Source organism: Pseudoalteromonas sp. SW0106-04 (assembly GCF_001293805.1).
Classification (GTDB): Bacteria; Pseudomonadota; Gammaproteobacteria; order Enterobacterales; family Alteromonadaceae; genus Pseudoalteromonas; species Pseudoalteromonas ruthenica.
This window is the reverse complement of record NZ_BCAI01000017.1, coordinates 1-56,533: the sequence shown is the minus strand read 5'-3', so window position 1 is coordinate 56,533 and position 56,533 is coordinate 1. Positions and strand designations below refer to the sequence as shown.

Sequence of the window (56,533 nt, the reverse complement as noted above, 5' to 3'; positions counted from 1 at the left end):
TTTGCCGAATACCTGGCTCGAGCATGGGCAAACAATAAGTTTAGGTGAGCAGCAATTTGAAGTACGCCATTGCCCAGGACATACGCCAGGGCACGTGATTTTTGTTTGTCATAGTCATAAGCTTGCCGTTGTTGGCGATGTGATTTTTAAAGGTTCAATAGGGCGAACGGACTTTCCTAAAGGCGACGGCCCGACATTAATCGCTTCTATCAAACGAGAGGTGCTTAGCCTAGATGATGACTATCGATTGCTTAGCGGTCATGGTGAAGAGACCTCGGTAGGACAAGAGCGCCTTAAAAACCCGTTTATTAGCGGAAAATTCGGTTAAAAAGTACAGACGAAAACCCCTGCGTTATGTATAATTTTACCTAATTCACAATTAAAAAAGAAAAATCAATGTCATTAAACCAAGTTGACCGTCAGATCTTGGCATTGCTGCAACAGGATGCCAGTTTATCGACCGCCGAAATAGCCGATCAAGTCGGCCTTTCCCAATCGCCATGTTGGCGCCGTATTGCACGTCTTGAGCAGGAGGGCTATATCAAAGGCAAAGTGGCCTTGCTAGATGAGAAGCAGCTTGGCTTCGATATGCTGGTATACGCCCATGTACGTTTGTCTAACCATGGCCGAGACCAGCTCGCAGATTTTGAAAAGCTGATTATGAGCTATGATGAAGTCACAGAATGCTACACCATGGCCGGTACCATGGACTTTATGCTGCGTATTATCTCCAAAGGCATTGAAGGCTATGAACAGTTCGTTCGAGACCACTTATTAAGCCTTCCCTATGTGCAAGAAGTACATTCGAATGTGACTATGACCTGTGTTAAGCGCTCCACCGCACTGCCACTGTAAAAGTGGCAGTAAGCCTGCCTTCAGCTTTTTACTCAATTGTTAATTTCTCGGTATTTTGCTAGACTCTGCGGCCTTTTCGAAGAGCTCTGCCTAACGTACACGAGGAATGAATGTTTAACTTATTAAGCAAAGCCCCAAGCTCTGCTAAAAACGATATATTGTCTGGATTAACGGTGGCCCTAGCGCTGGTACCCGAAGCCGTTGCCTTTGCTTTTGTAGCCCAAGTAGACCCTCTGGTTGGTTTATACGCAGCCTTTATTGTTGGCCTAATAACTTCTTTATTAGGCGGTCGCCCGGGCATGATATCTGGCGCCACCGGTGCCCTTGCTGTTGTCATGACCTCCCTCGTCGTGACCCATGGGGTAGAGTACCTGTTTGCCACGGTGGTGTTGATGGGCATACTGCAAATTCTTGCTGGGGTCTTTAAACTTGGTAAGTTTATTCGTATGGTGCCGCACCCTGTGATGCTGGGGTTTGTTAACGGCTTGGCCATTGTTATCTTTCTCGCTCAACTTGGCCAATTTAAAGTACTTGGCGACGATGGCCAAATGCAGTGGATGCAAGGCGAAATGATGGCTACCATGCTGGGCCTGGTTGCTTTGACCATGGCTATTATTCATTTTTTACCTAAACTAACCACTGCTATTCCTTCAAGTTTGGCAGCGATTGTCGTGGTGACGGGCTTAGTTTTAGGGTTAGATTTAGAAGCCCGCACGGTTATCGACTTTGTTAAAGATATGACCGGTGATGCCAGCGCCACAATCGCCGGTGGTTTGCCTGAGTTCCATATTCCTCAAGTGCCGCTCAACTGGGAAACATTCCAAATCATCCTACCATACGCCGTGATTCTTGCCGCCATTGGTCTAATCGAGTCGTTACTAACGCTTACGCTAATTGACGAAATCACAGACACCCGTGGTCAAAGTAATAAAGAATGCATGGGCCAGGGCGCAGCGAACTTAACCTGTGGTTTCTTTGGCGCGATGGGTGGCTGTGCCATGATTGGCCAATCAATGATTAATATCAACTCAGGTGGCCGCAGTCGTTTGTCTGGTGTGACAGCGGCTCTGATGCTACTGGCCTTCATTTTGTTTGCTGCAAGCTATATTGAGATGGTGCCTCTGGCGGCACTGGTTGGCGTTATGTTTATGGTGGTTATTGGCACTTTTGAATGGTCAAGTTTCCGCATTATGCGCAAAGTACCTAAATCTGACGCCTTCGTTATCTTTTTGGTCAGTGCCGTAACTGTGGCCACAGACTTAGCCATTGCGGTCTGCGTCGGTATTATTGTCTCTGCGTTAGTGTTTGCTTGGCAGCATGCCAAACATATTTACACCGAAAGCTACATTGATGAAGAGGGGTCAAAAGTATATGAACTACATGGACCTTTGTTCTTTGGCTCAGTGAAAAACTTTATTGAGTTATTTGATGTTAAGAATGACCCTAAAGATGTCATTGTAGAATTCAAGCATAGCCGGGTTGCCGATCACAGTGCCATTGAAGCTATAGATAACCTCGCTGAGAAATACACCAAGCAAGGTAAAACCTTACACCTACGTCATGTTAGCCCTGACTGTAAGCAACTACTGCATAAAGCGCGCGATTTAGTCGAGATCAATGTTATTGAAGACCCCAAATACCGCGTTGCTTCCGATAAACTCGGATAACATTTAATAACAGGCCGGCGTCATGCTGGCCTTTTTTATTCAGGCACAATTAACGTTTTCACCCTAAACTGGATAGCATTATTTGCTAATGGGTAAAAACATGAAAAAGCTTATTTCTCTAATACTTACATCAGGCATCGCATTCGGTGCTCATGCCGCCAGCATCCCTGATGAGCCTCACGTTCAAGTTACTGGTGTAGGGGAGGTGTGGGGCACTCCCGACAAGGTCACGTTGAATGTCAGTGTCAATGAACACAGCAAGGATGTTGTTGCGGCAAAGAAAGCGGCTGATGACAAACTTGCGGCCATGATTCTGGCGTTAAAAGAGCAGGGAGTTGCCAGCAAAGATATTCACGCTAGCCAACTGAATGTGCGCAGCAAAACGCGTTACAACCGCGATACTCAAACCAACGAATTTGATGGTTATGAAGTCAGTCGTAACCTCAGCATCATTTTGCGCAATATTGATAGCTATGCGCAAACTCTGCAAGGCCTTATTCAGCAAGGAGCAAATCAAGTAGGGCAGTCGCAATTTGGTTTAACCAATCATGATGAGCTTTTTAGCCAAGCGCAGCAAAAAGCATTCAAAGATGCAAACGCCAAAGCTAACACCTACGCAGAAGGTTTCAACGCCCGCATTGAAAAGGTTTATAGTATCAGCGCCCAACAAGATTACGCGCGCCCAATGCCGCAGGTCGAGGCCATGATGGTACGAGCTGATAGCGCCGGTAGCGCGAAAGTGGAAGATGCTTATAACATCGGTGAAATCAAAGTCACTGCGAAAGTGAACGCGGTGTTTTTGCTCGAGGACTAAGGGTATAGAAATTATCATGATGTAGTCATGATATCGAAACGACCTCTCCAACTGCCGGCGGCTAAACGCATTTTGTTTACCGTCGGCACTTTTCTTTTTACTCCAAGCCCTGTAAGTTCTTACTCAAATTTTGATTTGTTAAGGGGTTAAGGTGATAGTCTCAATTTACGCTGCAATTTTAGCGCTGGTTTACGTGCAGTTGAGTATGTATGTTGTTAAAGCACGGCGCAAAGCTCAAAAAGCCATAGGTACAGGCGAAGATGAAGGCTTAATACGCGCTATTCGCGCACACGGAAACTTCATTGAGTATGTGCCATTTGCACTGATTCTACTTTTTCTCAATGAGTATCAAGGCTTAGCGAGTCATTATTGCCACCTATTTGGTGCCGCCTTAGTATTAGGGAGGTTACTGCACGCAAGCAATATCGCCCAAAGCAATGAGCAGCTGAAGATTCGCGTGGTGAGCATGGTGCTGACATTCTCTGTCATCGTTTTATTGGCGATTAGCTTACTGCTCGATGCAACATTAGGGCTCTATTTATAAGGCCCTGATTATTTTGTTATTTTAACCTAACGAAAATGGCTATTTCTTTTTCTCAAAATCACCATGGGTAGGGATCGGGTTGCATTTTTTTTGCAGCTCGGTTTTACCCACATTCTCTGGCTTGTCTGAGCTATAAAAGGTCATACGATAACTTTGCTCAACCTCACCAGAGCAGTTTGCTTGCTCTAGCATAGCTTGTTCAAATGACTGCTGTTGTTCAGGGGATGCGCAGCCTGCCAGTGCTGCTGTTAAGATGATGATTGCGTACTTCATTGACTTCTCCTTAATGCCCACACTGTTATAATTTTGAGTATACGTGCGGTAACTCGGGTAATTTTTATATTCAAAGCGCTTTATAGATTTTCTTGGTAATTATTTGTAATATCGCAGCTTTATTTGCTAACAAGGACGAGCACATGTATCGCGGTAAACTAGTCAATTGGAATGACGATAAAGGGTTCGGTTTCATCAGCGCACCAGAGCTTTCATCAAATACCTTCATTCACATTTCAACGCTTAAGCACATGAGTCGATCGCCAAAACAAGGCGACTATATTTACTTTGAAGTTGAAAGGCATGAAGGGAAAATGCGCGCGACAAATGCTCGTATAGAGGGAGTTGCCGCGAAGAAATTCGAAACCTCAAAAAGCACCAACAAGCCCGGTGCGAATAAGCTAGTGCCTGTATTAGTGGTTGGGGTAATGTCGGTTCTAGTATTTAACTATTTAGATTTTACCGAACAAGTCGGCAGTCCAAGGGCTATTCAACAAATCCCAGACACCGCATTCGACACCACGCCACGACAAACATTCAAGTGTGATGGGCGCCAGTACTGTAGCCAAATGAGATCACGAGAAGAAGCTGTGTTTTTCATTCGAAATTGTCCGAATACAAAAATGGACGGTGATAACGATGGCAACCCTTGTGAGAGTGACTCAAGGTTTTAAAAAGTAAATGCCTAGCTACAAGCTTTTAACGATGAACCGTAATGAACGCTTTGCTCTGTACGAGGGTAAGATTGATGGGTTCAAAGCGAAAGAGGCTTGTCTGTGTCATACATTAACTAGACGATTGATGTTGGTTAAATAGGTTTGAACTCTATTTAACATAATCGACCTATCAAGTATCGACCACCTATGTAGCCCTTGCTATGACTGGGTTTGTATGTTTTGTAACCTTTAGAATGGGGTGGGGTGAAAAAGCTCATGCGGCTTGCTCCCGCCATAATTTCGCCTTATCGGGGTTTCCTGCCCTCTCTTCCTTCGCAGCCTCAATAGCAGCAACGACTTTCAGCGGTTCTGGGTGCTTTGCAAGTACGGCCAATTCGAGTGCCTTAAAGTCGGAGAATTCTATCTTTCCATTTCGAATTTGACTTACATACTGTCTGGAGAAACCTAACAATTTCGCAATTGAGTAATCAGAGTCAATATTCACGGACTCTTTAAACCAGTCGAGCAGCTCAATCGAGTTGCTTATTTTCATAACTTTTCTTCTTTCAGGTCAGCGGTCTAAAGCAAAGAATACAGTGCTTTTCAGGCTTTGCAACGTTAAGCGATCCATTGACATGTTAAGTATCGCCTTTACTATTTGTTCTGCCAGCAACGTTTAGATCCAAAAACTGCGGTGGCGATTTCAGGTCGGCGGGGCGACTGAGGGGGTAGCATTCCTCAGTTTAGCCCTTGCTTTTTAATTTGGCCTGAATGGAACGTAAGACCTGAAAGGATAAAAGCTAATGAGTAACCAACAAATATCACCTGTAATACTTAAATCTGATAGCGGGCTAGGCAATGAGCTACGCCTTCGCCTCGATGCTCTAATCTCCGGCGTTGCATCAACATCAATCACATATTTTGACAGCCTTAGCTTTGAGTCTGGGCTAGGGCTTTTTGTATTTTGCTGGCAGGACCATCGTCTTGTTTCGATGTTTGAGCTACCACCAAGACAATACCGACTATTAAAGACACAAGCTAAAGCCCTCGGCTTAGAGCAACTTAAAGAACCAGCTTAACCGCTGGTTTTTGCGTTTTTAGCTAAAGCTATCGCAGTAGCTTTAGCTAAGAATGCACTCGTTAAATAAGCGGCTGTGGGGCTTTAGCACTTAGATTGGATCATAGAGTAAGTGGTCTAGGTGTGCCGCAGTTCGTGGGGGGTGAGTGTCCTCATAGGGTTATCACGGGAACAGTACCAATAGCCCTACGTGTACGAAGCGACAGCGGCAACGGCTAGGACAAGCGCCCAACAGGGGTAATACAAGGCTCGCAACCTTGCGCAACATCACCGTTAGGAATACGGCCAACGCTGTGAGAGTGGGCACGGGTACCAGGGGCGCATTAGGTTGAAAGCGCTTGAATAGCCACTCTTGCCGTAACGCTCACCAAAGCGTGCGGCCATCCGAAGCATAGCTTTAGCTAAGCGCCTAGCTTTAGGCCTTTAGCAAAGCTCAACAAGCGGCTTTGGGTGCAGCGCCGACATTGCGATTAGCTTTAGGCCCGATTCAGTTCGGTTAGTTCTTTAGCGGTTCGTAAGGGGCTTGCTGCATCCGAAGCGCAGCGAGGATGTAGCAAGGGGGCAAAGAGTCCCCAGCGGTATAGCGCGCGCATTCTCCAGGAGAAAAGCCCCGCGAGGGGCCAGCATTTTTTTGAGCGAAAGCGGCATTTTGCTTTTGCTCATGCAACCTCAAGGCGCAAGCGAGGTGCAAGGCCCTGCAAGGGCCAGCCTTCGCCGCGCCCGCAAGGGCGCTACCGGGGCAAACCGACCTGAGAAAATTAAAAAAATTTTATTGGGCGGTGTGATATGTGGTCAACAGGCCCGCTAGGGGCTTTGTCCATCATATCCACGGCTTATTGGGTTGTGCGGTAAGTGCGGCAACAAGACGCACCAGCGGCTTTTGTCCACTTATCCACAATTTTCGTTTTTTTGTTTAAAAACAGGCGGTTACATGAGCAACGCAACGCAAGCCACTGATTTAAAATCAGTTTTTTATATCACCATAGAGCAAATGAACGTGCTCGAGCAAGCAATCAAGGGCAGCAACCCCCTTGCTGTGAAAGACAAAGCACTGCAACTGGCTAAATCAACGCGCAAGGCAATCGTGTGCCAGCACAAAATGATTGAAGCGCTAGAAAAACGCTTAGATAAAGCGGAGTCGGCCAATGGGTAAGGAGATATACGGCAAAATCACCTGCCCGCACTGCGGTAGTCGTGACGCAACGGTGCACAAGCAAGCCAGCCGCAACGCGAAATGGTATTACCGATGCTACGACGGCCCCAACGGCCCATGCGGCACGGTGCAAATTCCGTTACCAGGCGGGCAAAAGTTTATCGAAGATAACATGCGGTCATTGAACGAAGCAGAAGCCAGCGAAGCGGCTCACGAAGTTAGCGAGCAGGCCCGCGAGCGTCAGGAACGTGTCGCAGCTAAGGCGCAAAATAAGAAAAGTTTACTATCTCGCATGTTTGAGGATGAGGACGAATGAGTTTACCAAACCAAGACCAACCCACAGACCTAGGCCAAGAAGTTGATTTAGGCCAGCCCGACTTTACCGACATTCTAGATGACGATGCCGACATTACAGAAGCGGTGATGGCTCAAAGCAACACCGAAGGCGCAGCTGGCAGTAATGCCGGCGAAATGATCTGCATCGGTATTAAGTTTGCTACTGATTTTGCGGCCAAGCGCTTTGGCGACCATTGGGCTTTGCAGCAAGGCGAATTGGTGGAGCTATCAGACCGTATTGATGCGGTGATGCCCGAAACAGATCTTTCACCTGGCTGGGCACTGGCTGCAACCGTCGCGGGAATCTTTGGCCCTCGGGCCATGATTGAGTTTGCTAACCAAGCTGAGCAACAACAACTGGAACAACAAGGGGGCCAAGATGACCAAGCGCAAGCCAGCGCCGAAGAAACTAAAGCGCCATGATCCATCCCTTGCGAATGAAAACGTGCTCATTGTCGGGGCCAGCGGCAGCGGTAAGTCAGCATTTTTACGCCAGACAATTGACTTTAAACAGCCGCGCATTGTTGCTTGGGACCCCGACGAGGATTACCGCTTACCACGGGTTAAATCAATGGCCGCATTTGAACGTATGGTCAAGCGTTCAGGGTTTGGGCCAATACGTTGCGCTCTCACAGTTCAGCCCAACGAGGATAACTTCGAGCGTTACGCGCAGCTGGTGTTTGCCATTCTTCACCAAGCCGCCCCAATGGCGGTGATATGCGATGAAATTGCTGATGTTACCCGAGTATCAAAAGCCACCGAGCACTGGGGGCAGCTGTGCCGCAAAATACGAAAGTACGGCGGCAAGCTCTACGCCATTACCCAACGCCCGCAAGAGTGCGATAAAACCATCATGAACCAGGTCGAATATACCTGGTGCGGTGCACTTAAGACCATGGCCAGCTACAAGTATATGGCTGGGGAAATGGGAGTATCTGTGGCTGATTTGCAAAGCATTGAGAACATTCACCGCAAGCAAGTGCAATACTGGATACGCAAAGGAACCGACGCGGCCACACTCGAAACCATTAAATTTTAGGAAGCGCTGTTATGTTTATCCCTCGAGTTTCAAAATGGCATGACCTACAAATAGAACGGGCCAAGCGCAACCACGCCAGGCGAAAACGCAAAGCGCTTAGGCAATCGTGGCTATTAATCTGCGGTGCTTACGCCATCGATGAGGGTAAGGAGCTAAAGCCTAAAACGATAACTGAATTTCAACAATTAATAGATGAGCACTTAGCCAGTAAAAAAATATTGAGCTAAAGCTAAAAATCAATAAATTTTAAGGGGCCGAAATAGCTTTAGTTATAGCTACAGCGGCCCTTTTTTATTCCCGCTTAAATGCTGTCACCCGCTTTGGGTTCTTTACCTAGTGCAACCATTGGAGACAGCACAACATGTTTAGCAAAAATCGTTTAATCACTATCGCTATGACTATCGGTGTTCTCGCCGCAATCAATAAAGTGTCCGCTCTGCGCCCAGTTAAGCGCCTAGTAAATTAAGGGGGGCGGTATGCGAGCGATTGAAAAGTTACCTAATTTCACAGGTGTTGAAGCTGGCAACACAGTATCTCTAAACCTACCTGTCGGCCTGACTTACGACAAAATCCACTTGGCGTATACAGGCGTGCAAGCCAACCAGATTAAAAATATTCGCATTGAAACGAATGGCCGAATGCTCACCGAGTACCGCTCATTGCAGGACTTGCTTGATGAAAACGAGCGTTTTCAGCGTGAAACCCTGGCGGACTATGCCACATTCCACTTTGTGCAAGACCAGCTAGAAAGCGCGCAAAAAGCGGCATTAATTGAGCGTCGTTTCTTCGCCCTGGGCACCGTCGGTTTATCCACGCTGCAACTGAAGTTCGATATTGATAGCGCTGCAACAGCGCCGGAAATCGAAGCATTTGCAGAAAAGAGCGCCCCCGCGCCAGTTGGCTGGGTGTTTAAGCGCCGTTCGTTTATGTACAACCTTATCAACGGTCGCACTGAAATCGACAACTTGCCACGCCCAGATGGTGCGCACATTGCGGGTATTCTTATTAAAGCCCCAGGCATCGATGGCGTCGAGTTCCTAGTCGACAACACCAAGTGGCGCGACTCTATCCCCAAAGCACTGCATAACCACATCAATAAGCAAAATGGCCGCACCGCCATTAGCAATCAGTATTGGATTGATTTCATGCTCGAGGGTGATATGTACGAGTCGCTCAAGCTTGATAAAGCCATTCGTGATATGCGCTTGCGCATTGATGCGACCACGGCGGGCCAAGCTGAGGTGGTCGTGTACTACTTTGCGGATTACGCAAAATCTAGTTTCTAAGGGGGCGTACCATGATGCAACCAACAGGCGGGGCGCAACCAGTATCAAACTGGGGCACCACAATTGGCGGTCTGCTGTCACAAGCGGTCAACGTATACGGTGAGTACGAAGCGATTAAAGCCGCTAAGAACTCATCAGGCCAAGGCCGACTTGAACAGTCTTATTTGCCTGAGTACGACAACGGTGCAGCTGTGCAAGTAGAAGCGCCCAAACAAACGGCGACTCAACAGCCGCAAGAGCCTATGATTTTTGGGGTTCCCCAAAAAACAGTATTAATGGGCTCTGTCGGTTTGCTGCTTGTGGCCCTGTTACTTAAGGGGAAATAGCCATGCGCAATTCACCAAAAGGCTGGCGTTATTTCGCTTACGGGGTCGCTATCGCAGTGGCTGCAAACTTTGTAGCAGAAGGGGTGCGCAAATTGCTGCGTGATGCACCTAATGCGGAGGGTGAGTAATGTTTCCAGGAATGGGCGCAATTGCAGGGCTAGGCGGCATGGGAGGCATGACGAACGGGGCGGGCAGTCCCATTAGTTCAAGTGCCAGTGCTGAAACTGGCGACCAAACACTCAACCAACGCTTTCAAGGCGGAAATTTAAGTTTTGGTGGCGGTACTAACAACCAATTGCTAATTTTAGGCGGCATTGCGGTTGTTGGCCTGTACCTAATGACACGTAAAAAGTAATGCGTATAGCACACATTAGCGAGCTTGAGCACATCAAGGATGCAGCCGGAAGCACCAACGATTACGCCGAAATACGGCAAGAGATAGCAACGAGCCGGGCTTTACTTGTTGAGCACATGGGTTGCTATTGTGTGTTACGCCTGGATGCAGACGGCCTTGTCGTTGTCTGCGCCCAGGGCGCAAATCTAAATCATATCGCGCCGTTAATTGTACGCCTGGGCCAACGCCTTAAGGCGGGCGCAATTCTCTTTCACACCAAACGCCCCGCGCTTAAGCGCTTATTGCGGGCGTATCCGTTTAAATTTCTGATGCACGATAACAACGGGCATCACGTTTACAGGATGGCAATATAATGGGTAGCAGATCTAGATCATCCAGCCGCCAGCAAACCAATAACACTAGCACAACGATTGGTGTATCGGGTGATAACAATGGCTTTCTCACCAATGGTAATGGCAATTCGTTCAACATCACCACAACTGACGGTGGACTGATCGAAGGTGCGGTTGATATGGCCCGTGCGGGCTTCGACTTTGGTGATTCGGCTGTGCGTGGGGGTTATGACCTGGCGCGGGACGTAAACCAGGACTCTTTGCATTTCGCCGAAGGAGTCACAGACCAATTTGCGGGGCTTATCAGCGACGGCTTTAGTTTTGGCGCTGATGTTGTTGGGCAAAACACGAGCTTAGCGCGTGATTCAATCATGGCGCAAAACTACCTGGCGGAAACATCAATAGATGCTAATAGTGAGTTGGCCCGCGACGTAGCTGATTTATCAGAAAGTATGCACGCAACAAACACTGCTTTTGCTCGAGATACGCTGCAAGACTCACTTCTTGCGATTGACAATAGCAATGAACGGGTATCAGAAATGGCGTACTTTACAGCCAACAATAGCAGTAACTTAGCGCGTGATGTTATTGATTATTCTGGCAGCGTAACTCAAGCAGCAATTGCTGAAACTAATGATGCGTACGAGGAAGCTGGGAACCAAACACTATTAGCCCATGAGCAAGCGTTGCAGTTCGCCAACGACGCGAGTCGCTCAGATGGGCAGCAGCTCGCCATCAGCACCAACAAAACAATGATGTACATCGGCATTGCTGCCGCTGGCGCAGTCGTACTTGTTGCGTTAAGTAAGGGGACAAACTAATGCTGTACAAGCAAACAATACGCGCAGGCGAAATGCGCGAAATTTCAAAGCGCGGCCACCACTTCAAGTTGATAAAGTGTCAAACGGCGCTCAGGCTGCGCGTACACGCTAAGAATGAATTGCTTTTAGATACAGAGGTGCGCGCAGGGTTTGAGATTGCGTTTGCAAAAGAGTTTGAGCGCATCGTTATCGAAGCGGAGCAAGAGCAGCGCGTTGAAATATGGGCCGACATTTGGCCGCTTGGCTATGAAGCGCCAGCGCAAAATGCGAATAACTTGGATAGTGCAGTGCTTAATCATTACGGTGATGCTGAATTAACTGTTCCTTTCGAGCCTAACCGATTGAACGTGCGCATGGTATCCGATGCGCCCTGGTGGTATGGCGGCAGCAATGTAACCAAGGAAAGTGGCATTCCCGTTGCGGCCAACCAAGAAGTTGAAATCCCTGGCGCTGCTGAAATTTGGGCAGCAATTGAGCCAAAGGGGGAATATTTGCCTGTGAACAAAGCGCTAGAGCTCGGTAGCGGGTTTATGGTCGCGGATTACGGTCAAACGCGCAACGCCATTTACTTCACGGCTGGCGCTGGGGGAGATTCGTATCTTTACAAAATAACGAAGGAAGGTGTCGAGCGATTAGAGCTGGGCCAATACTACCAGTTAAACACTGGCGGCAAAATTGTGACGGTGTGTGGTGTTGATGAAAATACGTATGCATATACAAGCCGCTACGGGCTGTATCTTACACAGGTTAATGATGAGACAGGAGAGCAAAAAAACTTTGCAATTCCACGCTCAATTAACAGCCCTGGCCAGTACATTTCCCAAGTTCGAGGAATGCAGCACCTAAACGGCAAATACTACCTGGATGCGGTGCTTTTTGAAGATGATGCGCAAGGCGGTAAAACGTATGCCTGTATCGCGGTTTACGATGGTGCGACGTGGGAATACAAGCATAAAATTGAACAAACTCAGCCTGAGTTTAGAGCCTTTTTCAGCAATGGCGTTGACGGCTTTTACACGGTGAATTCTGGTAATGTGAAATTTATACCAGAGGCGGAGTTGGTTGAGCTGAGCGACTACAGCACACGGCCTGTGATTGGGTCGCTCCAAGGTGCGGATGACCACCCTCAGTGGGTCAAATCCGAGGGCCAGGTGCTAGTGTACTTGCCTGGGGCCAATGGCTCAGCTGCGTTGATAAATGATGCCGATAAAACATTTATTAATCTGGGTACTTGTGACGGCGCAATCTTATCAAATGCGGGCGTGACACTGCTCAACAATGGTGAGTTCAACATTACAACAGACCAGGGCAACAGCTACGTGACCGCGCCCGCCCCGCATGATTTTGCCTGGACGACCAGCACAAAAATGTTTTTACAGGGGCCGTTGCTATTTGTAGTCAATAGCGAGTTTTTCGGCCTTTACTCCACAGAAAAGCAACGTGTTGTGGCAAAACAGCGCCTGCGTATTTTAAAGGGGTTTAGCTAGTGAACATAAACCACGTTCTATTGGCCGTCGGGGGACTCATTCTAATTTCAGGAGCATATTTCATGGCACAGGCAAAAGGCTTACGCAACAACAACCCGTTAAACATCAAGTACAGTGGCGATAAGTGGCAGGGCATGACGGGCACAGATGGCCCCTTTGTCGTGTTCGAAACGCCCAAGCATGGCTTGCGAGCAGCAGGGCGCATCTTGCGCACCTATGCGCACACTCACCAGCTGCGCGACATTGAAGGTATTGTCTCACGCTGGGCACCGCCGAGCGAGAACGACACGCAGAACTATATTGAGTTCGTGACAACAAAAACGGGCCTACCACGCAACCAGGCGTTAGACCGCGACACGTACCCGCAAGTGCTCGCGGCAATGATACACATGGAAAACGGCTCACAACCGTTTAGCCTGGACGAAATTCGCCAGGGCTTTGAGTGGGGGTTCTATGGGTAAGTTCTTAACCGTTAACTTTCCTTATTTGCTGCTTGCTGCCGCTGGCCTCTACGTGCTGAAAAAAGGCAAAACCTTTTACAATGCCGCTGATAACATCGCCGCAGGGGTTACGCGCCCCGTGGCCGATGCACTGGCAGAAATTCAGTTTAAGCTTAATGGCTCGGGGTATATCAAATACCCCAACCCAGGGTTTTATCTCAAGCCTGATAAATTGGGCGCTGATTATGAGGTGATAGACCGCACCTGGCTAAAAGCCATGTATTTAACGCATGAGGACCACGGCGATTATATCGAGCAGATATTCGACCCCCAACTCAAGTTAAAGCCAGCCTACTATCCGCTCATAGGGCAAGAGGTGAACGCCTCGACCATCGTTACAGCGCTTAAGGGGTAGGGTATGGACAAGTTCGACTTGCTCCTAGTGAGTAACGTGATCACTGTCTTGGTATGCACGGCCATTAATAAAACGGATATTGCCTGGATAAAGCAAGGAATGCAGCAACTGCGCGACGACATTCAAGCGCTAAGGGATCCAAAGTGACTTGGGAATGGTTAGGGGGCATCTTTGCCCCCGTTAAACAGTGGCTCAAGAACCGCGCTGCCGAGAAGCAAGCCGAGCATGAACGCAACCTCGCCGTCATCCAGAACCAGGCGCGATTGGCCCAAAGCGAAAAGGACTACAACCATGAATGGGAAATGGCGAATTTGCAGGATAAGGACAAAGGGCTGCGTTACTTTTCGTATGCCATGTTCACGGCGCCAATTGTGATCACCGTCATCAGTCCGGCTCATGGCAAAGAGATATTTGCGAATCTAGAGAATGTCCCACCGTGGCTAGTGCAAACGTGGATAGCCATTAATGGCGGTGTGTGGGGGATTTCGTCACTTAAAAATGTCGTGCCGTCGGTGATTGGCAATATCCGTAAAAGCAAAAGCAGTTAAGCCAGTGTAAAGGGCGCTTTGCTATTATAAAATTCTCCTAAAGGATTGGGCCTTGCGTATGCAGGCCCTTTTTTTTGTTCGTACGAACAATGAGCCTGGTTCGTAATAATTGGCTCGCAGATTACGAACCAAGGTTAAAATTACGTAATAAATTACGTACCCGTATCGTCGGTTACAACCTCGGCCAGCTCGTTTAAAAATTCCCAGTTATCAGCCATGTTAACAAGCTCTGTGCCCATTTCACGCAGCTTATCACGGGTATGCACCAGGTTATGAAGTTGAGATATTTCACGTCGTAAGTTGATAATCGTTCGGTCTTTGAAGCGATTACTTTGCATCAACAACCACACGCGCTCAAGTTCCTGGGGAGAATAGCTCGCACCGTGCGGAGTATGTAAGCGGCCATCACGGCCAATCATAAAGCCAACCCAATCGCCTTGTTGGGGAATACCGCCAGCGGCCATAGACTCAAGCAACGTTGTCGCGCTTGGTGTGGGCTTGTTCGTACGCATCCATCTATCTAACGTGCTTTCACTGACACCCAAAGCGGCCATCGCGCCTTTACGGTCAATTAAGCCCTGGTCGGTAATAAAACCTGCATTGCGCAGTAGTCGTTTAAAATCGATCATTTTCACTCCTTTAATGTGTCGATTTATCCGAACCAGTCATACTTACGAAAAAAGTCCGGTACTTATCGGCACAAAACAGGGCGACAAGAAAAAAAATTTAAAAAAATTTAAAAAAATTTTCGCCAAAAATACCCAAAATAGAAAAGTTATGAAAACAAGGCTTAGGGGGAGCATTTTGGCTGAACTATAGAATGGTGCTGTGAGTCGTCATTTTGAGGTCATTTAACATAATCTAATTTATAGGCTATTACTACAATGCCCAGATATCGACTATAGAACCGACATTAAAGTCCAATACTAGACGGTATCGGACATTTTAGAGTCATTACGGCTTTTAGCATGTTGTGACACGTGTTGTTCATTTACCAATTTATACAATTTCCTAGTTAGTTACTGCGCTTTAGTCTATGGTTGTATTGAGCAATATGCGCTTATCGCATAGTATTAGTAACCAAACCACGAATAAAAAGACGTATTATGGAGTTTGTTCGCCCTTTGGAGCCGATTCTGATCATTGATGATGATCAGTCCATGCGAAGTTCTTTGACCACCATCCTCACCGAGCTGGGTTACGACCAAGTCGCGGTTGCTACAGATGTCGCAGAGGCCAAACCGCTGTTATCACAACTGGAGCCAGAAGTGATATTCGTGGACATAGCGCTCCCAGACACTGATGGTTGCGACGTCGTCAGTTACCTAAAAGATTTACACCCCCACAGTCGAATTATCCTTTGCGCTGATCATAACTCCCAGGAAAACGTAGAACATAGTTGGGAATTCGGTGCGCAAGAATACATTAGCAAACCATTCAACGCGAATAAGGTTGATATGGTTATGAAGCGTTTAGAACTAAATTAATAAGCCCCCTTATGCAAGAACAATTAAAACAGCTTACCTTAGGCCTAGCTGATGTTATTTATGGCAAAGAACAGCAAATAAAGTTAGCTCTGTGTGCAATGTTAGCGCGCGGCCATTTATTATTAGAAGATCTTCCAGGTATGGGTAAAACAACCCTGTCGCATGGTTTGGCACAAGCCCTGGGGATGAGTTATCAACGTATTCAATTTACCAGTGATTTGTTACCAGCAGATATTCTGGGGGCAAGCATTTTTAACACTCAAGAGCAGCGCTTTTCGTTTCATAAAGGTCCGGTATTTAGCCAAGTAGTACTCGCCGACGAAATAAACCGCGCGGGCCCTAAAACACAGAGTGCGTTGCTTGAGGCCATGGAAGAAGGCTGTGTCAGTATCGACTCTGAACGATATACGCTCCCTACTCCATTTTTTGTGGTTGCAACGCAAAACCCACAGCATCAATCCGGCACCTTTCCATTGCCAGAGTCACAGCTAGACCGGTTCTTTATGCGCTTAAGCTTAGGATTCCCCCCAGCCGATGCGGAAAAACAACTCATTCGTGGCCATATTCCTCAGCGTGATAAAGCTATTGATGCCATTATCAGTGCCGAGCAATTAGAAGCCATGCAGGCCAATGTTGATAAGGTCACTATAGCCAATACCGTGGTTGATTATATCTTGTCACTCGTGACTCACACCCGTCATGATAAAGATATTAGTCACCCTTTATCTCCTCGTGCCAGCATCGCGCTCGCCCAAGGTGCACGGGCTTGGGCATTTATGGAAGGCCGTGACTTTGTTATGCCAGAAGATGTGCAAGCTGTGTTCGCCAGTATTTGTGAGCATCGTATTAATCCGCATGACGTTTACAGTCAAGGCTCTGTATGCAGTGATATTCTCGCTCGCGTCAAGGTTCCGCTTTAGTATGCTCGCAACAATGCAACAGGGATGGTCGTCCATACGAACGCGAATAGAATCCCTACTGCTGCGTGATAAACACAAAAAAAAGCACCTGACACTGGGTCACAGTACGTTGTATGTGCTGCCATCTAAGCTGGGCTTGGGCTTTTTGCTTATTGCCGTGTTGAATTTTATCTTGGCCGCCAATTATCAGAATAACCTAGTGCAAGTTGTCTCTTATTTGATGTTGGTATTGGTGTTGATGTCGTTAATTCAGGCCTATACCAACTTAAAGGGCCTCGAGGTCAAGTTTAATAATATTAGTGATGTTTTTGCGAACCAAACACCGGTATTGAATATTACTGTATGCAATAACTCGCGTACCAGCTATGGCGTAAAACTAACGTGGCAAGGTCAATGTAAGGAAGTTGAACGCGTTAGCCAAGATGCCCAGGTCGTGCTTGTAAGTGGGCATAAATGTTCCCGTGGTAAGTATCCAGCAACACGACTCCAGATTTCAACGGGGTTCCCATTTGGCCTCGCTAAAGTATGGAGCTATCTAGAGCCGCGTGCGCATTACTTTGTTTATCCATCTGCACACGCGCACAATACTGCACTAACCTATGAGGCCAGTGAAAATCAAGGTGAAATGAACGCGCTTAAGCCGCAGTCAGGAAATGAAGAGTTTTATGCCTTGAATGAATATAAACAAGGTGCTGACTACCGCCGCATTTCTTGGAAACACTTTGCCAAGCGTGAGCAGTTGTTAGTGAAAGAGTTTGTATCCTATCAGGATGCGCAATATATGCTCGACTACGCATCACTACAAGGCAGTGTTGAGCAACGTTTGAGTGCAATGGCCTATTCCATCGAGCAGGCGAAAAGCACCCAAACAAAGCTTGCGCTGCGTATTGGCAGTACTCAGTTTGATGCTGATAACAGCCCCTCCCATTATACTAATGCATTGCGTGCACTGGCTTTATTTAAAAATGGAGAGAAATGATGCTGTCTTTTGTTAGCACGGTGCTCAGTGTCATCTACATCGGTATTTTCACGTTAATAGGCGCGGAACTCCCCTCCTTAATGCTGAGCCTGTTGTTGTTACTGTGTCTTTGGAATTTGTTACTGGCAAACAAGTCATTGACTCGCCCAGGTGCACTGGCTACTAACTTATTGGCAGCGGCTTGTTTAGGTGTGCTGTTTGTGTCGGTCAGCTATGATGAAAGTGTCCTACTGTTCGTGTCAATGCTGTTACAGGCAGCAATATTAAAGCTCTTACAAGCGAAAACGTCCAAGCAGCTATCGACTGTCATTGTGCTTACCTTCTTTTCATTATCGACTGTGTTCCTTTATCAACAGTCTTTATATAGCTCAATATTAGTGGCCATATTTTACGTTTGTTTGCTGGCATCTTTAGCCGCCTTACATGGCGCTCGTACGCCCAAACGAGCCTACTTTCAAGCCTTTGGCTCGTTCGCTATGGCAATCCCCATCGCTGCGTTGTTGTTGTTATTTATTCCTAAAGTGCCTGCATTTTGGAAACTTCCTGGCGCTGGCGGCGCTAAAACAGGCCTTAATGAACGTATAGACCCGTTCAATATTGCCAATCTGGCGAAATCCGATGACTTGGTATTTCGTGCCGAGTTTCCAGGGCAACTTCCTGCGCCCCCCTATTATTGGCGAGCGCTTAATCATGAAGAATTCGACGGCAAAGCATGGATAAAAGCGCAGCGCCCTCCTCGCCCTCGTACGGATATAGACTGGCAAAGCTATAGCGCTCAGGCAACTCTGTACTTAGAAAGCTCCGCAAACCGCTGGCTATATGCATTGCAAGACAGTGTTAGCCCGAGTCAAAAAGTAGAGAATTTACGAGGCGGTTTACTTAAGCGCAAAGAGTCAGCAGCTTCGAGCTTTCAATACCCATTGCTTTACCGACAGGTGCAAGCAAGTGTCCTGACTAATTATCAATCTCGCCTTAATCGTCTACTGCCAACCGATGGGAATCCGCAGGCAAGAGCGTTAGCCCGGCAGTTGAGTCAAAGTACAAACACGGCAAACCAGTTTGCTAGCCAGCTAATGGGCTTTTATGAACAACAAGGCTTTAGCTACACGTTGACTCCAACGCCGATCACCGATGACAACTCCCTTGATGTATTTCTCACCCAAACTAAGCGTGGCTTTTGTGGCCATTATGCCAGTACAAGTGCATTTATAATGCGTGCTGCGGGGATCCCTGCTCGTGTGGTGTCAGGGTATTTGGGAGGAGAGCAAAGTGAACAGGGTAATTACCTGCGTGTATATCAGTATGATGCCCACGCCTGGGTTGAGTACTATGATGGCAATCAATGGCAGCGTTTTGATGCAACCAGTGTGGTCGCGCCAGAGCGATTAAATGGCTCGCTCTCTCAGGTTCAAGAGCTGCAACAAGAGTTTATGGATAACCTTGATGTCGGCTTATTGCAGTTGAGCCACATAGAGGCATTGAACTGGTTGCGATTGACATTGGAAGAGCTCGATTACAGCTGGACAAAGTGGGTGCTTGGTTTTGATCAACAAAAACAAAAAAGTGTGCTTAAAGATTTACTCGGTAACCAAGTAGCACAGTACAGTATGGTGTTGGCCCTTTGCGTGGTTGCACTTGTTCTGCTTGGGTTATTGTTATTAGGTAGTCGCAAACAACAGCAGTCAATGAGTTTCAGCGCTAAATGGCTGAATAGGCTGTTTTTATATGCAGATAAACAGGCACTGCTTAGCACGCAAAATAGCACACCCAAGCAAAAGCTGGCACAATTAGCAACACACTGCCCCGGCGCGGCAACGCCACTTGCACGTATAGAGCAGCTTTATACGTTGGCCGCTTATAAGCAACGCCCGCTTACCAAAGCACAGAAAAAAGACCTTGTAAAACAGGTAAAAAAAGCAATAAAAATAATAGGCTAGAATATGAATTCGGTATTAATTGGCGTCATTTTGATGCTTGCACTCACCCTGTTACGAGTGAACGTAATCGTGGCGATGACTGTCGCAGCTGTGACCAGCGGATTAATCGCTGGATTACCTTTAAAAACAACAGTAGAAGCGTTCAATAATGGCCTCTCAGGCGGCGCTGAAATTGCCCTCAGTTATGCTATGCTCGGCGCCTTTGCTGTGGCTATCTCGAAATCTGGCCTCACCACTTTACTCGCTCGTCGACTATTGAAAATGATGGGGCAAGAGCATATTTCTTCGCGGTTTTTATCTTTTGCGGTGCTTTCAGTGATTCTCTTTTGCTCTTTGGCATCACAAAACCTCATTCCTGTACATATTGCTTTTATTCCTATACTTATTCCACCGCTGTTAGGTATCACTAATGGCTTAAAGTTAGACCGCCGCGCCCTCGCCTGCACACTCACCTTCGGCTTAGCTACGGCTTATATGGTGTTACCTTATGGCTTTGGGGGCATTTATTTATACAACATTTTGCATTTAAATTTGGTCGAGAATGGCTTATCAATCGACAAAACCAGCGTTCCTCTAGCTATGGTGATCCCGGCACTGGGCATGGTTTTCGGCTTATGTGTTGCGCTTTTTATCAGTTATCGCAAAAGCCGCAGCTATAACAATATATCGCTCGCTACAGAAGAGACTGAGAATGCAATAGCCCACCCATCAAAGGTCTTAGCCATAGGCTCTGTGGCAATCGTGCTGTCACTCGCAGCTCAATTTCTGAGTCAATCGATGATTCTCGGTGGTCTTGTTGGGGTGATTGTGTTTACTGTGTTTGGCATTGTTAAATGGCATGAAAATCAAGATGTGTTCTCCAAAGGAGTGGCGATGATGGCGATGATCGGCTTCATTATGATTTCAGCGCAAGGGTTTGCCGAAGTTATGAAAGCCACGGGTCATGTTGATTCACTCGTTGCCAGTGCCGCAGATATGATTCAAGGCAACAAACCATTAGCGGCGGCGCTTATTCTGTTAGTAGGACTACTCATTACTATGGGGATCGGCAGCTCATTTTCTACAGTTCCAATTATTGCAGCACTTTTCGTTCCTTTGTGTTTGCAACTGGGGTTTTCCCCAATGGCCACGGCTGCATTAGTAGGCACGGCGGGCGCCCTGGGTGATGCAGGTTCACCGGCGTCAGATTCAACACTCGGGCCCACTGCAGGATTGAATGTCGACGGCCAACATGACCACATATGGGATACCGTGGTACCAACCTTCTTACATTTTAATATTCCACTGGTTTTGTTTGGGTGGCTAGCGGCCCTTGTGCTATAAAGGGGACAGATTTTAGCCAATTAGTACCCGCACAAGGAGGTGAGATGTTCAAGCAACTAACATTACTCAGTGTTATTTGTGCCACGTTAACTGGCTGCGGCGGCAGCGATAATGCAACTTCAACACCGATAGATCCAGCCCCTGAACCTGAGCCCACACCTTCAGGTATTACCTTTACAGATGCGGGGCTGTCGGGCGAGCGCATTAATCACCTGGTTCATTTCAACGATGCGATTTATGCCGGGACTGATACCGGCTTATTTAAATCCAACAATGACACGTTTACTCAGTGGCAGAAGGTAGCCACGACCTCAGCCCCTATCAGTGCCATGTGTGCAAACAGCACCGAGCTTTTCTATGCCACTCGTCCAGCGCAACGATCGACACTGACGAAAGTGTCGATGAACGAAGAGCTAAGTCATATTGAGCATCGTTTTGCCCCAAGCGAAAGTGAACACATCTACGCACTCTATTGCACTGAATCAGCCTTATACGGGACCGGGAACCTAGTGCTTTCGGTCTCCTATGATGATGGAGTAAGTTGGCAAGCGCTGGCAGGAGAATATGGGTATGCGGCTACCGGCATGACGGCCTCGATGCACAAAAGCGGCAATATGCTGTGGTACGGTGGTCAAGGTGCAATCGAAAACCCAATATTGCGTCGCGTAGATTTAGAGAACCTTGCACAGCAGGAATATCACGATTTGTTTCCTGCCCCGAGCACAATTAAAGCGATTAAGACCACTTCCCAAGGGGAGATTATTATCAGTGGTGAAGGAGGTTTAATGAAAAGTGCCGACCAAGGCGAAACGTGGACACAAATCTATCGAGACGAACAAGTACCCTATCGTTTCTATTTTGATTTTATCTATACAGAAAATACTCACACGCTAATCAGTGCTGGATGGAACAAGAGTCAAAAACGTGCCCCCCAGCCTCTTTATGTCGACGTAAGTGATAATGGTGGCGAGCAATGGCAGCGCTTTCACTATGATAAAAGTGCTGACTATCATGGCGGCGTATTAAGTCTATTGCTACTGAGCAGCGATGAGCAGTCCGTTTCATTGCTATTGGGGTTAGACATGGGCGGCGTTGTGAAAGCCCAATATTACTACCCCACACACTGATGCTGCGGTATGTAAAAACTATAGATTGTATGATGTGTTCACTTATTGGTGGAATAAAGGCCGCGATGCTGCGGCCTAACAATAAGAGTTTATTTAAACCCGTTGAGCATGCGTTCGCACACTACAGGCGTTGGCCTGTGATTGTCATCCACAGCAACAAAGGTAAAGCTGCCACGAATCGCTAAATGTTTGTCATCGCGGTGCATGGTTTCAAGAAATATCTCCACATCCACTTTTAAGCTGGTATTGCCCACATGGACTACGCGAGAAACTAACTCAGCAAATGTGCCCGCCGGTATTGCTTCTTTAAAATCAACACGGTCGGACGAAATAGTCACTAATGGTTTGCGACAAAAACGGGTTGCTGCAATAAATGCCGCTTCATCCATCCATGCCAGTGCATCGCCACCAAATAAGGTATTATGATGGTTGGTACGCCCAGGAAACACGGTTTTAGTCACCGATGTTTCCGAATCTTCTATGCGCTGTGCAACAACGGCTTCTTTATCTAACTTACTGCTCATTCGTATTAACTTCACTCGCTAATGTATCAATCATAAGTAATTGTGGATCCAATCGTTCATTAAACCAATTGAAACGCCAATCTAAATGGGGGCCAGTTACCCGGCCAGTAGCCCCTATTTGCCCTATCACATCGCCGGTTTTCACAGTATCCCCCACATCAACCAGCACCTTGTGCATGTGAATATAAGTGGAGGTAATGCCATAACCATGGTCTAAAATAACGGTGCCACCGGAATAATAAAGCTCAGGATGCGCCATCACGACTTCACCACTGATTGGCGCGTAGATAGGTGTACCAGTCTTGTTGGCGATGTCGAGACCAAAGTGTGGCCGTTTAGGGGTGCCGTTAAAGTAACGCTGGCTGCCATACACACCGGAGATTCGACCCACTGCAGGACGATATACCGGCTCAAGGAACGCCGTGCGTTCACTGTTGTTAGCACGCGCTTGGCGAACCAGTTTTGCATCGTTACGGATGCGCTCTAAAACTTTTTCAGGCGGGGCGACATATTTACTTGCCACACCTTCTATTTTATCTATTTGATACTCACGCTCAGCAATGCTGAAATCAAGATGATGCCATTGCTCATCTTGGCTTTGCCACTTTAATTGCTGATTAGTTTGTGCATCACGGCCGAAGCCAAAAACAAAATAGCCATCTTTGCTAAGCTTAAGCTCGCGCTCAGCAAAAACGACCTTTTTAGCATCTTGTAGCTGCCCTATAACCATACCGCCTTGGGTCAACTGACCTTTAATCAATGGGGTCGGCAGCTCTTGGGCTTCGCTCTCAATCGGCGCACACAGTGATGCCCCTAGGAGCAAGGCAGTGATTGCTATACGTTTAAGCATAACCAATCGCCCCTTTACCTACACCTTCGTAGGCGCGAACCTCTACTTGCTTATCCGGGTGAGCTTGCTTAATTTGCTTGGCCATATAATCGGCGATACATTCGACTGTGGTATCACAAGGAAGTACCTCAGTACGCTTTGCACTGATTGCCAATTCAAACTCACCTTGATTAGCATGGTAACGGCTACAGATGTCTCCCGGTGCTGCGCTTATATCTTGTAAGTGTGCAGCCTCCACCACATCCTCTTCGCTGACCAAGTAAATATCAGCCCAACGCTGCGCCCACTGCTTTTGCACACTGGGCATGGCCATACCATCTAGCCAAACGCCTAACGTTGAGCGGTGGCCATGAACAATTCGCTGGCAGTTGCCGTCGTGTTTTTTTAGGCCATGAGAATAATGATAATAAAAGCTCTGATGCTGCTCAGCACGCAACGTCAAAGTAATACCTTTGACGTTCTCTGGCAGCTGAGGAGTGATTTCTGCGACTAGATACTCGGTCACTACTTGCTCATTAATACTCGGTGCGTCAATCAAGCAAACTGCTTGCTTTGGGCCGCTCATAGCGAAATGGTGTTCGTTGTTATCGCCAAAGTTACTTTCCAGCGTCACTTTGTCATCGCCCTGAAGGATATCGATATTGGCTTTAGTGGGTACCGCCAGGGTGTGGTCAACACTGTTATCAATAATGCCCTTGATTTGTTTTTTCACTAAACCAAAGTCAAGCAACATGGATTCATCGTTTAAATCGCCGTCTAAAGTCAAGTCAACAATCCAACTCTCACCAACCGGGCCGCGCTGGGGGCAAAAAAAGGAGAAATCAATCACGGTTAAGTCGTTGACGAAGAGCGTCATACACTGTCCTTGCATGCAGTTGAGAAGATGTCGCAATTATACAAGGGATGAAGTAAAAATGCTGCCTGAATTTGAATCCTTGGTGATAAATCCAACATTGCTATGTGGCAATAACGAAGCAGTCACACTACAGACACAAAAATGGCGTAAAAATAACATCCTAAAGCACTGTTCAGAGTTGTTTAGCGTACAAGTGTACGCTAAAGTAGCTGGCAAATTTTCGACAATAAAGTGTGTTATGGAACAAAAAAATAGCTACTCCAAAGAAGACTTGGTTTCATGTGGCCAAGGTGAAATGTTCGGCGAAGGTAACTGCCGCTTGCCTATCGATAACATGTTGATGATGGACCGTATCACCTCAATCACTGATGACGGTGGCCAATACGGTAAAGGCGAAATTGTCGCTGAACTCGATATTAACCCCGACCTATGGTTTTTTGATTGTCACTTTAAAGGCGATCCGGTGATGCCCGGCTGCCTTGGCCTCGATGCAATGTGGCAGATCGTTGGCTTTTTCCTTGGTTGGTCTGGCGGCCCTGGCTTAGGGCGTGCCCTAGGTGTAGGTGAAGTAAAATTCACCGGACAAATTTTGCCTACTGCTAAAAAAGTAACTTACCGTGTCCAGATGAAACGCGTGATTAAGCGTAAATTATTCATGGGTATGGCCGATGGCACAGTGGAAGTAGACGGTCGCGTTATTTATGAAGCTAAAGATCTAAAAGTGGGTTTATTCCAAGATACCAGCGCTTTTTAAATGTAGACGCTAGAGACGAAAAACGCCGCGTAATTGCGGCGTTCTTTTATTCGTTTGCTCTTTATACTTTATACATAGAGCGGTCTTCGACGGCTTCACGCCACCCTCCGAGCCATTGTGATCGTGGATCTATTTGTTGGTAGGGGCAATGTTCTTTTGAACGGCCTGCCATGCCTGCTTTATAACCTTGAGAATGTGCACGTTCTAGACGATCACGCTTTTGTCTCTTCATAGGTAAGTCCTCACCATTATAGTTTTGATACGTTGTAGTGAATCGGTCATCTACATTTAATGGATAGTTAATAAAACTGTCACTTGCAATCAACAAATTTAACCTTTGCCTATTGACAAACCCTAACTGGCTGAGCGCGGATTAAATTTAGTTTTGAAAAATTTCAGTGGTCGTACCTCGCGTTCGCCGACCTTTTTATTGGACTATTTTTACGTGGATTTTCGCGCGCGCTTAAATGATCAAACACACGCTTAACGCTTGTAAATAAAGACAGTGGTTTCGCTAAAAAAGTTCCTGTCCTTAGCTCTAATCTGCCGTCTATTGACCTTAAATTCAACCCTTAATTTGACACAAATTTGCCATAATTTATGTCCGTGAATAACGCTAGCTCCAAGTTCAACACCAAGCTGGCGTTGTTATGTGCTTAGTCATGCACTGTGCAAGTATTTACTGGCTCAATTATGTTTTTTAGGATTTTTTGCCAGAAAGTTTTCGCTCTGCACGGCGCACAGTTCGAACTCTCGCGTGTTTTTGTAAGGCAGCTTCATAAAACCCGCAACACCTATGCCATCAATGGCCATCGCGTATTGCATAATCTCATCAAGTAATTGGCTAAATCGCACCTCTTGGCTGGCATCCAATAACCGATAATAATGGTGTATCTTCAAACGCTGGGGCAAAGATTCAAAAATAATGCATCCGGTGTGGTGTATTTTATTCAGCTCAAATACGCATTGAATGATTTTCTTGGGAAGCTGTAGCTGCTCATCCGGGTCTTTACCATCTTCAAAATAAGAATGCTGCCTCAGCATCTCAGTACCGGGTATATTTATAACGTCATAATGCAATTGTGGCAGTTGCTCGAACTTAAAGGCGCCGGTTTCATCACGCTCAAGTTGGATTGTCTGTCGGGCATCGAATAGACAACATTTAAACAACCCTTTTTGGGTGATCCCTTGCGCCAACTTCACGGTGTTGTCCACCGCATCTTGAAATGAACACTCTAATAACTCGTCATACAAGATTAAGCTTGATTCAACAAACAGTGATGACTGCTTCCAGTGAAAGCTCAACCCGCCCACAACGGGGTATTTGGCCAAGCGGCTGATCGCTGCCAAAAACGCTTTTTCAGTATCACCGGTATCAAATAAAAACTCTCGGTAATAGCGCTCCAATTGCGCATCATTAACATCAACCAACCGCTGTTGACTGTCTGCCTGGCGCAAAAACTGCTTACGCGAGCTGTACACTACCGTATCGGGCAAAGTCGCTACCTGCGCCTTCCAAACTGGGATCAATGCTTTATCTCGAACCAACGGATTATCAGGAACATAGGCGCGGGCCATGGTCGGCATATTACGCATAAAATAGTCGCCGCCGGCGTCGCGCGTTGCCTTGTCTTTACTGAGCATGGCATCAATCACCCGGGCAAATTCTTTAGGCAACCCCAGTGATGCAGCAGGTATCACTTGCGCACCAAAACGACACGACTGCCCAGACGCCAGCGCATACAACGTTGACGCCACCCCTTGCTCGTCAAAACGCGGAGACGATTGCGCCCCAGACATTTGCTCATCACCAATAAAGTAGACATCCCCCATGCGCGCGTTGGTATTGGTTACATCCGCAGACATTAAGTCCATCACATTTGCGGCAATGGGCTGCCCACTGGCATCCAGCTGCGCATAAACAGAGCTCCCCCAATCAACCAGTGACAAGGTTTTGCTGCGCTCATCCCAGACCAAATTGGAAGGCTTAATATCCCCATGAACAACGGGCATAGGAGTGATCCCACCTCGGTAGTTTCGTAATACGTGTAATAACTGGTGGAGCTGCAGCGCTAAATCGAGAAGTTGCTTGGCAGTAAACTTGCCTTGGCGAATAGACAATTGTTCTAAGTCTTCACCCTCGGCTCGCGCCATCATCAATATGCCTTGCTTTTTTACCCGTTCAAAGGCATAAAATTGCGGGATCATCGGGTGATCAAAGCGTGAAAGCATATAGGCTTCGTCTTCGAGCCTATCGCGCACTGATTGCGCTAAAGTAATACGAGAGAATTTAAACACCCAGTGTTGTTGACTATCATCAATACCTGCGAACACAAAACCAAATGCGCCGGAGCCAATTAACTCAACATTTTTATAGCCCAGCATGGTGAGCTGTTTAATGCATATATTCAGCCATTGCTTATGCTTTTTAGCATCGCGATGAGAGAGCAAATAAATAGATTGCTCTTCATTAATATAAAAATTGGTGATTGCCCGTTGCGCCAAGCTTGCCTCTGGGTGTTATCTGCTAACTAATTGCTAAGTTTACGCTTTTTGTTACATATTCGACAACATAAAGCACCACTTTGCGAGCCTAAAATGCTTGTCCTAAAAACGGCAATAACGTATTCTTTTACGCTTTGAACGACAACGAAAGGGAATTCCCATGAAAAAAGTACTAATCGGCGGTGCTGTTGCCGCTGCTGTGGCGGCAGGCCTTTATTATTCAAACCAAGGTGCTGGCGGCGGCGCGAGTATGGCTGAGCTAGATTATGTGCCTGCTGATACTGTCTTTTTTGCTTCACAGTTAAAACCGTTTCCATATAAGCAATACGCACAGTTGTTACCCTCTGACATGATGTCCAGCGGCACCGACGAAGAGCTCACCCAAGCTATCGAACGTGCAAAGGCTCAAGGAAACGTTAACGCCGTATTCTTCTTCGAACTACTAAACCAGTACGAGCGTAGCGTACGCGATGGCAGTTATACGCAAACGTGGGGCATTGGTAATGACCTACGCTACCTAGGGTACGCTATTGGTTTAATGCCAGTAATGCGCGCTGAGCTCGAACAACCGCAAAACTTTATCAATACGCTGAAAAAAGCAGCCGACAACGCGGGCGTGAGCTACGCTGATGAATCATTGAATTCGCAGTCTTACACCCGCTTTACCCTTGCACTTGATGACAGCAGCTCCGTGGCGATTATCGCTGCGATTAAAGATAACTGGCTAACAGTGACCCTAGATAGTGAATTCAACAATCAAGATGACCTTGCCTTAGCCCTTGCTACTGAAAAAGCACAAACAAGTTTAAACAGCTCCAACCGTGTTAATGACTACATCAATAAATATCAGTGGGACGGCAGCTCGATTAGCTACGTTAACTTTGAAGCATTAGCTTCAGCAGCAGTCGCTGACAAACCCTCACGTTTAAGCAGTATGCTTGATGCCATTCTTACGAAAATGGGCCAAGCACAAGCAATGCAAGCTTTGCGCACCCCTGGTTGTAAAGCAGACATTCCAGCTATTGCAGCGAAATGGCCCGCTATCGTCTCTGGCACGTCAAATGTCAAAGTCAGTGACAGCAGCGCCGACTTTGATGCGGATATTGTGATTGAAAGCACGGACAAAGATATTTTGGGCGCGTTACAAACTGTTCGCGGCTTTATTCCAAGTCACGTGACCAATAAAGACGATGGCTTATTTAGCGTCGGTTACGGTATCGATGTGGGTAAACTTGCACCACTTGCTAATACCGTTTGGAGCGCATTTACGCAGGCTGAGTTTACCTGTGAGCCGCTAATGATGGCACAACAGCAAGCGAAACAATCAAACCCAATGGCTATGGCGATGGCCACCGGCATGGCTGCCGGAGTAAAAGGGATCAGCGTTAGCGTACAAAATGTGGTGATGGATTTCAGTGGCTATACCCCACAAGTAAGTGATATTGATGCGTTAGTCACGCTTAGCGCCGATGATCCAACAACACTCATAAACACCGCAAAAGGGTTAGTGCCGCAGCTAGCACAAATTGAAATCCCTAGTGATGGCACGCCTATTTCGATGAATGAAATTATGCCAGTGCCTGCCAGCGGTAATGTGGATGCTCAACTGGCTATAAACGGTCAGCACATCACTGTATACAATGGTGAAAAATCAACGGCGCTCGCCGCTGACATGAGTTCACAAGCAGTGGATGCCAACGGTGTATTAGGTATGAGCCTGCAATTTGCACCGATGATGGACATTGTCCTTGAAGCCGCCGCCAGTACAGGTGAAGAATTGCCACCTGAAATCCACTCGTTGGCTAAGCAAAACATGAAGCTATCATTGACAACAGATATCACCGACAACGGCATTGAGATGAAATCTGAAACCAATATCAGCAAAAGTAAATAACCACTAAAAAGGGCGCTAACAGCGCCCTTTGTTATTTTTAGCTTGCCAATACTACAGGCGAATACCGCCGTCTATCTCGACCACGCGACCGGTAAAGAAATCATTTTCGAAGATGTACTTCGCCGTATGCGCGATTTCTTCTGCTTCACCTAAACGCCCCACCGGCTTCATTTTAACAAGACGCTCTTTCGCTTCAGGCTTCATTGCATCGGTCATTTTGGTGCGGATCACGCCAGGTGCAATGGCACCCACGCGAATACCATAACGACCAAGCTCTTTAGCCCAGCTTGTGGTCATGGCCACTACACCCGCTTTAGCGGCTGAATAGTTAGTTTGCCCCATGTTTCCGGAACGAGCCACACTGGACATATTAATAATCACCCCGCCCTCGGCGTGCTCCACCATGTGCACGGCGGCTTCGCGCCCGCACAAGAACACCCCGGTCAGGTTAACATCAATGACCGATTGAAATTGGCTTAGTGACATTTTATCGACCACCTTGCCCTCTTTCGCCTTAATAAATAAACCATCACGCAAGATGCCGGCATTGTTTATCAAGCCGTGGATAGCACCAAAGTCTTTCGCTATAGCAGCGAATGTCTGCTCAACTTCTGGTTCAACGCTGACATTGCAGATATAGCCTTGGATTTTGGCATCGGCGAGCGTGCTATGAGTTTTTAGCTGCGCTATCGCCTCGTCTAATAAAGCGCTGTCCATATCAATCAGCGCCAAATGTGCACCGGCTTTCGCCGCCATAGCGGCCATCGATAATCCCAAACCTTGGGCACCCCCGGTGACGACGACTACTTTGTTGTTTAATTCCATAGTTACTTCTTCTCGAATAAATTGAATATAGCACTGAAGTCTTGCGCCCCTGCCCCTTGGTTTTGTAGCAGGGTGTACAAGTTTTTGCTAAGCGCCCCTAAAGGGGTAGCCGAGCCAGAATTCTGAGCGGCTTCCAGTGCTAAGCCCAAATCTTTGGCCATTAAATCGACCATAAAACCGGGCTGATAGTTATTGCTTGATGGCGCGTTTTCCAGTACCCCAGGGCAAGGATTGTACAATTCTAACGTCCAGTTCCGCCCCGAGCTATTGACCATGATGTCCGACAGCACTTTGGGGTCTAAGCCGTGATTAATGCCCATTTGCAGAGCTTCACTGGTCCCGGCCATTAAAATACTCAGCAGCATGTTATTGCAGATTTTTGCCACCTGACCGGCGCCAATATCGCCAGCATGGAAGATATTTTTCCCCATATCTTCCAGGACCGGTTGCACGGCATTAAAGTGAGTCTTAGCGCCACCAACAATAAAGGTCAAGGTACCAGCACTGGCTCCAGCGACCCCGCCCGAGACGGGCGCATCGACAAAGGCAATGCCCTTATCGGCTAAGGCTTGTCCGACTTCAGTGGCACTCGCCGCATCAATGGTTGAACAGTCAATCACTACGGTGTCACTGGCTAAATGATGGATTAAACCATCGTCTGCCAAGTATAACGACTTAACATGCTTTGCAGCTGGCAACATGGAGATCACAAACTGTGCGCCGTGGGTGACCTCATCAGCGGTTGTACCTGCATGCGCGCCTTCATCGGCAAGCTCGTTGACCACCTGCTTGTTTAAATCAAAGACACTAACCGAGTGGCCGGCCTTAATTAGGTTACGCGCCATAGGCGCACCCATATTACCTAAACCAATAAATCCTATTTTTGCCATGCTGCCTCCTAGACTAGGGTTTCAAGTGGGTGTTCACGCCACTGGCGATTAAAAAAGCGCTCAATTACCGACTCAGGTACCTCTTGCAAACTGGGGTATTGCCACTGCGGACTCATGTCTTTGTCTATCAGCAATGCGCGCACCCCTTCTTGAAACTCACCCACTTCACAGCACGTCACCGACATACCGAGCTCCATTTTGAAGCAGGCTTTGAGTGACAGCCCTTGAGCACGCTTAAGTTGTTCAAATACCAAGTGAGCACTTAGCGGACATCCATGCTTCAGCGTTTTTACGGCTTTAGCTAACCATTTATCATCACTTTCTATACCCGTAAGGTAGTTTACCTTACCTGCTAAATCGCTGTATTCGCTCATACGATTTATGGTGTTCAAATGAGTGCGCAGGCCACCTTTTTCCATGGTTTTTGACTCACCATCAAACTTCTTCAAAAGTTGAGTGAGCTTATCATGATTAAGTGCAGCCACTTTACCCCAACTCTGCTCGCACAAGGTTGCTAGTAAGGCGGTAAACTTGTTGCTATCGATACTGTGATCGGCAAGGGCAGCGAAGCGTGCATCATCGGCATTCATCAGTGCCCCGGTCAGGCCTAAGAACAAGCCAATGTTGTCCGGTGCTTTTTGCAAAAAGTAGCTCGCGCCTACGTCAGGGTACAAGCCAATGGTGATCTCCGGCATCGCAAGCTTCGAGCGCTCAGTGACCACCCGATGACTGGCGCCAGCCATTAGGCCCATACCGCCGCCCATGATAATGCCATCACCCCACACAACAATCGGTTTGTTGTAACAGTGGATGGCATAATCAAGACGGTATTCCTCACTGAAAAAGGTTTGCCCATAGTCTGCAGGCTCCCCTGTAGCCATAGCGCTGTGCAAGCTGACGACATCACCACCAGCACAAAACGCTTTATCACCCATCCCTTTAAGAACTACAAAGGCTAATTCATCGTCATCGGCCCAATGCTTCAATTGCTTATCAAGCAAGCGAATCATATTTAAGTTCAGCGCGTTGAGAGCCTTAGGGACATTGAGCGTTGCCAATCCAATTTTAGAGCCGTTGCTGCACTGAGCCAGTTCAAAAACAACTTCGGCGTCTTGATTATTTAACGGGATAAGTTCGTCCATTAGCCATTCACCCACTTCGCTTTACGCTTTTCAAGGAACGCGTTAACGCCCTCGGTTTGGTCCTGGGTGTCGAATAGCTTCACGAATAGCTCGCGTTCAAGTGGCAAAGCGCTGCGAATATCGCCATGACGACCCTGTTGAATAAGAGTTTTACAATAGCTGACCGCGACTGGGCTTTGCTCACCTACCTGCTCAGCGAGGGCAAGAGCTTTATCTAAGCTTTCACCGCTGCCAACGACCTCTTCAATTAAGCCTATGCTATGCGCTTTGTCCGCTTTAATACGCTCACCACACAAAATCATGCGCTTAGCCCAACCTTCACCAACTAAGAGCGCCAAATTTTGAGTGCCACCAGCACACGGAAGTAGACCCACTTTTGCCTCAGGTAAGGCCATCTGCGCTTGCTCTTCGGCGATGCGAATATCACAGGCTAAGGCCACTTCCAAGCCTCCGCCCATAGCAAAACCATTGATGGCAGCAATAGACACACCACGAAAATCGCTTAAAGTTTCAAAGGCGGCGCCAAATACTTGTGACATTTGTGCAGCAACGCCTTTATCGCCACTGGCAAACACATTTAAATCGGCCCCAGCAGAGAAAAACTTCTCTCCTTCCCCGGTAAGCACCAAGGCAAAAATGTCCTTGTCGGCGTTTAGGGCTTCAACCTGCTCTTTAAGTGCTGTCAGTGTCTCTTTCGTCCACGTATTAGCCGGTGGGTTGCTCATTGTTAAAATGGCGGTGTGGCCACGTTTTTCCAACTTTATTTGTGCTGACGACATAATGACTCCTTATAGAATTTCGCTGACGTGATCAGCCAAAATACGGCGCGCAATGATCACTCGCATGATTTCGTTAGTGCCTTCTAAAATTTGATGTACGCGCACATCACGAAGGTGGCGCTCCAATGGGTATTCTTTGATATAGCCATAACCGCCATGAATTTGCAGTGCGTCATCGCAGACCTTTACGCCCACATCGGTGGCAAAGCGTTTAGCCATGGCGCAGTAAGTGGTTTTTTCACTGTCATTGCTGTCGAGCTTAAACGCCGCTAAGCGGATCATTTGTCGGGCCGCCACCAGTTCGGTGTTCATATCTGCGAGTTTAAATTGCAGTGCCTGAAACGCCGCTAATGGCTTACCAAATTGTTCACGCTCTTTTAGGTACTCTTTGGCGGTGTTCAATGCCTGCTGCGCCGTACCTAATGAGCAGGTCGCAATATTAATGCGGCCACCATCAAGCCCTTGCATAGCAAACTTAAAGCCCTCGCCCTCTTGACCTAACAAATGGTCTTGAGGAATGCGTACATTTTCGAACGTGACCAAACGGGTTGGTTGCGCGTTCCAGCCCATTTTTTCTTCGGCTTTACCATAGCTGATCCCTTCGGCATCGGCAGGCACAACAAAAGCGCTAATACCCTTGGGCCCTGCTTCGCCAGTGCGAGCCATCACTACTAACACCTGAGTACTGCCAGCGCCGGAAATAAACATTTTTGAGCCGCTGATCAGATAATCATCCCCGTCACGAATCGCTTTGGTCTTCAGCGACGCCGCATCGGAGCCACTGCCTGGCTCGGTTAGACAATACGAAGCCAGTTTTTCACCGGTGACAAGCTCAGGGCAATAACGCTCCTTGGCGCTATCAGTACCAAAGCTTGCGACCATCCACGTCGCCATATTGTGGATAGTAAGCATGGCGGTTGTGGCGGTACAGCCCTTAGCTAGCTGCTCGAAAATGATGCTTGAGTCAAGACGTGACAGCCCTAGACCACCGACTTCTTCCGGAGTATAGAGGCCACAAAAGCCCAGCTCACCGGCTTTTTGTAGGGTCTCTATTGGAAAAATATGTTCTTGGTCCCATTTAGCTGCAAACGGGGCCAACTCTTGGGCAGCAAAGCGCTCAGCCATATCGGCAAAGGCTTGTTGGTCTTCTGTAAGGTTAAAATCCATAATGCACTCTCTTTACTACTTACATAGCGGCCGGATTTAACCGGCCGAACCAGTTATTTTAGGTTGATGCTCATATTGGGACCGCTGACTGCGTCGTCTTCAAACCAACGTGCGGTGATGGTTTTGGTCTCAGTGTAAAAACGCACACCTTGTTTGCCATAGGTATGCTGGTCGCCATAAAACGAGCCCTTCCAGCCAGTAAAGGAGAAAAACGGTAACGGCACTGGAATTGGCACATTGATACCCACCTGACCCACTTCAATATGGTGCTGGAATTTACGTGCCGCTGCGCCGCTGGCGGTAAATAGCGACGTACCATTGCCATAAGGGTTGTCGTTGATTAAGGCGATGGCCTCTTCCAAGGTATCCACAAACACACAGCACAGTACCGGGCCAAAAATTTCCTCGCGGTAGATAGCCATGTCTGGAGTCACATTGGCAAATAAAGTTGGCCCCACCCAGTTGCCCTTCTCATAGCCTTCTACAGTGCAATCTGAACCATCAAGCAAACACTCGGCACCTTCTTCTTTACCTTTGGCAATCAAAGACAGAATACGCTCTTTGGCCGCAGCGGTGGTTTGCGGGCCATACGCAGCATCTTGGTTATCCCAAGTGCCTGGGTGTACTTTGCTCAATGCGCTCTTCAAATCATCAACCCATTGCTTTGACTGACCCACAAACACCGCCACGGAAATACCCATACAGCGTTGTCCTGCGGCGCCAACAGAAGAGCCCACTAGGTTATTAATAACATTCTCTTTATGCGCATCTGGCATCACCACGAGGTGGTTCTTCGCACCCACACAGCACTGCACCCGTTTGAGGTTAGCGGTGCCTTTATCGTAAATGTATTGACCTACTGCACAGGAGCCGACAAAAGAGATAGCGCGTACATCATCATGCTCTAGGATCTGATTAACCTGATCTTTTGCGCCATGCACCACCTGCAATACCCCTTTAGGTGCACCGGCCTCTTCAAATAACTCCACTAGACGCATCGGCGTGAGCGGATCTTGCTCAGAGGGCTTAAGGACAAAGGTATTGCCACAAACGATAGCCAGTGGGAACATCCACAGTGGGATCATCGCCGGGAAGTTAAACGGGGTGATCCCCGCACACACCCCTAAAGGTTGGATTAATGAATAGGTATCAATATTGCGGGCAACGTTAGAAACCGTCTCCCCCATCATATTTGATGGGGCGTTCGCCGCTTGCTCAACAACCTCAATACCACGCCAAACGTCGCCTTTGGCATCTTCAAAAGTTTTACCTAACTCATGGCAGATAATTGTAGCTATTTCATCATGATGCTCTTTTAGTAACTGCGCATAACGCATCATAATGCGTGCTCGCTCAGTGACCGGCACATCTTTCCACGTTTTAAACGCTTCTTTAGCTGAGGCAATCGCCTCATTGACTTCGTCTTCGGTAGCCAGTGGCACTTGCGCCAAGACTTCTTGGTTTGCTGGGTTAAGAACATCCAGCCATTGTGATGATGTGGATTGGCGCATTTCGCCGCAGATATAAAGTGGTACCTGATGCATGATGCATACTCCCCAAAATAGCAGCGCCCAGTGTTGTAGTAATTATGGGCGCGAAAAAATTAAAGTGTTTCGATAGCTAAAGCAACGGCTTCACCGCCGCCGATACACAGTGACGCGACACCGCGCTGTTTGCCTTGATTACGCAACGCATGAATTAGCGTGGTCAAAATTCGTGCACCACTGGCTCCAATTGGATGGCCAAGTGCACACGCGCCGCCGTGAACATTGACTTTGTCAGCATCAAGTTTCATTTCATTAATAGCCAGCATCGTGACCATGGCAAAGGCTTCATTGATTTCCCATAAATCAACGTCGTCTACTTGCCAATCAAGCTTTTTCAATAGCTTCTCCATAGCGCCAACAGGGGCGATGGTAAATTCAGCCGGTAAACGAGAGTGGGTGCTGTGCCCGCTGATCCGGGCAATGGGCGTCATGCCTTGCTTTTGCGCTTCGCCATAGCTCATTACCACAAGTGCCGCAGCGCCATCGGAGATTGACGAAGAGTTTGCTGCGGTGATGGTGCCGTCTTTTTTAAACGCTGGGCGCAGTGACGGAATTTTATCTGGACGGGCGTTCCCCGGTTGCTCATCCACCTCCACTGTCACGTCTCCTTTACGACTGCTGATAGTGTGCGCGGTGATTTCCGTTTTAAAGGCCCCGCTTTCAATCGCTTTATTGGCTTTAGCCAGTGAGTTAAGCGCAAATTCGTCCATTTGCTCACGAGTCATGTCGTATTGATCGGCAGTGCTTTGTGCAAAACACCCCATCGCGAGATTATCGTAAGCGTCCTCTAAGCCATCCATCATCATATGGTCTTTTACTTCGCCGTGGCCCATGCGCATGCCTGAGCGCGCCTTCGGTAACATATAAGGAGCATTTGACATGCTTTCCATGCCACCAGCGATAACACTATTAACACTGCCTGCCTTGATTAGGTCATGAGCCAGCATTACCGCTTTTAGACCTGAGCCACACACCTTATTAATGGTTGTTGCACCAGTGTGCTTTTCCATACCTGCTTTCAACATCGCTTGACGCGCAGGCGCTTGTCCCAAAGCAGCGGGCAAAACACAACCCATAATGACTTCGTCGATTTCGCCGGCATCTAGATTAACGCTCGCTAAGGCGCCTTTGATTGCGCTAGCACCCAACTCAGTGGCGCTGGCACCACTTAGTGCACCCATAAAACCACCCATGGCGGTACGCTGGGCACTAACAATAACAATATCGTTATCCTGCAATGGTGTACTCATACTGTGTTCTCCATATCAATTTCACTTGAGCATACATAAAATTTACGTTTACGCCAACGTCAATTAGATAAGTGAAATGATGAAATTTCAATCGCTGTAAACTTTAGCAGCCACCGCCTAGTTACGCCTATAAAAACAATGCGAGTTTAAGCTAAGCCTTATAAACAGTTAGCTTCAGGGCTTATGGAAAAGAAAATAGAAGAATAAAAGTGAGCACCAAATGCAGCTTTACCTTTACGTAAACTTCACTTATATTGGTGTTAAAAATTTGTAGTAGATAAGACTAAAAGACAATGACAGAGCAAAGCCCAACGGCCAGCGAGCAAACGTTCTCTATCAGTGAGCTTGCCAAGGAGTTTGATATAACCACCCGCAGTATTCGTTTTTACGAAGACCAAGGGCTTATTACTCCGAGACGAAATGGCCAAACCAGAATCTATTCTAAACGCGATAAAGTGCGCTTGAAGCTGATCCTTCGCGGTAAACGCTTAGGTTTCACCTTAGCAGAAACGGGTCGATTGTTCGAACTTTATGACGCGGACAAATCCAGTGCCAAGCAGCTTGTCACTATGCTCGATCTTATCGAAGATAAAAAAGCACACCTCAATCAGCAAATGGACGACATTAAAGTCGTGCTAATGGAACTCGTTACGGCTGAGAAACGCTGCCGTGAAACCCTCTCACATTTACAACAGGATTAATCACCATGAGTACAATTTCGCTTTATAAAGAACTCAACTTCGGCCTCGGGGAAACAGCCGATATGATCCGCTCCCACGTAAACTCATTCGCCAGCGCCGAGATTGCGCCGCTCGCTGAACAAACCGACGAGAAAAACATGTTCCCCAATGAGCTGTGGCCCAAATTTGGTGAGATGGGGCTACTAGGCATGACGGTAGATGAGCAATATGGTGGTGCCGGCTTAGGTTATCTCGAACATGTTATTGCGATGGAAGAAGTAAGCCGTGCCAGCGCCTCAATTGGCTTAAGCTATGGCGCACACTCTAACCTTTGCGTTAACCAAATCTTCCGTAACGGTAACGAGCAACAAAAAGAAAAATATCTGCCTAAACTGGTCAGTGGCGAGCACATTGGTGCATTGGCGATGAGTGAACCTGGTGCCGGTTCAGATGTGGTGTCTATGCGCTTAAAAGCGGAGAAAAAAGGCGACCACTACATCCTAAACGGCAACAAGATGTGGATCACCAATGGTCCTGACGCTCACACCTTTGTAATTTATGCCAAAACCGATGCCAACGCCGGCCCGAAAGGGATCACCGCGTTTATCGTCGAGCGTGACACTCCTGGGTTCAGCCAAGCGCAAAAGCTTGATAAATTGGGGATGCGTGGCTCAAACACTTGTGAACTAGTGTTTGAAGATTGCGCCGTGCCCGAAGTGAACATTCTCGGCAACCTTAATGAGGGCGTCAAAGTACTTATGAGTGGCCTCGATTATGAGCGCGTAGTACTCGCTGGCGGACCACTGGGTATTATGCAAGCGTGTATGGATGTGGTCGTTCCTTATATTCATGAGCGTAAACAGTTCGACAGCCCGATTGGTAACTTCCAACTTATCCAGGGCAAAATTGCCGATATGTATACGCAAATGAATGCCGCACGCTCCTATGTTTACACCGTTGCCCAAGCGTGCGACAGAGGCGAAACCACCCGTAAAGATGCGGCCGGCGTTATCTTATACGCGGCTGAGCTAGCAACAAAAATGGCCTTAGATGCAATTCAGATTCTGGGCGGCAATGGCTACATAAACGAATACCCCACTGGGCGTCTGCTGCGTGATGCCAAGCTGTATGAAATTGGTGCTGGCACCTCAGAAATTCGCCGTATGCTGATTGGCCGCGAGCTATTCACTGAAAGCCGCTAAGGTGCGTTATGACGATTTTATCTTCTGCTATTAATCCTAAAGACCCGCAGTTTCTCACTAACGACGAGTCGATGCGCTCATTGGTTCAAGACCTTCATGAGCGCGCTGCTACTATTCGTGGCGGCGGCGGTCCAAAATACGTGGAGCGCCACCAAAGTCGAGGCAAGTTATTTGTTCGTGACCGTATTGAACATTTGCTCGATGAGGGCTCGCCGTTTTTGGAAATCGGCCAGTTCGCCGCCCACGGCGTGTATGAGCAAGACATTCCCTGCGCCGGTGTGGTTGCTGGGATTGGTCGAGTGCAAGGCGTGGAGTGCATGATTGTCGGTAACGATGCCACCGTTAAAGGCGGCACTTACTTCCCGCTGACGGTGAAAAAGCACCTGCGCGCTCAAGAAATTGCCGAGCGTTGCCACCTACCTTGTATTTATCTGGTCGACTCCGGCGGCGCTAACCTGCCAGAGCAAGACGAAGTGTTTCCCGATAAACTACACTTTGGCCGTATCTTCTACAATCAGGCGCGCATGTCGGCAAAAGGGATCCCGCAAATCGCCGTGGTCATGGGGCTGTGTACCGCTGGTGGTGCCTATGTTCCCGCCATGGCTGATGAAAGTATTATAGTCAAAGAGCAAGGCACTATTTTCCTTGCCGGCCCTCCCTTGGTTAAAGCGGCTACCGGGGAAGAAGTGAGCGCCGAAGACTTAGGCGGTGCCGATGTGCATTGTAAAACCTCCGGTGTGGCTGACCATTATGCTGACAATGACGAGCACGCCCTGTCGATTGCGCGCCAATGTATTGCCCGCACCAATCATGTACGCCCAGTCGCGCCGGTATTAAAAGAGATTAAAGCACCACGCTACGATATCCATGAGCTCTACGGCATTGTCGGCACCGACTTGAAAAAGAGCTTTGATGTGCGCGAGGTGATTGCGCGCGTCGTCGACGACTCTTCTTTTGATGAATTTAAGCGCTACTTTGGCGAGACCCTAGTGACCGGCTTTGCTGAGATTTACGGCCACCCAGTGGGCATTGTTGCTAACAACGGCGTGTTGTTTAGCGAGTCGGCGCAAAAAGGCGCGCATTTTATTCAACTGTGTGCCAAACGTAATATCCCATTGGTGTTTTTACAGAATATTACCGGCTTTATGGTCGGGCAGAAATACGAGGCCGAAGGCATCGCCAAGCACGGCGCGAAAATGGTAACCGCCGTCAGTTGTGCCGAGGTGCCTAAGTTTACCATTCTTATTGGTGGCTCGTATGGCGCTGGTAACTACGGCATGTGTGGCCGCGCCTATGAGCCGACCATGATGTGGATGTGGCCCAACGCCCGTATTTCGGTGATGGGCGGTGAACAGGCCGCAGGGGTATTAGCACAAGTGAAGCAAGATGGCCTAGCGCGCAAAGGCGAGTCCATGAGCGATGAACAGCTAAATGAATTTAAAAAGCCCATCATTGAGCAGTATGAGCGCCAAGGGCACCCCTACTACGCCAGTGCAAGGCTTTGGGACGACGGCATCATAGACCCCGCCGACACCCGCTCGGTACTCGGTTTGGCACTTGAGGCCACCACCAACGCGCCAGCGAAAGAATCCGAGTTTGGCATATTTAGGATGTAAGGAGGCGCTATGTCTGTCACATTAACAATAACTAAAAGTCGCATCGCCATCTTAACCTTGGCCCGTGTTGAAAAACACAACGCCTTTGACGATGTGCTTATCAACGAAATGATCCGCTGTATCGAGCATGCCAGCACCTTAGATGTACGCGCTTTGGTACTTAAAAGTGAAGGCAAGCACTTCTCCGCTGGGGCCGATTTAAACTGGATGAAATCCATGAAGGATAATAGCTTCGAGGATAACGTAGCTGACTCCATGGAGCTCGCACGCTTGATGCAGGTGCTGTATGAGTGTCCCCTGCCCACGGTGTGTTTAGTGCAAGGGGCCGCTTTTGGCGGCGCGCTGGGGCTCATTGCCTGTTGCGACATTGCCCTCGCCGATAGCAGCGCCAAGTTCTGCCTGTCAGAAGTCAAACTGGGGCTTATTCCTGCCGTGATCAGTCCTTACGTGATCAACGCCATGGGCGAGCGCAATGCGCGACGTTATTTCCTCACCGCAGAGGTATTTAACGCCGAGCAAGCACAAACGCTCGGGCTGATCCACGAGCTCAGTGACGATCTGGACGCCAGCGCCGAGCAACTGCTCAGTAAATTAGCCGATAATGGCCCGCAAGCAGTCAAAGCAGCGAAGCGCCTAATTGCCGAGGTGGCTCATCAGCCCATCGATGATTCTTTACGCCAACTGACCGCCGAGCGTATCGCCGCGATCCGCGTCAGCGACGAGGGCCAAACTGGGCTTACGGCGTTTTTTGAAAAGCAAGCTCCAGCCTGGCAACAACAAGGATAAGCTATGTTAAAACGAATTTTAATCGCCAATCGCGGTGAAATCGCCTGCCGCATTATCCGCAGTGCTAAGGCCATGGGGCTGCACACCATCGCCGTTTATTCCGACGCCGATGCCAATGCACAACACGTTAAATTAGCCGATAGTGCCTTTCATATTGGTCCGGCGCCAAGCAAATCATCCTATTTAGATATTGAGACCTTGTTTCGCGTTGCCAAGCAGGCGGCGGCCGACTGCATTCATCCCGGTTACGGCTTCCTATCTGAAAACGAAGCCTTTGCCGAGCGCTGCGAGCGCGAAGGCCTGACGTTTATTGGCCCCAGTGCCAAAAGCATCGAAGCCATGGGCTCTAAAACCCGCGCCAAAGAAATTATGGCAGCGGCTAATGTGCCACTGGTTCCCGGTTATTATGGCGACCAACAAGACACCGAGTTTTTACGCCAAGAGGCGGATAAAATCGGTTACCCCGTACTTATTAAGGCAGCCTATGGCGGCGGCGGTAAAGGCATGCGCGTAGTGCGCGACAAAGCCGACTTCGTCGAGCACCTTGAGGGCGCAAAACGCGAGGCAGCCAGCAGTTTTGGCAATGATCTGGTGCTCATTGAACGCTATGTGGACACCCCGCGTCACGTTGAAGTGCAAGTGTTTGCCGATAAGTCGGGAAATTGCATCTACCTTGGCGATCGCGACTGCTCTTTGCAGCGCCGTCACCAAAAAGTGATTGAAGAGGCCCCCGCCCCCGGACTCAGTGATGCCTTACGCACCGCTATGGGCGAAGCCGCTGTGCGCTGTGCGCAGGCCATTGATTATGTCGGCGCCGGTACGGTGGAGTTTTTACTCTGTGGTGAAGAGTTCTTCTTTATGGAGATGAACACCCGACTACAGGTTGAGCACCCGGTCACGGAGATGGTCACCGGGGTTGATTTAGTGAAATGGCAAATTGCCATTGCTTCAGGGCAGCCTTTGCCATTAACGCAAGAGCAGGTACGCATTAGCGGGCACAGCTTTGAAGCACGCATTTACGCCGAAGACCCGGCGCAGCAATTTATGCCCAGTAGCGGCACCCTCACCCATGTGCAATTTCCACCGGCCAGCGCACAGATACGTATTGATACCGGGGTGACCAGTGGCGATGAAATAAGTCCGTTTTACGACCCCATGGTAGCCAAACTTATTGTTACCGGCGATGACCGTGAGCAGGCCTTAGCGCTTTTGGCTGATGCCCTAAAACAAACTCATATTGCCGGGGTAAAAGCGAATATTGGCTTTTTATTGGCGCTGACTCAAGCCGAGCCGTTGCAACAAGGCACCATGGATACCCACTTTATCGACAGTCACAGCGACGCATTGACCGTTGAGCCCCAAGCCGATGCCCATACATTGGCGATGGCCGCTTGGGTGTATTTCTGCCAATTAAATACCCAGCAATCGAGCGCCTCACCGTGGCAACGTTTAGCGGGCTTTAAGCTCAACTCAGTCAATGAAGTTGCCGTGCCGCTTATTGGTCACGATGTGGTTATGCATGTGGCCACCACCGGGATGTCGGTGGATATTGATGGTCAGCGCTATAACATTAATGGCGAACGCCATGGCAACCACTATGTGGTGGTGGTCGATGGCCAGCGCTTTAGCGCCGATGCCACCGTTGATAGCGAGCATTTGTGTGTAATGCGTGACGCCCAACAATTCCAGTTTGAGCTGGCATCGAAGCACTACATCGGCGCTGAGCAAAGTGCCAACGACGCCCTTGCCGCGCCAATGAATGGCACAGTGGTCAAACACCTGCAAGCGCTTGGCGCTGAGGTCTCTCAAGGCGATGCCATCGTGGTCATGGAAGCCATGAAAATGGAATATACGCTTAATGCCCCTCATGATGGCGTGTTAAGCAGTTATTGCTATGGCGAGGGTGAGCTCGTTAGTCATGGCGCGTTACTTGCTGTGGTCGAGGAGCAAAGCTAATGGCCATGCCTAATCAAGTGCGCATCGTCGAAGTTGGGGCCCGCGATGGCCTGCAAAACGAAACCAGTGTGCCCTTGGCTGCCAAGGTCGCGCTGATAAATGGTTTATGTGACGCTGGGCTTAAACATATTGAGGGTGGCGCCTTTGTTTCACCGAAGTGGGTGCCACAAATGGCCGACTCCAGCGCGGTATTTGCCGCTATTGAGCGCCCCAATGAAGTATTATTCAGCGCCCTGACCCCCAACCTAAAAGGAGCTGAGCTTGCACTGCAAGCCGGGGTGGGCGAATTTGCTATTTTTACTGCGGCCAGTGAAGCCTTCACCAACAAAAACATTAATTGCAGCATTGATGAGAGCATTGAGCGCTTTCGCCCAGTGGTGGCTTTAGCTCAGGCTAACGGCATCAAGGTGCGCGGCTATGTAAGCTGTGTGCTGGGGTGCCCGTATCAAGGTGAGGTTAGCGCTCTAAAGGTGCTCGAGGTCAGCCAGCAGCTGCTCGATTTAGGCTGTTACGAAGTCAGCCTTGGCGACACCATTGGTGTGGGCACTGCCAATCAAGTAGAAAGCCTGCTGAGCGTGCTATTGCAAGATATTAGCGCTGACAAGCTGGCGGTACACTTTCATGATACCTACGGCCAAGCCATCAGTAACATCTACACGGCGCTCAAAATGGGGATTGCCACCATTGACAGTGCCGTGGCGGGACTCGGTGGTTGCCCCTACGCCAAAGGCGCGTCAGGAAATGTTGCCACCGAAGATGTGGTTTATCTATTACAAAAGCTTGGCATCAACCCAGGTATTGATTTACAAAGATTGGCACAGACAGGCGCAGCAATATGCCGCGCCCTTGATAAACAACCACAAAGCAAGGTCGCAAACGCCGTTCTTGCCCACTGTGACCAATAACAACAACGAAGGAGTGCGTAGACATGTCCGGTTTTGACAAAGTAGTCACCAGTTACGCCGATGCAATGGCGGGAATTAAAGACGGTGACACCGTGATCGCAGGCGGCTTTGGCCTGTGCGGGATCCCAGAAGGCCTCATTAGTGAAATTAAACGCCTAGGGGTGAAAGACCTCACCGTGGTTTCTAATAACTGTGGCGTGGATGACTTCGGCCTTGGTGTGCTGCTCGAAGATAAACAAATTAAAAAAATCATGGCGTCTTACGTCGGTGAAAACGCCTTGTTTGAAAAGCAAATGCTGGACGGCGAATTAGAAGTCGAGCTCACCCCACAAGGCACCTTAGCTGAGAAGATGCGCGCCGGCGGTGCCGGTATTCCAGCCTTTTACACCGCCACTGGCTACGGCACACCAGTCGCCGAAGGCAAAGAAGTGAAAGAGTTTAATGGTCGCCCCTATATTCTCGAAGAATCAGTCACCGGTGAGTTTGCCATTGTTAAGGCGTGGAAAGCCGACCGCTATGGCAACTTGGTTTTTCGCCATACGGCCATGAACTTCAACCCCATGGCCGCAACGGCGGGTAAAATTACCGTTGCTGAGGTGGAAGAGATTGTCGAGCCGGGCGAGTTGGAGCCCAGCCAAATCCATACCCCAGGGATTTACGTTAATCGCGTTATCAAAGGCGATTTTGAAAAACGTATTGAACGTGTTACCACACGCACTGCCTAAGGAGTACTGAGCATGTCATTAAACCGCGAACAAATCGCCCAACGTGTGGCGCAAGAGCTCGAAGACGGATATTACGTTAACCTAGGTATTGGTATTCCCACGCTGGTGGCCAACTATGTACCGCACGGCATTGAGGTAATGTTGCAATCAGAAAACGGGTTATTGGGTATGGGTCCCTACCCCAGCGAAGATGAGCTCGATGCTGATATGATCAATGCGGGTAAAGAAACCGTTACAGCAGCCACAGGTGCAGCCATATTTAATAGCGCCGATAGCTTTGCCATGATCCGTGGTGGTCATGTAGACTTGACGGTACTCGGTGCATTTGAAGTGGATCAGCAAGGCAACATCGCCTCGTGGATGATCCCCAAGAAACTAATCAAAGGCATGGGCGGCGCCATGGATCTCGTGGCGGGGGCGAAAAACATTATCGTCACCATGACCCATGCAAGTAAGCACGGTGATTCGAAGTTGCTAGAGCAATGTACACTGCCGCTAACCGGCGTAAATTGCGTTAAAAAGATAGTGACTGACCTCGCAGTGCTAGAAGTCAAAGACGGCGCGTTCCATTTGCTAGAGCGCGCACCCGGTGTTAGTGTTGATGAAATAATCAGCAAAACCGCAGGGAAACTCATCGTTGAAGGCGATGTTCCCGAGATGCGCTTTGACTAACGGGATACCCCGTTAATGTACCATCCTCATTCCCAGTGCTAGTTGGCACTGTGTTACCCAAAACCCCTCATTTGAGGGGTTTTTTTTATGCTTTAAATAACTAAACATATTTTCTTACATTTGTAACTCTCCAGTGCTCGCATCGATGATGCCGCTGGTTACAAAATCATGCTAAGTTACTACTGGACTCATAAATAGAATAACAAGGACTACCATGAATAAGATGTCTTTAAGCGCGATTAGTGTTGCCGTGATGTTATCCCTCAGCGGCTGCGCAAGCACTGCGTCGCAAACAAATACCTCCGCAAACCAACAGGCGGAACAAACTGCAGCGCCAGCGCTGCCATTCGTTAATATCGATTATCAAACGTTCACCTTGGACAATGGCCTAACCGTGGTGGTGCACACCGACCGTAAAGCGCCAATTGTGGCGGTGAACGTGTGGTATGACGTGGGCGCTAAAAACGAACAGGTGGGTAAAACCGGCTTTGCGCACTTGTTTGAGCACTTAATGTTTAATGGCACCGAAAACTACGACGACGAGTATTTCGGACCATTCGAGCGCGCGGGTGCCACCGAGCAAAATGGTACCACTAACTCAGATAGAACAAATTATTTCCAAAACGTCCCGACCCCTGCCCTCGATATGGCATTGTGGATGGAGTCTGACCGTATGGGCCATTTGCTTGGCGCTATCACTCAAGACAAGCTCGATGAGCAACGCGGCGTAGTACAAAATGAAAAACGCCAAGGTGAAGCTCAGCCTTATGGCACCATGTGGAATAACGTGTGGAAATACACTTTCCCACAAGGCCACCCTTATTCATGGTCAGTCATCGGCTCGATGGAAGACTTAAATGCGGCATCGTTAGACGATGTGCATCAGTGGTTTAAAGACTATTACGGCCCCAATAACGCAGTGTTAGTGCTAGCCGGTGATATTGATGTTGAGACTGCGAAGGAAAAGGCCAACAAATACTTTGGCGATATTAAACCGGGTAAACCGGTAGCCAAACTGGAAAAGTGGATAGCCAAGCGTGATGAGCAATCGCGCATGGTGATCAAAGACCGCGTACCTGCTTCGCGTATAGTGAAGGTGTGGAACACCGCAGAAAAAGGCACCACCGATGGCGAGTATTTAAACCTGCTAAGTGACGTGTTAGCCGGTGGTAAGAATTCGCGCTTGTATCAACGCTTGGTGTACGATGAGCAATTAGCATCTAACGTATTTAGCTTTAACTACCTGCGCACCTTAGCGGGTCAGCTGATCATTGGTGTTGATGCCCTTGATAAGTCACATATTGAAAAAATCGAAGCCATCATCGATGAAGAAATTGCTAACATCATTGCTAAGGGCCCCACCACTGATGAACTTAACCGTATTAAGTTCTCTAACGCCGCTGAGTGGGTAAAACAAGTAGAAGGCGTGGGCGGCTTTGGCGGTAAATCTGATGTACTTGCCTCCGGTGCCGTGTATCACAACGACCCAGGCTACTATAAACGCGCGTTTGAAATTACCAGCAACGCCACAACCAGCGATGTACAAGGCGCAGCCAAGCGCTGGCTAAGCAGTGGCGACTTTGTGTTGACCGTGCACCCATTTGCCGAGCTTAGCGCCAACGAACAAGGCGTTGATCGCTCCACTGGAGTACCGGGTGCAGGCGACGTCCCGAGTCTTGACTTGCCCGAGGTGAATACCTTTACCCTAAGTAATGGCCTTGAAGTGGTGTTATCTCAGCGCAGCGACACACCGGTGATTAATATGCGCTTAGATATATCTGCCGGTACCGCCAGTGACGATAATAGCAAGCCAGGCGTGGCCAATTTCACCGCCAATATGCTTGATGAAGGCGCCGGCGAATTATCGGCCTTGGCCCTTGCTGAAGAGCTCGAAAAACTTGGCGCATCTATCGACACCAGTGCAAGCCTTGATAAGACCTCGCTGTCGATGTCGGCCATGGCTATTAACTGGCAACAAAGCTTAGCGCTGTTTTCTGAGGTACTGCAAAACCCCAGCTTTAATGACAGCGACATTGAGCGCGTGCGCACACTCATCTTGCAGCAAATCAAGCAAGAAAAGGCACGGCCTATGAGTAATGCCCTACGTGTATTACCGCCCCTGCTCTACGGTGCCAGCCACCCTTACGGTAAACCGCTCACCGGTACTGGTAACGAAGAATCAGTAGCGGCAATTAGCCGTGATGATCTGCTCGCCTACACCGAGAAATGGATGCGCCCTGATCTTGCGCGCTTAGTGGTTGTTGGCGATATTGACCAAGCGCAATTGAAGCAGAGCCTTGAACAAGCCTTAGCAAGCTGGCAGGCACCACAGCAAGCGGCGCCTAGTTTAGATATTCCGACGGTGGACAACGCCGAGCAAGCGCGGGTCTTTGTACTTGATAAGCCAGACTCGCCGCAGTCATTGATTATTTCTGGATTGCTGGGACCAGATGCCAACGACACTGACGCCCAGCAAGAAGTGACCTTGGATATGATGAACACCATCATCGGCGGCAGTTTCACCTCACGTATGAATATGAATTTACGTGAAGACAAGGGGTGGTCTTACGGTGCTCGGACTATTTTAATGGATACCGACGCACAAAGTACGTTCTTTGTGTTTGCCCCAGTGCAAACCGATAAGACCAAAGAGTCAATGCAGGAAATTCTGAAAGAGCTTAACGGCTATATTGGCGAGCAACCAGCTACTCAAGAAGAGCTGGACAAAGTGGTTGCCAATAAAATCGCGAAACTGCCAGGTCGCTATGAGAAGAAACGTTCTCTGCTTAATGCCCTGGCTGATGCCTACGACAATGGCCGCGACGTAAGCTATTTAGAAAAATACCCGCAGCTAGTGCAACAGCCAGATGCGCAGGCTATCGCTAAGCAGGCACAGTCACTTATTAAGCCCAAGCAGCTTACATGGGTGATTGTTGGCGATGTTGCTAAAATCAAAGAGCAAATCGAAAGCTTGAACCTAGGTGAAGTCACTTACTTAGACTAAAGCTAAGGTAATATACTAAGCCCCAACTTGTTTGGGGCTTTTTTGTGTGTGAAGGCACTCGCAAAATCCCGTCCCAGCCTTTATCATTGGCGCTATTGTCAATCTCAGTAGTTAAATAGTATGTCTCTTCCTCCTTGCCCAAAATGTGATTCACAATACGTGTATCAAGACCAAAACCAATTGATTTGCCCTGAATGCGCCTATGAATGGGACCCCAATCAAATCGAAGAAGAAGAAGCGATCACAGCCAAAGACGCCAACGGCACGGAATTAAATGAAGGCGACAAGGTGACCCTTGCCAAAGACTTGAAAGTAAAAGGCAGCTCAATGGTCATGAAAATCGGCACCAAAGCCGTGATCCGCCGCATTCAAGACAGTAAAGACCATGAGCTCGACTGTAAGGTCGATGGCGTAGGTGAAATGATGGTCACCGCTAAGTTTGTGAAAAAAGCCTAACCGCGCTTTATACCCGCCTTGTTGCCTGCTGTGCTAAGCCACTAGCAGGTGGTAAGCTCACTGCCCAGCTTCGCCTTTAATACTGTGGCAGGAAATATCACAGTAGCCATATTTTAAATCAGGTTTCTATGGACAGAGAATATAAAAAGCGCATTGAGAGAGTAATCCAATACATTGAAACTCATTTAACGGAAAAAATTTCCCTTGCTGATGTGGCAAAGGTTAGCCATTTCTCGCCTTATCACTTTCATCGTATTTTTACCGGGGTTATCGGTGAAACCGTCAACGATTACATCGCTCGGCGAAGACTGGAGCGAGCTGCGAATTTATTAATCTTTAAAGACCAGCTAACAGTCACCCAAATAGCCTTAGCCTGTGGTTTTTCATCAAGTGCCAACTTCGCAAAAGCCGTTAAGCTTCACTTTGGCTTCACGCCATCACAAATACGAAACCCAGAGAAAGTTAAAAATAGCAAGATTGGAAAAATCTTTAGCAAATATGGAAAAGATTTCCATCCTCGCGATTTATATCCTGCACACATCACAAATGAAGTGATGATTAAAACTAAATCAAAGGATATAAATATGAATGTTGAGATCAAAGACCTTGATACCCAGCGCGTATGTACTTTAGTCTCACAACGAGGCTATGAGCCTGAGTCTATATATAACGCATGGGATAAAATAATTGAATGGGCAACGAATAATGGCATAAAAGCGGACGAACAACAGCGCTTTGCCTTCGCGTTTGATAACCCAACAGTCACTCCCGAGGATAAGTGCCGCTACAGCGCCTCGATAGTGGTTGGCGAAAACGTGAGCATAAAGCCGCCATTTTCGCCATCTGAAATTCCAAAAGGTAAGTATGCCGTCGTCTATTTTAAGGGCAGCCCAGAGGAGACGATTCAGGCCCAGCTAGGTATTTATTCTGACTGGCTGCCTAATAGCGGATTTGAACCCGACAACTTTCCAATGTTGGAGCGTTATCTGAATGATGCAAGAGTTGATGGCTACGTAGAAATGGAAATCTACGTTAAATTGAAAGACCTGTAGGAGAATAAAGTAGCTGCCGGCAGGAAGTTGCAAAGCTCAACAAGCTAAGCAATGTCTCTGCTGGCAGCTTCGCGGATAAAAATGATGAAATATTATTTGAAGTTTAGATCTCTCTGTTTGCTGTTAATTCTTAGCCTTTCAATGTGGGGTTATTACATATTACTGGGTAACTTAGGTGATCCTCGTGTTGCTGACTCAAGCCTAGATAGTGAGGAGATGTACGTATGGGAAGTGCTACTTCTTGCCTTATCACTGCTTTCTTTATTTTATCTTTGGGCCTGTTCTTTGGTTCATTGTTTTAAAAATAAACGTATATTCGTGGCAATTCTCATAATGCTAATCTGGCCCTTAACCTATATATACAGCCTCTATATTTTGAGCGGCCACGTCGCCAGAAACAAGGCTCGCTAATTTATAATTACATACGCGTGCCGTCGAGCCAGAGGCTGCTGTACTCAGGAGTACTTTACCAATTTGCCGCATTGAACTGCGGTAAGATTTAAATAAGGATGTTATGTGGACATACTAGCACTGCTAGCCGGGGGGTTAGCGAAAGCTTGGTACTTCGTACCGCTAATTATTATTCTCTGTGTATTCAAAAGCCCTTGGTTCAAAGGCCGCGCTGGCGAGTTTGTTATAAATAGACTGTTATCACAGTTACCCTCATCGGATTACACATTAGTGAAAGACGTAACTCTGCCAACTGAGAGCGGAACGACGCAAATAGACCACCTTGTTATTTCAGTATATGGGTTATTCGTTGTGGAAACCAAAAATATGAAAGGCTGGATATTTGGCTCTAAAACACAAAAGCAATGGACGCAAAAAATTTACCGTCATTCAACGCGTTTTCAGAACCCGCTTCATCAGAATTATAAACACACTAAAACTCTCGAGTCGCTATTGGCGATTGCACCAAATACGTTGCATTCTGTAGTTGTTTTTGTCGGTGATAGTAAGTTTAAAACCGCGATGCCAGACAACGTTACTTATGCACGAGGATGTGTGGCTTATATTAAGCAATTTACTCAGCCAGTGTTTTCAATGGCCGAGTACCATGACATTATTGCATCCATTAACGAGTTAAAGCTTAAAAAAGGCGTGGTTACTAATTTTAACCATCGTCGTCATGTAAAAGACTTGCTAGCGAACAAAGCCAACGCAAAAACGTGTTCGCGCTGCGGCTCCGCGATGGTTATTCGTAAAACCAAACGCGGCGTCAATAAAGGCGCTCAGTTTTGGGGGTGTTCAACGTTTCCGAAGTGCCGCTCAGTGGAAACACTCAGCGAAAGCGACGCATAACACACTTTGCCTAAAAACGCCCAAGCCACTCGTTGCAACTTTAGAGAAATCAAATACTATAAATGGCCACGAAGTTACCCAGTTTTCCAATGTCGGTGAGAATGTTGCCCACTCCACTCACACTGCCTGAGGTAGTTCTTAATTTACCTAATAAATTGTGATAGTTCTTTTGCGCCTTACTCAGAGGTTTGTATTTGTTTAGGCTTGTGTTTAACAAAGTGGCGTGCCCTGACAATTCTCGCTAATACGTGTTCTATCCATTGTTGGAGAAAGATTGATGTTTGACAATGAACCAAATTACAGTTCATATTCCTTAGATGAACTATTTGACGCCTACTCTTCTATCGATAAGGACAGCTTCCCGGAAAGGTTTAATTTAATTAAAAAAATTATCGCTGAAAAACAAGGTGGTGATTACCAATGCCCCAAGTGTAAGTGCAAAGGTTATGAAGCTAGTCAACTCTATGCTGCGGCTGATCGCTTAGAAAGTATTCTAGATTATGAAACCGGTAAATATGTAACCATTAGCTGCCTAGATTGTGGTTTCACTGAGTTATATAAACGCGATAGTTCGTTAAGTGCTCCGCTTGTGGACTTTTTTACCACCTAACCTTAAAGGCTAGGTGAGTAAACAGCTATATGAATAACATATATGTACGTCATCCCTATCTCACATAGCTAAAATGCTTTTTGTAATGTCCTTATCCAAATTTAGTAATCGAGTAAAAACAAGCCGCATAGTTCTTAGTGTGCAGGCGCTCACGTTTTTCTGGCTTGATTTAGGTATGGGAAACGGAGCAGGCATGGTTCATATGCATGTACAACCAAGATTAGATAGAGAGCAATAATGTTTGAGATTTATTATCAATCTAAAATTCCAACTATAGGCTGGGACTTCTATATCACGATCGCGATTACCTTATCTTTAGTCTTCTCTTTTTTCTTTCTCAAGAGGTTATATGAGGATAAGCTAAAACTGTCTAATTTAATGGATTTTAGATTGCTATTTTCGTTGGTTTTTTTGTATTTTCTCACTGAAATTTATAGCTATTATGAATTGTTTGAAACGATAGAAAGAATTGAGTCTGGGGAGTTGGTTTCTGTTGAAGGTATAATAACAGATCTGAAAACTGAAAATTTTAACAGTCGAAAGGAGAGCTTTAAAGTTGGAAAGGTTAGTTTTGATTATAATGATGTTGTCACTAGTGGCCTGTTTTTCGCCAACAGAGCACATGACTCAAAAGTAATAAAAGAGGGGAATAGAGTTAAAATATCTTATTTGCCCGAAGAGGATGATAACTTAATTTTTGAGATTAAAGTTTTTAAGCCTAAAGGTAAATAATAAGAGTCATACTCACGGTTAAGCGATGATAAGAGAATGACAGCCTGTTAGTGGACTTTGTTAATCGCCTAGACCATGATTTGAAGCGAAGTGCAAAGAAACCAATTCCAAACCTTAATGCGCCTACTAGGGAAAAGCCAATTGCATCCAAAAGGCTCCCCGATGATTGGTCGCTAATTGAGGAATAACATAGGCTTAATGCTGGTAGAGCGAAAATCATGGGAAAGGTCATCCCTATCTCACATAGCTAAAATGCTTTTTGTAATGTCCTTATCCAAATTTAGTAATCGAGTAAAAACAAGCCGCATAGTTCTTAGTGTGCAGGCGCTCACGTTTTTCTGGCTTGATTTAGGTATGGGAAACGGAGCAGGCATGGTTCATATGCATGTACCCAAGATTAGATAGAGAGCAATAATGTTTGAGATTTATTATCAATCTAAAATTCCAACTATAGGCTGGGACTTCTATATCAAGATCGCGATTACCTTATCTTTAATCTTATCTTTTTTCTTTCTTAGAAGGTTATACGAGGATAAGCTAAAGCTTTCTAATTTAATGGATTTTAGATTACTGTTTTCGTTAGCTTTGTTTTATTTGACTGCTAACATTCATGCTTATTATAAAAGAATTGAATCTGGAAAGTTGGTTTATGTTGAAGGTATAATAAAAGAGTTAGATATTAGTAGCTCTAGCAGTCGAAGTGAGAGCTTTAAAGTTGGAAAGGTTAGTTTTGGTTATAATGATTTTGGCACTAGCGGCATGTTTTTCGCCAACAGAGCGCATGATTCAAAAGTAATAAAAGAGGGTAATAGAGTTAAAATATCTTATTTGCCCGAAGAGGATGATAACTTAATTTTTGAGATTAAAGTTTTTAAGCCTAACGTTAAATAATAAGAGTCATACTCACGGTTAAACAATGAGAAGAGAATGATTGCCTGTTAGTGAACTTTGTTAATCGCCTAGACCATGATTTGAAGCGAAGAGAAAAGAGACCAATTCCAAACCTTAATGCGCCTACCAAGGGAAAAGCCATTTGCACCCAAAAGGCTCCCCAATGATTGGTCGTTAGTTGAGGAATAACATAAACTTATTGCTGGTAGAGCGAAAATCATGGGAAAGATTTTGATGCCTTCCCTTGATTTTTCTCCTCACTATTTATATCGCTTCTGATTTCATCCTTCCTTAAATAGTTGGGTAAGTCCTTTGGCTAAGGTCCGCAACAGCCGGGAGCGCAGCGAGTCGGCTGCTTGCGTTTGCTATGCATTTTTCCCTAGCAACTGTGAGACCGTAACAAATTTGTAGCCCTTTGCTCTCAGCCCCTTAATTATTGGCCCTATAGCGTCTCGCGACTCTTTGTTTTTAGACCCCAAAACGTGTAAAAGAATAATTGAACCTGGAGTAGAAGAGTTAACAACATACTCTGCGATAGACGCAGAACTTCCTGCAACTTTAGGATAGGTTTCAGGCTCAACGTTCCATGTGATTGTTTTTATTCCTTCCGAATTCAAATAATAGGGCAAAACAAAAAGCTTTTTACCATACGGAGGCCTAAAATATATTTCACCCTCGAATCCAATCTGGCGAATTAAGGCTGTAGTGGAGTCGATTTCCTCCCTCACCTCGTCAAGCCCCATTAACGTCATATTTTTATGGTTGTACGAATGATTGCCTATCTGATGACCTGCGTTAACCAGATCTATAGCCGATTGCTTGTTTTGTTGAATTCCCGACCCATTGAGGAAGAACGTACCCTTCACATCATGCTCTTCGAGGATATTCAACACTTGAGTGGTATATTTCGCCCCCCAAGGACCATCATCAAATGTTAAGGAGATAACCTTTTCATTCGTTTCGGCCTTTGCGACTACCTCTCCAAAAACCTGAAAAGTTCTTGATTTACTTATATTCCAAGCTCCCAAGACCATTACTACAGAGAGAGTCAATATCGTCAGGTATACTCTTTTCAATGGGTTCCATCCTTATTTTCATAATGCTTGATAAAAAGCAAAAAATAGCAGGCAAAATAAGCGACCAAGGAGCGCACGCCTGTTGTTTTACGCCCACAGTTTAACTAACTTGTTATACGGAAAATACACCAATCATAATCAAAGCGACTAGTAAAAAAGCCATAATAAAGTATTTACCGAGCCCCTGAACCAATTTCATTTCTTGTTGGTAAGCTACCCTTGCTTTGTTTACTTCACTTTCGTTCTTGCCAAAACAATATGGGCAATCTTCAAAGTCCTCTGAAACAGGTAAACTACATTTAATACATTGTCTGGGTGCTCTAGTGCGAAGACTCGGCACTCCGAGCAGAAAGCTAACTTCGTTCGCTTCAGTCACCCCCGAATAGCCAACATCTTTACTTAACCTTCGCCTAGATGTATTTAATTGAGCTTTCTTATACTCTTTATCCAGCTTAATTTTTTCGGCATCACTCAGCAATAGCTCTTGTGGTAACTCAAAACTACAAAATTCACAATGCGATAATCTTCGATTGAAAATAGTCTTATCGCAACTTGGGCATTTAAATTTCATATTTTATATTTTATATTTTACTGCAATGTAACGCCCAACTTAGGGGCAATAACACGCCAGGCTAAACTGGGAGCGAAGCGTCTGGGCCTGCGTGTTATTGTCCCAGTGAGCGCCAGAGAACGGCACAGTTGTTTGTTATGTGCCAACATAGTCACGGAGGTCTATGAGTTCAAAAAGAGTTTTCTCTAAAGCTTCTAGCTCTTCTTCCCGATCGAAACCTTTACAGCCATGGTAGTGATGCACTGTTTTTATATTGCTCGCAAACTGTAAAGATAAAACTGTGCTAGGGTGATCTGTCCATTCTTCGCTACAAGGACTTTCTTCTCCCTCTCCGACCCACCCATAATCATCGCGGAATTTTTGAAAGCTATTCTCATCAAGAAGGCGCAGAATTCTTTGGAATAGATCGGGGTTGCTGGGAAGCCGATATGTACCCAATAGTTTAGTATGGGCATCCCCTCTATAGACAATTACTCCATCAGAGAAAACGTCAACTCTATAAGCAGGGCATGTGCCAAAACAAGTAGTAGTTTCCATGCTAAAAGCATCTGCGGGACTATGGTTGGCCATCAATCCAATTGATATAAAGGACAGTAAAAAAACAGCGTATTTCATAGATTCATCCTTGGCACATAACGCCCGCCTAAGAGGCGGAAAATGCTTGGCTAAAATTAGCGAGGAACGAGCATCAGCCAAGCTTTAGACGTCCATTCATTCATGTGATTGTTAGGTATACTTTCCACCAAATTCTTTGTAACACTTTGGAAAGTAACCCCAAACTCTTACAAATGAATCTGTCGCTTCAAATTCAAAGCCGATGTGTTGAATAAGGTTTAGAACCTTTTCAGACAAATCAATATCAATCCACTCAACACTCAGCAGTGGAAATGGCAAGTGATAGTACCATTCGCTATCCCAATCAGAAATGTAACCGTTAACCACCTTTGTTCGATAACATGGCTTTCTGAAAATTCACGAACCTCAGAAATAAGCTCATTCCATTTGGTATTGTTGGCTGCCCCAACCAACTGTCTCTCAGCAATAATACTCTTTGCTTGTTTTTTATACTTTTCATCAGAAACGGCATCAGCCATTGGCAGCAGATTCATTGGTATA

62 protein-coding genes and 1 pseudogene (1 of these 63 cut by a window edge) are annotated in these 56,533 nt (G+C 47.2%); 44 read left to right on the top strand and 19 right to left on the bottom strand.

What is annotated here, in order from left to right; genetic code table 11:
• From W04_RS16515 to W04_RS16495, 5 genes are all read left to right on the top strand, one after another.
• Nucleotides 1–328, top strand: partial view of an MBL fold metallo-hydrolase gene (locus W04_RS16515; protein WP_053911649.1) — the 3' portion only. It extends 314 nt beyond the left edge of the window; the window shows 328 of its 642 coding nt (coding positions 315–642); the start codon falls outside the window, past its left edge; it ends in the stop codon at nt 326–328.
• Nucleotides 329–396: 68 nt separating this feature from the next.
• The gene (locus W04_RS16510) at nt 397–855 is read left to right on the top strand and encodes an Lrp/AsnC family transcriptional regulator (protein ID WP_022944202.1); all 459 of its coding nucleotides are present in this window, start codon (nt 397–399) and stop codon (nt 853–855) included.
• 110 nt (nt 856–965) lie between these two features.
• Nucleotides 966–2,522, top strand: a complete 1,557-nt coding sequence (locus W04_RS16505; RefSeq protein ID WP_045978789.1) for a SulP family inorganic anion transporter — start codon at nt 966–968, stop codon at nt 2,520–2,522.
• 100 nt (nt 2,523–2,622) lie between these two features.
• Nucleotides 2,623–3,336 carry an SIMPL domain-containing protein gene (locus W04_RS16500; RefSeq protein ID WP_197275979.1) on the top strand — a complete coding sequence of 238 codons (714 nt, stop codon included), beginning with the start codon at nt 2,623–2,625 and terminating at the stop codon, nt 3,334–3,336.
• A 151-nt stretch (nt 3,337–3,487) separates the two neighbouring features.
• Nucleotides 3,488–3,880, top strand: coding sequence for an MAPEG family protein (locus W04_RS16495; protein ID WP_053911647.1), 393 nt, complete (start codon nt 3,488–3,490; stop codon nt 3,878–3,880).
• 39 nt (nt 3,881–3,919) lie between these two features.
• Here W04_RS16495 and W04_RS16490 read toward each other — a convergent pair whose 3' ends face one another.
• A complete protein-coding gene (locus tag W04_RS16490) occupies nt 3,920–4,153 on the bottom strand; it encodes a hypothetical protein (protein ID WP_022944206.1) in 234 nt (77 codons plus the stop codon).
• A 143-nt stretch (nt 4,154–4,296) separates the two neighbouring features.
• Here W04_RS16490 and W04_RS16485 point away from each other — a divergent pair, with 143 nt between their 5' ends.
• Nucleotides 4,297–4,827 carry a cold shock domain-containing protein gene (locus tag W04_RS16485; RefSeq protein WP_053911646.1) on the top strand — a complete coding sequence of 177 codons (531 nt, stop codon included), beginning with the start codon at nt 4,297–4,299 and terminating at the stop codon, nt 4,825–4,827.
• Nucleotides 4,828–5,083: 256 nt separating this feature from the next.
• Here W04_RS16485 and W04_RS16480 read toward each other — a convergent pair whose 3' ends face one another.
• Nucleotides 5,084–5,362, bottom strand: coding sequence for a hypothetical protein (locus W04_RS16480; protein WP_053911645.1), 279 nt, complete (start codon nt 5,360–5,362; stop codon nt 5,084–5,086).
• A 250-nt stretch (nt 5,363–5,612) separates the two neighbouring features.
• Here W04_RS16480 and W04_RS16475 point away from each other — a divergent pair, with 250 nt between their 5' ends.
• From W04_RS16475 to W04_RS16405, 15 genes are all read left to right on the top strand, one after another.
• Nucleotides 5,613–5,888, top strand: a complete 276-nt coding sequence (locus W04_RS16475; RefSeq protein ID WP_053911644.1) for a hypothetical protein — start codon at nt 5,613–5,615, stop codon at nt 5,886–5,888.
• A gap of 930 nt (nt 5,889–6,818) precedes the next feature.
• On the top strand, nt 6,819–7,040 hold the full coding sequence (locus W04_RS16470) for a hypothetical protein (RefSeq protein ID WP_053911643.1): 222 nt from the start codon (nt 6,819–6,821) through the stop codon (nt 7,038–7,040).
• A complete protein-coding gene (locus W04_RS16465; protein WP_053911642.1) occupies nt 7,033–7,356 on the top strand; it encodes a hypothetical protein in 324 nt (107 codons plus the stop codon). The genes W04_RS16470 and W04_RS16465 overlap by 8 nt, the downstream gene beginning before the upstream one ends.
• Complete coding sequence (locus tag W04_RS16460) at nt 7,353–7,799, top strand: hypothetical protein (RefSeq protein ID WP_053911641.1); 447 nt, start codon at nt 7,353–7,355, stop codon at nt 7,797–7,799. The genes W04_RS16465 and W04_RS16460 overlap by 4 nt, the downstream gene beginning before the upstream one ends.
• A complete protein-coding gene (locus W04_RS16455) occupies nt 7,756–8,415 on the top strand; it encodes a type IV secretory system conjugative DNA transfer family protein (RefSeq protein WP_053911640.1) in 660 nt (219 codons plus the stop codon). Before W04_RS16460 ends, W04_RS16455 begins: the two co-directional genes overlap by 44 nt.
• A 476-nt stretch (nt 8,416–8,891) precedes the next feature.
• A complete protein-coding gene (locus tag W04_RS16445; RefSeq protein WP_053911638.1) occupies nt 8,892–9,701 on the top strand; it encodes a major capsid protein P2 in 810 nt (269 codons plus the stop codon).
• Nucleotides 9,702–9,712: 11 nt separating this feature from the next.
• Nucleotides 9,713–10,027: a hypothetical protein gene (locus W04_RS16440; protein WP_053911637.1), complete on the top strand. Its 315-nt coding sequence runs from the start codon at nt 9,713–9,715 to the stop codon at nt 10,025–10,027.
• Nucleotides 10,028–10,029: 2 nt separating this feature from the next.
• Entirely contained in the window at nt 10,030–10,155 is a 126-nt protein-coding gene (locus W04_RS19160) for a hypothetical protein (protein WP_269432212.1), read from the top strand.
• Entirely contained in the window at nt 10,155–10,382 is a 228-nt protein-coding gene (locus W04_RS16435; RefSeq protein ID WP_053911636.1) for a hypothetical protein, read from the top strand. Before W04_RS19160 ends, W04_RS16435 begins: the two co-directional genes overlap by 1 nt.
• Nucleotides 10,383–10,734: 352 nt before the next feature.
• Complete coding sequence (locus W04_RS16425) at nt 10,735–11,535, top strand: hypothetical protein (RefSeq protein WP_053911634.1); 801 nt, start codon at nt 10,735–10,737, stop codon at nt 11,533–11,535.
• On the top strand, nt 11,535–13,022 hold the full coding sequence (locus W04_RS16420; protein WP_053911633.1) for a hypothetical protein: 1,488 nt from the start codon (nt 11,535–11,537) through the stop codon (nt 13,020–13,022). Before W04_RS16425 ends, W04_RS16420 begins: the two co-directional genes overlap by 1 nt.
• Nucleotides 13,023–13,084: 62 nt before the next feature.
• The gene (locus tag W04_RS16415; RefSeq protein ID WP_231658185.1) at nt 13,085–13,483 is read left to right on the top strand and encodes a virion protein; all 399 of its coding nucleotides are present in this window, start codon (nt 13,085–13,087) and stop codon (nt 13,481–13,483) included.
• A complete protein-coding gene (locus W04_RS16410; protein WP_053911631.1) occupies nt 13,476–13,877 on the top strand; it encodes a hypothetical protein in 402 nt (133 codons plus the stop codon). Before W04_RS16415 ends, W04_RS16410 begins: the two co-directional genes overlap by 8 nt.
• 3 nt (nt 13,878–13,880) lie before the next feature.
• Nucleotides 13,881–14,024, top strand: coding sequence for a hypothetical protein (locus W04_RS18915; protein ID WP_157576504.1), 144 nt, complete (start codon nt 13,881–13,883; stop codon nt 14,022–14,024).
• Nucleotides 14,021–14,425 (top strand): hypothetical protein, encoded by a 405-nt coding sequence (locus W04_RS16405; protein WP_053911630.1) that lies wholly within the window; start codon nt 14,021–14,023, stop codon nt 14,423–14,425. Before W04_RS18915 ends, W04_RS16405 begins: the two co-directional genes overlap by 4 nt.
• A 152-nt stretch (nt 14,426–14,577) precedes the next feature.
• On the opposite strand, the gene W04_RS16400 is transcribed toward W04_RS16405, so the two are convergent.
• Nucleotides 14,578–15,054: a hypothetical protein gene (locus W04_RS16400; protein ID WP_053911629.1), complete on the bottom strand. Its 477-nt coding sequence runs from the start codon at nt 15,052–15,054 to the stop codon at nt 14,578–14,580.
• 477 nt (nt 15,055–15,531) lie between these two features.
• On the opposite strand from W04_RS16400, the gene W04_RS16395 reads away from it, so the two are divergent.
• From W04_RS16395 to W04_RS16370, 6 genes are read left to right on the top strand one after another with little or no spacing between them, the layout of a single operon-like run.
• A complete protein-coding gene (locus W04_RS16395; protein ID WP_022944208.1) occupies nt 15,532–15,912 on the top strand; it encodes a response regulator in 381 nt (126 codons plus the stop codon).
• A gap of 11 nt (nt 15,913–15,923) precedes the next feature.
• The gene (locus W04_RS16390; protein ID WP_053911628.1) at nt 15,924–16,832 is read left to right on the top strand and encodes a MoxR family ATPase; all 909 of its coding nucleotides are present in this window, start codon (nt 15,924–15,926) and stop codon (nt 16,830–16,832) included.
• A gap of 1 nt (nt 16,833) precedes the next feature.
• A complete protein-coding gene (locus tag W04_RS16385) occupies nt 16,834–17,811 on the top strand; it encodes a DUF58 domain-containing protein (protein WP_053911627.1) in 978 nt (325 codons plus the stop codon).
• On the top strand, nt 17,808–19,748 hold the full coding sequence (locus W04_RS16380) for a DUF3488 and transglutaminase-like domain-containing protein (RefSeq protein WP_082342267.1): 1,941 nt from the start codon (nt 17,808–17,810) through the stop codon (nt 19,746–19,748). Before W04_RS16385 ends, W04_RS16380 begins: the two co-directional genes overlap by 4 nt.
• Nucleotides 19,749–19,751: 3 nt before the next feature.
• Nucleotides 19,752–21,071 (top strand): Na+/H+ antiporter family protein, encoded by a 1,320-nt coding sequence (locus W04_RS16375; protein ID WP_053911625.1) that lies wholly within the window; start codon nt 19,752–19,754, stop codon nt 21,069–21,071.
• Nucleotides 21,072–21,115: 44 nt separating this feature from the next.
• Complete coding sequence (locus tag W04_RS16370) at nt 21,116–22,198, top strand: hypothetical protein (RefSeq protein ID WP_053911624.1); 1,083 nt, start codon at nt 21,116–21,118, stop codon at nt 22,196–22,198.
• 89 nt (nt 22,199–22,287) lie between these two features.
• On the opposite strand, the gene W04_RS16365 is transcribed toward W04_RS16370, so the two are convergent.
• Genes W04_RS16365 through W04_RS16355 form a run of 3 tightly spaced genes read right to left on the bottom strand, consistent with a single transcriptional unit; the run spans nt 22,288 to nt 24,428 of the window.
• Entirely contained in the window at nt 22,288–22,722 is a 435-nt protein-coding gene (locus tag W04_RS16365; RefSeq protein WP_022944214.1) for an acyl-CoA thioesterase, read from the bottom strand.
• A complete protein-coding gene (locus W04_RS16360; RefSeq protein ID WP_053911623.1) occupies nt 22,712–23,572 on the bottom strand; it encodes a M23 family metallopeptidase in 861 nt (286 codons plus the stop codon). Before W04_RS16360 ends, W04_RS16365 begins: the two co-directional genes overlap by 11 nt.
• Nucleotides 23,565–24,428, bottom strand: coding sequence for a 6-carboxytetrahydropterin synthase (locus W04_RS16355; protein WP_053911622.1), 864 nt, complete (start codon nt 24,426–24,428; stop codon nt 23,565–23,567). The genes W04_RS16360 and W04_RS16355 overlap by 8 nt, the downstream gene beginning before the upstream one ends.
• Before the next feature lie 238 nt (nt 24,429–24,666).
• On the opposite strand from W04_RS16355, the gene fabA reads away from it, so the two are divergent.
• On the top strand, nt 24,667–25,182 hold the full coding sequence (gene fabA / locus W04_RS16350; protein WP_026111005.1) for a bifunctional 3-hydroxydecanoyl-ACP dehydratase/trans-2-decenoyl-ACP isomerase: 516 nt from the start codon (nt 24,667–24,669) through the stop codon (nt 25,180–25,182).
• A 61-nt stretch (nt 25,183–25,243) separates the two neighbouring features.
• Here fabA and rmf read toward each other — a convergent pair whose 3' ends face one another.
• Nucleotides 25,244–25,414 (bottom strand): ribosome modulation factor, encoded by a 171-nt coding sequence (gene rmf, locus W04_RS16345; RefSeq protein ID WP_026111006.1) that lies wholly within the window; start codon nt 25,412–25,414, stop codon nt 25,244–25,246.
• 455 nt (nt 25,415–25,869) lie between these two features.
• Nucleotides 25,870–27,687 carry a protein kinase gene (locus tag W04_RS16340; protein ID WP_053911621.1) on the bottom strand — a complete coding sequence of 606 codons (1,818 nt, stop codon included), beginning with the start codon at nt 27,685–27,687 and terminating at the stop codon, nt 25,870–25,872.
• 160 nt (nt 27,688–27,847) lie between these two features.
• Here W04_RS16340 and W04_RS16335 point away from each other — a divergent pair, with 160 nt between their 5' ends.
• On the top strand, nt 27,848–29,581 hold the full coding sequence (locus tag W04_RS16335) for a hypothetical protein (protein ID WP_053911620.1): 1,734 nt from the start codon (nt 27,848–27,850) through the stop codon (nt 29,579–29,581).
• A 51-nt stretch (nt 29,582–29,632) separates the two neighbouring features.
• On the opposite strand, the gene W04_RS16330 is transcribed toward W04_RS16335, so the two are convergent.
• From W04_RS16330 to W04_RS16300, 7 genes are read right to left on the bottom strand one after another with little or no spacing between them, the layout of a single operon-like run.
• Nucleotides 29,633–30,406: an SDR family oxidoreductase gene (locus W04_RS16330; protein ID WP_053911619.1), complete on the bottom strand. Its 774-nt coding sequence runs from the start codon at nt 30,404–30,406 to the stop codon at nt 29,633–29,635.
• 2 nt (nt 30,407–30,408) lie between these two features.
• Complete coding sequence (mmsB, locus tag W04_RS16325) at nt 30,409–31,296, bottom strand: 3-hydroxyisobutyrate dehydrogenase (RefSeq protein WP_045978803.1); 888 nt, start codon at nt 31,294–31,296, stop codon at nt 30,409–30,411.
• An 8-nt stretch (nt 31,297–31,304) separates the two neighbouring features.
• Nucleotides 31,305–32,438: an enoyl-CoA hydratase/isomerase family protein gene (locus tag W04_RS16320; protein WP_022944550.1), complete on the bottom strand. Its 1,134-nt coding sequence runs from the start codon at nt 32,436–32,438 to the stop codon at nt 31,305–31,307.
• Nucleotides 32,438–33,217, bottom strand: coding sequence for an enoyl-CoA hydratase (locus tag W04_RS16315; protein ID WP_022944551.1), 780 nt, complete (start codon nt 33,215–33,217; stop codon nt 32,438–32,440). The genes W04_RS16320 and W04_RS16315 overlap by 1 nt, the downstream gene beginning before the upstream one ends.
• Before the next feature lie 9 nt (nt 33,218–33,226).
• Entirely contained in the window at nt 33,227–34,384 is a 1,158-nt protein-coding gene (locus W04_RS16310; RefSeq protein WP_053911618.1) for an acyl-CoA dehydrogenase family protein, read from the bottom strand.
• 53 nt (nt 34,385–34,437) lie between these two features.
• Nucleotides 34,438–35,928 carry a CoA-acylating methylmalonate-semialdehyde dehydrogenase gene (locus W04_RS16305; RefSeq protein ID WP_053911617.1) on the bottom strand — a complete coding sequence of 497 codons (1,491 nt, stop codon included), beginning with the start codon at nt 35,926–35,928 and terminating at the stop codon, nt 34,438–34,440.
• Between the two features lie 59 nt (nt 35,929–35,987).
• The gene (locus W04_RS16300; protein ID WP_053911616.1) at nt 35,988–37,181 is read right to left on the bottom strand and encodes an acetyl-CoA C-acyltransferase; all 1,194 of its coding nucleotides are present in this window, start codon (nt 37,179–37,181) and stop codon (nt 35,988–35,990) included.
• Nucleotides 37,182–37,474: 293 nt separating this feature from the next.
• On the opposite strand from W04_RS16300, the gene W04_RS16295 reads away from it, so the two are divergent.
• From W04_RS16295 to W04_RS16220, 15 genes are all read left to right on the top strand, one after another.
• A complete protein-coding gene (locus W04_RS16295) occupies nt 37,475–37,882 on the top strand; it encodes a MerR family DNA-binding transcriptional regulator (RefSeq protein WP_022944555.1) in 408 nt (135 codons plus the stop codon).
• Between the two features lie 5 nt (nt 37,883–37,887).
• Nucleotides 37,888–39,063, top strand: coding sequence for an isovaleryl-CoA dehydrogenase (locus W04_RS16290; protein ID WP_053911615.1), 1,176 nt, complete (start codon nt 37,888–37,890; stop codon nt 39,061–39,063).
• A gap of 8 nt (nt 39,064–39,071) precedes the next feature.
• Nucleotides 39,072–40,679 carry a carboxyl transferase domain-containing protein gene (locus W04_RS16285; protein ID WP_045978807.1) on the top strand — a complete coding sequence of 536 codons (1,608 nt, stop codon included), beginning with the start codon at nt 39,072–39,074 and terminating at the stop codon, nt 40,677–40,679.
• A gap of 9 nt (nt 40,680–40,688) precedes the next feature.
• Nucleotides 40,689–41,465, top strand: a complete 777-nt coding sequence (locus tag W04_RS16280; RefSeq protein ID WP_053911614.1) for an enoyl-CoA hydratase-related protein — start codon at nt 40,689–40,691, stop codon at nt 41,463–41,465.
• Nucleotides 41,466–41,468: 3 nt separating this feature from the next.
• Nucleotides 41,469–43,421 (top strand): acetyl/propionyl/methylcrotonyl-CoA carboxylase subunit alpha, encoded by a 1,953-nt coding sequence (locus W04_RS16275; protein ID WP_053911613.1) that lies wholly within the window; start codon nt 41,469–41,471, stop codon nt 43,419–43,421.
• The gene (locus W04_RS16270) at nt 43,421–44,326 is read left to right on the top strand and encodes a hydroxymethylglutaryl-CoA lyase (protein WP_053911612.1); all 906 of its coding nucleotides are present in this window, start codon (nt 43,421–43,423) and stop codon (nt 44,324–44,326) included. Before W04_RS16275 ends, W04_RS16270 begins: the two co-directional genes overlap by 1 nt.
• Before the next feature lie 23 nt (nt 44,327–44,349).
• Nucleotides 44,350–45,051, top strand: a complete 702-nt coding sequence (locus W04_RS16265) for a CoA transferase subunit A (protein ID WP_053911611.1) — start codon at nt 44,350–44,352, stop codon at nt 45,049–45,051.
• A gap of 12 nt (nt 45,052–45,063) precedes the next feature.
• Nucleotides 45,064–45,723, top strand: coding sequence for a CoA transferase subunit B (locus tag W04_RS16260; RefSeq protein ID WP_045978812.1), 660 nt, complete (start codon nt 45,064–45,066; stop codon nt 45,721–45,723).
• 214 nt (nt 45,724–45,937) lie between these two features.
• Nucleotides 45,938–48,727, top strand: coding sequence for a pitrilysin family protein (locus W04_RS16255; RefSeq protein WP_053911610.1), 2,790 nt, complete (start codon nt 45,938–45,940; stop codon nt 48,725–48,727).
• 120 nt (nt 48,728–48,847) lie between these two features.
• Nucleotides 48,848–49,183, top strand: a complete 336-nt coding sequence (locus tag W04_RS16250) for a zinc ribbon domain-containing protein YjdM (RefSeq protein WP_045978814.1) — start codon at nt 48,848–48,850, stop codon at nt 49,181–49,183.
• A gap of 128 nt (nt 49,184–49,311) precedes the next feature.
• The gene (locus W04_RS16245; RefSeq protein WP_045978815.1) at nt 49,312–50,235 is read left to right on the top strand and encodes a GyrI-like domain-containing protein; all 924 of its coding nucleotides are present in this window, start codon (nt 49,312–49,314) and stop codon (nt 50,233–50,235) included.
• 516 nt (nt 50,236–50,751) lie between these two features.
• Nucleotides 50,752–51,537, top strand: a complete 786-nt coding sequence (locus W04_RS16235; RefSeq protein WP_053911608.1) for a nuclease-related domain-containing protein — start codon at nt 50,752–50,754, stop codon at nt 51,535–51,537.
• Between the two features lie 277 nt (nt 51,538–51,814).
• Nucleotides 51,815–52,147, top strand: a complete 333-nt coding sequence (locus tag W04_RS16230) for a zinc ribbon domain-containing protein (protein ID WP_053911607.1) — start codon at nt 51,815–51,817, stop codon at nt 52,145–52,147.
• A 237-nt stretch (nt 52,148–52,384) separates the two neighbouring features.
• Nucleotides 52,385–52,879, top strand: coding sequence for a hypothetical protein (locus W04_RS16225; RefSeq protein WP_053911606.1), 495 nt, complete (start codon nt 52,385–52,387; stop codon nt 52,877–52,879).
• 414 nt (nt 52,880–53,293) lie between these two features.
• Nucleotides 53,294–53,770: a hypothetical protein gene (locus W04_RS16220; protein ID WP_053911605.1), complete on the top strand. Its 477-nt coding sequence runs from the start codon at nt 53,294–53,296 to the stop codon at nt 53,768–53,770.
• A gap of 365 nt (nt 53,771–54,135) precedes the next feature.
• Here the strand turns inward: W04_RS16220 and W04_RS16215 are convergent, their stop codons facing one another.
• The 4 genes and pseudogenes from W04_RS16215 to W04_RS19190 form a co-directional block, all read right to left on the bottom strand.
• Nucleotides 54,136–54,846 (bottom strand): polysaccharide deacetylase family protein, encoded by a 711-nt coding sequence (locus tag W04_RS16215; protein ID WP_082342266.1) that lies wholly within the window; start codon nt 54,844–54,846, stop codon nt 54,136–54,138.
• A gap of 112 nt (nt 54,847–54,958) precedes the next feature.
• Entirely contained in the window at nt 54,959–55,417 is a 459-nt protein-coding gene (locus W04_RS16210) for a hypothetical protein (RefSeq protein WP_053911603.1), read from the bottom strand.
• Nucleotides 55,418–55,552: 135 nt separating this feature from the next.
• The gene (locus W04_RS16205; RefSeq protein WP_053911602.1) at nt 55,553–56,032 is read right to left on the bottom strand and encodes a DUF6438 domain-containing protein; all 480 of its coding nucleotides are present in this window, start codon (nt 56,030–56,032) and stop codon (nt 55,553–55,555) included.
• Between the two features lie 111 nt (nt 56,033–56,143).
• Nucleotides 56,144–56,511, bottom strand: a pseudogene (locus W04_RS19190) (DUF6678 family protein).
• Between the last annotated feature and the right edge of the window lie 22 nt (nt 56,512–56,533).

What these genes read in the sequence shown, in the direction of transcription:
- W04_RS19160 (WP_269432212.1), top strand. Translation starts at nt 10,030, where the DNA reads ATGCGCAATTCACCAAAAGGCTGGCGTTATTTCGCTTACGGGGTCGCT.
- W04_RS18915 (WP_157576504.1), top strand. Translation starts at nt 13,881, where the DNA reads ATGGACAAGTTCGACTTGCTCCTAGTGAGTAACGTGATCACTGTCTTG.
- W04_RS16425 (WP_053911634.1), top strand. Translation starts at nt 10,735, where the DNA reads ATGGGTAGCAGATCTAGATCATCCAGCCGCCAGCAAACCAATAACACT.
- W04_RS16445 (WP_053911638.1), top strand. Translation starts at nt 8,892, where the DNA reads ATGCGAGCGATTGAAAAGTTACCTAATTTCACAGGTGTTGAAGCTGGC.
- W04_RS16275 (WP_053911613.1), top strand. Translation starts at nt 41,469, where the DNA reads ATGTTAAAACGAATTTTAATCGCCAATCGCGGTGAAATCGCCTGCCGC.
- W04_RS16245 (WP_045978815.1), top strand. Translation starts at nt 49,312, where the DNA reads ATGGACAGAGAATATAAAAAGCGCATTGAGAGAGTAATCCAATACATT.
- W04_RS16365 (WP_022944214.1), bottom strand. Translation starts at nt 22,722, where the DNA reads ATGAGCAGTAAGTTAGATAAAGAAGCCGTTGTTGCACAGCGCATAGAA.
- W04_RS16355 (WP_053911622.1), bottom strand. Translation starts at nt 24,428, where the DNA reads ATGACGCTCTTCGTCAACGACTTAACCGTGATTGATTTCTCCTTTTTT.
- W04_RS16375 (WP_053911625.1), top strand. Translation starts at nt 19,752, where the DNA reads ATGAATTCGGTATTAATTGGCGTCATTTTGATGCTTGCACTCACCCTG.
- mmsB (WP_045978803.1), bottom strand. Translation starts at nt 31,296, where the DNA reads ATGGCAAAAATAGGATTTATTGGTTTAGGTAATATGGGTGCGCCTATG.
- W04_RS16310 (WP_053911618.1), bottom strand. Translation starts at nt 34,384, where the DNA reads ATGGATTTTAACCTTACAGAAGACCAACAAGCCTTTGCCGATATGGCT.
- W04_RS16360 (WP_053911623.1), bottom strand. Translation starts at nt 23,572, where the DNA reads ATGCTTAAACGTATAGCAATCACTGCCTTGCTCCTAGGGGCATCACTG.
- W04_RS16225 (WP_053911606.1), top strand. Translation starts at nt 52,385, where the DNA reads ATGTTTGAGATTTATTATCAATCTAAAATTCCAACTATAGGCTGGGAC.
- W04_RS16315 (WP_022944551.1), bottom strand. Translation starts at nt 33,217, where the DNA reads ATGTCGTCAGCACAAATAAAGTTGGAAAAACGTGGCCACACCGCCATT.
- rmf (WP_026111006.1), bottom strand. Translation starts at nt 25,414, where the DNA reads ATGAAGAGACAAAAGCGTGATCGTCTAGAACGTGCACATTCTCAAGGT.
- W04_RS16475 (WP_053911644.1), top strand. Translation starts at nt 5,613, where the DNA reads ATGAGTAACCAACAAATATCACCTGTAATACTTAAATCTGATAGCGGG.
- W04_RS16415 (WP_231658185.1), top strand. Translation starts at nt 13,085, where the DNA reads ATGGCACAGGCAAAAGGCTTACGCAACAACAACCCGTTAAACATCAAG.
- W04_RS16270 (WP_053911612.1), top strand. Translation starts at nt 43,421, where the DNA reads ATGGCCATGCCTAATCAAGTGCGCATCGTCGAAGTTGGGGCCCGCGAT.
- W04_RS16505 (WP_045978789.1), top strand. Translation starts at nt 966, where the DNA reads ATGTTTAACTTATTAAGCAAAGCCCCAAGCTCTGCTAAAAACGATATA.
- W04_RS16210 (WP_053911603.1), bottom strand. Translation starts at nt 55,417, where the DNA reads ATGAAATTTAAATGCCCAAGTTGCGATAAGACTATTTTCAATCGAAGA.
- W04_RS16465 (WP_053911642.1), top strand. Translation starts at nt 7,033, where the DNA reads ATGGGTAAGGAGATATACGGCAAAATCACCTGCCCGCACTGCGGTAGT.
- W04_RS16305 (WP_053911617.1), bottom strand. Translation starts at nt 35,928, where the DNA reads ATGCATCAGGTACCACTTTATATCTGCGGCGAAATGCGCCAATCCACA.
- W04_RS16300 (WP_053911616.1), bottom strand. Translation starts at nt 37,181, where the DNA reads ATGAGTACACCATTGCAGGATAACGATATTGTTATTGTTAGTGCCCAG.
- W04_RS16290 (WP_053911615.1), top strand. Translation starts at nt 37,888, where the DNA reads ATGAGTACAATTTCGCTTTATAAAGAACTCAACTTCGGCCTCGGGGAA.
- W04_RS16260 (WP_045978812.1), top strand. Translation starts at nt 45,064, where the DNA reads ATGTCATTAAACCGCGAACAAATCGCCCAACGTGTGGCGCAAGAGCTC.
- W04_RS16205 (WP_053911602.1), bottom strand. Translation starts at nt 56,032, where the DNA reads ATGAAATACGCTGTTTTTTTACTGTCCTTTATATCAATTGGATTGATG.
- W04_RS16500 (WP_197275979.1), top strand. Translation starts at nt 2,623, where the DNA reads ATGAAAAAGCTTATTTCTCTAATACTTACATCAGGCATCGCATTCGGT.
- W04_RS16400 (WP_053911629.1), bottom strand. Translation starts at nt 15,054, where the DNA reads ATGATCGATTTTAAACGACTACTGCGCAATGCAGGTTTTATTACCGAC.
- W04_RS16455 (WP_053911640.1), top strand. Translation starts at nt 7,756, where the DNA reads ATGACCAAGCGCAAGCCAGCGCCGAAGAAACTAAAGCGCCATGATCCA.
- W04_RS16380 (WP_082342267.1), top strand. Translation starts at nt 17,808, where the DNA reads ATGATGCTGTCTTTTGTTAGCACGGTGCTCAGTGTCATCTACATCGGT.
- W04_RS16510 (WP_022944202.1), top strand. Translation starts at nt 397, where the DNA reads ATGTCATTAAACCAAGTTGACCGTCAGATCTTGGCATTGCTGCAACAG.
- W04_RS16335 (WP_053911620.1), top strand. Translation starts at nt 27,848, where the DNA reads ATGAAAAAAGTACTAATCGGCGGTGCTGTTGCCGCTGCTGTGGCGGCA.
- W04_RS16220 (WP_053911605.1), top strand. Translation starts at nt 53,294, where the DNA reads ATGTTTGAGATTTATTATCAATCTAAAATTCCAACTATAGGCTGGGAC.
- W04_RS16440 (WP_053911637.1), top strand. Translation starts at nt 9,713, where the DNA reads ATGATGCAACCAACAGGCGGGGCGCAACCAGTATCAAACTGGGGCACC.
- W04_RS16285 (WP_045978807.1), top strand. Translation starts at nt 39,072, where the DNA reads ATGACGATTTTATCTTCTGCTATTAATCCTAAAGACCCGCAGTTTCTC.
- W04_RS16250 (WP_045978814.1), top strand. Translation starts at nt 48,848, where the DNA reads ATGTCTCTTCCTCCTTGCCCAAAATGTGATTCACAATACGTGTATCAA.
- W04_RS16370 (WP_053911624.1), top strand. Translation starts at nt 21,116, where the DNA reads ATGTTCAAGCAACTAACATTACTCAGTGTTATTTGTGCCACGTTAACT.
- W04_RS16395 (WP_022944208.1), top strand. Translation starts at nt 15,532, where the DNA reads ATGGAGTTTGTTCGCCCTTTGGAGCCGATTCTGATCATTGATGATGAT.
- W04_RS16385 (WP_053911627.1), top strand. Translation starts at nt 16,834, where the DNA reads ATGCTCGCAACAATGCAACAGGGATGGTCGTCCATACGAACGCGAATA.
- W04_RS16255 (WP_053911610.1), top strand. Translation starts at nt 45,938, where the DNA reads ATGAATAAGATGTCTTTAAGCGCGATTAGTGTTGCCGTGATGTTATCC.
- W04_RS16295 (WP_022944555.1), top strand. Translation starts at nt 37,475, where the DNA reads ATGACAGAGCAAAGCCCAACGGCCAGCGAGCAAACGTTCTCTATCAGT.
- W04_RS16485 (WP_053911646.1), top strand. Translation starts at nt 4,297, where the DNA reads ATGTATCGCGGTAAACTAGTCAATTGGAATGACGATAAAGGGTTCGGT.
- W04_RS16480 (WP_053911645.1), bottom strand. Translation starts at nt 5,362, where the DNA reads ATGAAAATAAGCAACTCGATTGAGCTGCTCGACTGGTTTAAAGAGTCC.
- W04_RS16490 (WP_022944206.1), bottom strand. Translation starts at nt 4,153, where the DNA reads ATGAAGTACGCAATCATCATCTTAACAGCAGCACTGGCAGGCTGCGCA.
- W04_RS16435 (WP_053911636.1), top strand. Translation starts at nt 10,155, where the DNA reads ATGTTTCCAGGAATGGGCGCAATTGCAGGGCTAGGCGGCATGGGAGGC.
- W04_RS16410 (WP_053911631.1), top strand. Translation starts at nt 13,476, where the DNA reads ATGGGTAAGTTCTTAACCGTTAACTTTCCTTATTTGCTGCTTGCTGCC.
- W04_RS16330 (WP_053911619.1), bottom strand. Translation starts at nt 30,406, where the DNA reads ATGGAATTAAACAACAAAGTAGTCGTCGTCACCGGGGGTGCCCAAGGT.
- W04_RS16420 (WP_053911633.1), top strand. Translation starts at nt 11,535, where the DNA reads ATGCTGTACAAGCAAACAATACGCGCAGGCGAAATGCGCGAAATTTCA.
- W04_RS16320 (WP_022944550.1), bottom strand. Translation starts at nt 32,438, where the DNA reads ATGGACGAACTTATCCCGTTAAATAATCAAGACGCCGAAGTTGTTTTT.
- fabA (WP_026111005.1), top strand. Translation starts at nt 24,667, where the DNA reads ATGGAACAAAAAAATAGCTACTCCAAAGAAGACTTGGTTTCATGTGGC.
- W04_RS16265 (WP_053911611.1), top strand. Translation starts at nt 44,350, where the DNA reads ATGTCCGGTTTTGACAAAGTAGTCACCAGTTACGCCGATGCAATGGCG.
- W04_RS16230 (WP_053911607.1), top strand. Translation starts at nt 51,815, where the DNA reads ATGTTTGACAATGAACCAAATTACAGTTCATATTCCTTAGATGAACTA.
- W04_RS16280 (WP_053911614.1), top strand. Translation starts at nt 40,689, where the DNA reads ATGTCTGTCACATTAACAATAACTAAAAGTCGCATCGCCATCTTAACC.
- W04_RS16460 (WP_053911641.1), top strand. Translation starts at nt 7,353, where the DNA reads ATGAGTTTACCAAACCAAGACCAACCCACAGACCTAGGCCAAGAAGTT.
- W04_RS16390 (WP_053911628.1), top strand. Translation starts at nt 15,924, where the DNA reads ATGCAAGAACAATTAAAACAGCTTACCTTAGGCCTAGCTGATGTTATT.
- W04_RS16470 (WP_053911643.1), top strand. Translation starts at nt 6,819, where the DNA reads ATGAGCAACGCAACGCAAGCCACTGATTTAAAATCAGTTTTTTATATC.